This window comes from Shewanella sp. 10N.286.51.B2, assembly GCF_041469265.1.
In the GTDB taxonomy this organism is placed as follows: domain Bacteria; phylum Pseudomonadota; class Gammaproteobacteria; order Enterobacterales; family Shewanellaceae; genus Shewanella.
On record NZ_JBFRKH010000045.1, the window covers coordinates 57,672 to 112,947 of the forward strand.

Annotated in this window: 38 protein-coding genes (1 of these 38 running past the window's edge); 29 read left to right on the top strand and 9 right to left on the bottom strand. The window is 43.4% G+C overall.

Features of this window, described 5'->3' with window-relative positions:
- From AB4140_RS12410 to AB4140_RS12485, 16 genes are all read left to right on the top strand, one after another.
- Nucleotides 1–220, top strand: the 3' portion of a protein-coding gene (locus AB4140_RS12410) for a prepilin-type N-terminal cleavage/methylation domain-containing protein (RefSeq protein ID WP_102440001.1). The gene continues 308 nt to the left of window position 1, outside the view; 220 of the gene's 528 nt are visible here — the last part of the coding sequence; its start codon lies beyond the left edge, outside the window; its stop codon occupies nt 218–220.
- On the top strand, nt 220–1,086 hold the full coding sequence (locus tag AB4140_RS12415; protein WP_372001124.1) for a PilW family protein: 867 nt from the start codon (nt 220–222) through the stop codon (nt 1,084–1,086). The genes AB4140_RS12410 and AB4140_RS12415 overlap by 1 nt, the downstream gene beginning before the upstream one ends.
- Nucleotides 1,076–1,552 carry an MSHA biogenesis protein MshP gene (locus AB4140_RS12420; protein ID WP_372001126.1) on the top strand — a complete coding sequence of 159 codons (477 nt, stop codon included), beginning with the start codon at nt 1,076–1,078 and terminating at the stop codon, nt 1,550–1,552. The genes AB4140_RS12415 and AB4140_RS12420 overlap by 11 nt, the downstream gene beginning before the upstream one ends.
- The gene (locus AB4140_RS12425) at nt 1,542–6,197 is read left to right on the top strand and encodes a DUF6701 domain-containing protein (protein ID WP_408019741.1); all 4,656 of its coding nucleotides are present in this window, start codon (nt 1,542–1,544) and stop codon (nt 6,195–6,197) included. Before AB4140_RS12420 ends, AB4140_RS12425 begins: the two co-directional genes overlap by 11 nt.
- A 309-nt stretch (nt 6,198–6,506) precedes the next feature.
- Nucleotides 6,507–7,556 (top strand): rod shape-determining protein, encoded by a 1,050-nt coding sequence (locus AB4140_RS12430; RefSeq protein WP_076538556.1) that lies wholly within the window; start codon nt 6,507–6,509, stop codon nt 7,554–7,556.
- A gap of 63 nt (nt 7,557–7,619) precedes the next feature.
- Complete coding sequence (gene mreC, locus AB4140_RS12435; protein WP_102439997.1) at nt 7,620–8,522, top strand: rod shape-determining protein MreC; 903 nt, start codon at nt 7,620–7,622, stop codon at nt 8,520–8,522.
- Nucleotides 8,519–9,007 (top strand): rod shape-determining protein MreD, encoded by a 489-nt coding sequence (mreD, locus tag AB4140_RS12440; protein ID WP_102531486.1) that lies wholly within the window; start codon nt 8,519–8,521, stop codon nt 9,005–9,007. Before mreC ends, mreD begins: the two co-directional genes overlap by 4 nt.
- Before the next feature lie 2 nt (nt 9,008–9,009).
- Complete coding sequence (locus AB4140_RS12445) at nt 9,010–9,597, top strand: nucleoside triphosphate pyrophosphatase (protein WP_102439995.1); 588 nt, start codon at nt 9,010–9,012, stop codon at nt 9,595–9,597.
- Nucleotides 9,598–9,691: 94 nt separating this feature from the next.
- A complete protein-coding gene (gene rng / locus AB4140_RS12450; RefSeq protein WP_303460624.1) occupies nt 9,692–11,182 on the top strand; it encodes a ribonuclease G in 1,491 nt (496 codons plus the stop codon).
- An 80-nt stretch (nt 11,183–11,262) separates the two neighbouring features.
- Entirely contained in the window at nt 11,263–15,549 is a 4,287-nt protein-coding gene (locus AB4140_RS12455) for a YhdP family protein (RefSeq protein ID WP_372001131.1), read from the top strand.
- Nucleotides 15,473–16,303 (top strand): carbon-nitrogen hydrolase family protein, encoded by an 831-nt coding sequence (locus AB4140_RS12460; protein ID WP_372001133.1) that lies wholly within the window; start codon nt 15,473–15,475, stop codon nt 16,301–16,303. The genes AB4140_RS12455 and AB4140_RS12460 overlap by 77 nt, the downstream gene beginning before the upstream one ends.
- An 89-nt stretch (nt 16,304–16,392) precedes the next feature.
- Nucleotides 16,393–17,841, top strand: coding sequence for a metalloprotease TldD (tldD, locus tag AB4140_RS12465; protein ID WP_102439992.1), 1,449 nt, complete (start codon nt 16,393–16,395; stop codon nt 17,839–17,841).
- Nucleotides 17,842–18,034: 193 nt separating this feature from the next.
- Complete coding sequence (locus AB4140_RS12470) at nt 18,035–19,435, top strand: TolC family protein (RefSeq protein WP_102475501.1); 1,401 nt, start codon at nt 18,035–18,037, stop codon at nt 19,433–19,435.
- Nucleotides 19,425–20,399: an HlyD family secretion protein gene (locus tag AB4140_RS12475; RefSeq protein WP_372001135.1), complete on the top strand. Its 975-nt coding sequence runs from the start codon at nt 19,425–19,427 to the stop codon at nt 20,397–20,399. Before AB4140_RS12470 ends, AB4140_RS12475 begins: the two co-directional genes overlap by 11 nt.
- A 38-nt stretch (nt 20,400–20,437) precedes the next feature.
- Nucleotides 20,438–21,622, top strand: coding sequence for an ABC transporter permease (locus AB4140_RS12480; protein WP_102439990.1), 1,185 nt, complete (start codon nt 20,438–20,440; stop codon nt 21,620–21,622).
- Nucleotides 21,619–22,767 (top strand): ABC transporter permease, encoded by a 1,149-nt coding sequence (locus AB4140_RS12485; protein WP_372001137.1) that lies wholly within the window; start codon nt 21,619–21,621, stop codon nt 22,765–22,767. The genes AB4140_RS12480 and AB4140_RS12485 overlap by 4 nt, the downstream gene beginning before the upstream one ends.
- 197 nt (nt 22,768–22,964) lie before the next feature.
- On the opposite strand, the gene AB4140_RS12490 is transcribed toward AB4140_RS12485, so the two are convergent.
- From AB4140_RS12490 to yjgA, 4 genes are all read right to left on the bottom strand, one after another.
- Nucleotides 22,965–23,462, bottom strand: a complete 498-nt coding sequence (locus AB4140_RS12490) for a hypothetical protein (RefSeq protein ID WP_102475466.1) — start codon at nt 23,460–23,462, stop codon at nt 22,965–22,967.
- Between the two features lie 150 nt (nt 23,463–23,612).
- Entirely contained in the window at nt 23,613–24,491 is an 879-nt protein-coding gene (locus tag AB4140_RS12495; protein WP_102439987.1) for a LysR substrate-binding domain-containing protein, read from the bottom strand.
- A 246-nt stretch (nt 24,492–24,737) separates the two neighbouring features.
- Complete coding sequence (locus AB4140_RS12500) at nt 24,738–27,332, bottom strand: Ig-like domain-containing protein (protein ID WP_372001140.1); 2,595 nt, start codon at nt 27,330–27,332, stop codon at nt 24,738–24,740.
- Nucleotides 27,333–27,356: 24 nt separating this feature from the next.
- Complete coding sequence (gene yjgA / locus AB4140_RS12505; RefSeq protein ID WP_303502504.1) at nt 27,357–27,890, bottom strand: ribosome biogenesis factor YjgA; 534 nt, start codon at nt 27,888–27,890, stop codon at nt 27,357–27,359.
- Nucleotides 27,891–28,245: 355 nt separating this feature from the next.
- Here yjgA and pmbA point away from each other — a divergent pair, with 355 nt between their 5' ends.
- On the top strand, nt 28,246–29,589 hold the full coding sequence (gene pmbA / locus AB4140_RS12510) for a metalloprotease PmbA (RefSeq protein ID WP_102439985.1): 1,344 nt from the start codon (nt 28,246–28,248) through the stop codon (nt 29,587–29,589).
- 194 nt (nt 29,590–29,783) lie between these two features.
- Nucleotides 29,784–31,148, top strand: a complete 1,365-nt coding sequence (locus AB4140_RS12515; protein WP_102439984.1) for a hypothetical protein — start codon at nt 29,784–29,786, stop codon at nt 31,146–31,148.
- Between the two features lie 110 nt (nt 31,149–31,258).
- Here the strand turns inward: AB4140_RS12515 and AB4140_RS12520 are convergent, their stop codons facing one another.
- On the bottom strand, nt 31,259–32,275 hold the full coding sequence (locus AB4140_RS12520) for a phosphotransferase (RefSeq protein WP_372001142.1): 1,017 nt from the start codon (nt 32,273–32,275) through the stop codon (nt 31,259–31,261).
- A gap of 264 nt (nt 32,276–32,539) precedes the next feature.
- Here AB4140_RS12520 and AB4140_RS12525 point away from each other — a divergent pair, with 264 nt between their 5' ends.
- The 3 genes from AB4140_RS12525 to AB4140_RS12535 all read left to right on the top strand — a co-directional run bounded on the left by AB4140_RS12525 (nt 32,540) and on the right by AB4140_RS12535 (nt 37,829).
- Nucleotides 32,540–34,084 carry a S10 family peptidase gene (locus tag AB4140_RS12525; RefSeq protein WP_372001144.1) on the top strand — a complete coding sequence of 515 codons (1,545 nt, stop codon included), beginning with the start codon at nt 32,540–32,542 and terminating at the stop codon, nt 34,082–34,084.
- A 226-nt stretch (nt 34,085–34,310) separates the two neighbouring features.
- Nucleotides 34,311–36,467, top strand: coding sequence for an ExeM/NucH family extracellular endonuclease (locus AB4140_RS12530; RefSeq protein WP_372001146.1), 2,157 nt, complete (start codon nt 34,311–34,313; stop codon nt 36,465–36,467).
- A gap of 228 nt (nt 36,468–36,695) precedes the next feature.
- Complete coding sequence (locus tag AB4140_RS12535) at nt 36,696–37,829, top strand: DUF1624 domain-containing protein (RefSeq protein ID WP_102439980.1); 1,134 nt, start codon at nt 36,696–36,698, stop codon at nt 37,827–37,829.
- Nucleotides 37,830–37,919: 90 nt separating this feature from the next.
- On the opposite strand, the gene AB4140_RS12540 is transcribed toward AB4140_RS12535, so the two are convergent.
- Nucleotides 37,920–39,023, bottom strand: coding sequence for a phosphoribosylaminoimidazolesuccinocarboxamide synthase (locus AB4140_RS12540; protein WP_102439979.1), 1,104 nt, complete (start codon nt 39,021–39,023; stop codon nt 37,920–37,922).
- Nucleotides 39,024–39,292: 269 nt separating this feature from the next.
- Here AB4140_RS12540 and AB4140_RS12545 point away from each other — a divergent pair, with 269 nt between their 5' ends.
- Nucleotides 39,293–40,228: a DMT family transporter gene (locus tag AB4140_RS12545; RefSeq protein ID WP_372001161.1), complete on the top strand. Its 936-nt coding sequence runs from the start codon at nt 39,293–39,295 to the stop codon at nt 40,226–40,228.
- A 132-nt stretch (nt 40,229–40,360) separates the two neighbouring features.
- On the opposite strand, the gene AB4140_RS12550 is transcribed toward AB4140_RS12545, so the two are convergent.
- From AB4140_RS12550 to uvrA, 3 genes are all read right to left on the bottom strand, one after another.
- A complete protein-coding gene (locus AB4140_RS12550; protein WP_102439978.1) occupies nt 40,361–42,190 on the bottom strand; it encodes a DEAD/DEAH box helicase in 1,830 nt (609 codons plus the stop codon).
- Between the two features lie 326 nt (nt 42,191–42,516).
- Nucleotides 42,517–43,557, bottom strand: a complete 1,041-nt coding sequence (locus AB4140_RS12555; RefSeq protein WP_102475471.1) for a M20/M25/M40 family metallo-hydrolase — start codon at nt 43,555–43,557, stop codon at nt 42,517–42,519.
- Nucleotides 43,558–43,646: 89 nt separating this feature from the next.
- On the bottom strand, nt 43,647–46,565 hold the full coding sequence (uvrA, locus tag AB4140_RS12560; RefSeq protein ID WP_102439976.1) for an excinuclease ABC subunit UvrA: 2,919 nt from the start codon (nt 46,563–46,565) through the stop codon (nt 43,647–43,649).
- A gap of 340 nt (nt 46,566–46,905) precedes the next feature.
- On the opposite strand from uvrA, the gene AB4140_RS12565 reads away from it, so the two are divergent.
- The 7 genes from AB4140_RS12565 to AB4140_RS12595 all read left to right on the top strand — a co-directional run bounded on the left by AB4140_RS12565 (nt 46,906) and on the right by AB4140_RS12595 (nt 55,208).
- Nucleotides 46,906–48,273: an MFS transporter gene (locus AB4140_RS12565; RefSeq protein WP_102439975.1), complete on the top strand. Its 1,368-nt coding sequence runs from the start codon at nt 46,906–46,908 to the stop codon at nt 48,271–48,273.
- 65 nt (nt 48,274–48,338) lie between these two features.
- Nucleotides 48,339–49,061 carry a single-stranded DNA-binding protein gene (locus AB4140_RS12570; RefSeq protein WP_102439974.1) on the top strand — a complete coding sequence of 241 codons (723 nt, stop codon included), beginning with the start codon at nt 48,339–48,341 and terminating at the stop codon, nt 49,059–49,061.
- A 175-nt stretch (nt 49,062–49,236) separates the two neighbouring features.
- Nucleotides 49,237–50,559, top strand: coding sequence for a site-specific integrase (locus AB4140_RS12575; RefSeq protein WP_372001149.1), 1,323 nt, complete (start codon nt 49,237–49,239; stop codon nt 50,557–50,559).
- Nucleotides 50,543–52,096, top strand: coding sequence for a site-specific integrase (locus AB4140_RS12580; protein WP_372001151.1), 1,554 nt, complete (start codon nt 50,543–50,545; stop codon nt 52,094–52,096). The genes AB4140_RS12575 and AB4140_RS12580 overlap by 17 nt, the downstream gene beginning before the upstream one ends.
- The gene (locus tag AB4140_RS12585; protein WP_372001154.1) at nt 52,089–54,170 is read left to right on the top strand and encodes a hypothetical protein; all 2,082 of its coding nucleotides are present in this window, start codon (nt 52,089–52,091) and stop codon (nt 54,168–54,170) included. The genes AB4140_RS12580 and AB4140_RS12585 overlap by 8 nt, the downstream gene beginning before the upstream one ends.
- On the top strand, nt 54,170–54,697 hold the full coding sequence (locus AB4140_RS12590) for a hypothetical protein (RefSeq protein WP_372001156.1): 528 nt from the start codon (nt 54,170–54,172) through the stop codon (nt 54,695–54,697). The genes AB4140_RS12585 and AB4140_RS12590 overlap by 1 nt, the downstream gene beginning before the upstream one ends.
- A gap of 73 nt (nt 54,698–54,770) precedes the next feature.
- Nucleotides 54,771–55,208, top strand: coding sequence for a VPA1267 family protein (locus AB4140_RS12595; RefSeq protein ID WP_372001158.1), 438 nt, complete (start codon nt 54,771–54,773; stop codon nt 55,206–55,208).
- Nucleotides 55,209–55,276 lie beyond the last annotated feature (68 nt).

Here is a 55,276-nt window from a genome sequence, read left to right on the forward strand (position 1 = left end):
AAGCCGTAATAATTTCAATGATGTGGATGATTACAAAGGCTTGAATATTAGCAGTCTCATGCTTGACTCAAACCAGACCTACGCCGAGGTGTATTTGGGCTATGAGTTAGAAGTTGATGTGTCATACCTTAACGGCCAAGCCGAAAAATTAATTACTGTAGATGTCACTACACCTGCTGGTGAAGTGATCACTTACCAAGCGGTAAGGAGTAATTACTAATGGGCTTACTGCAACGGGCAAAAGGATTGTCGAAATTAGGCGCTAAACAGGTCGGTTTTACCTTAATTGAAATGGTCACCGTCATTTTGATTTTGGGCATACTGGTGGTTGGGGTTAGCGGTTTTATTATTTTTGGTACCCGTATTTTTGTTGAATCAAGCTCAATTGATCAAGTGCTCAGCCAAAGCCGTTTTGCGGTTGAACGCATGACCCGTGATATTCGTAATGCAGTGCCAAATAGCGTCAGATTACGCACTGCAACAGGTGGCAGTTATCAATGTATTGAATTATTGCCCATTGATTCCAGCACCAGTTACCTTGAGCTGCCCATTTACCCTGATGATGCCCTTGTCACCGGCACAGTGATTGATAATGGCATTAGCATTAATGCAGGGCAATATGCGCTGGTTTATCCACTCGCTAGCAATAGCAGCGGCGTTAACGATGTATATCAAGCCAGCAGAAACAAACGATTTGAACTGCAATCAAGTTCAAGTTCAGCCAATGTGCTTACGCTAACATTTACTGGCCTAGCTCAATTTGCCGAGCAGTCGCCAATTAAGCGAATTTACTTTGCTAGTCAGCCTATTAGTTATTGTTTTGAAAGCCCTATAGGCAATAGTGAGGTAAAACTTTATCGTTACGCTGACTATGGCTATATAGCGAGTCAGCCCGCACCATCGCAAATGGGCACTGCGGTATTGATGGCAGAAAATGTTAGTAACAATCTGCTACTAGAGCCTGCTATTAAACTGACTGAACAAAACCTAATGCGAAATGCCATAGTCCATATTGAACCCAGATTTAGTGTTAATGGCGAAACGTTCAAATATCAGCATCAAGTTAAGGTGACGAATGTTCCATAACCCCTTAAACAAGGCACTAAGCGCTAGTGGCTTAATAGCAAGACGTCAACGAGGCAGCGCCTTGGTGATTGCTATTTTTGTCTTAATTGTCATGTTTTTACTGGCTGGCACATTAATTCGGATGCTGGAAGATGGTGATGATGCCGTCAATCTTGAAGTGTGGGGCGCCAGAGCCTTATTTGCCGCCAATAGCGGCGCAGATGCTGAATTAGCAAGTTTATTTCCGGTTGCTGGTGGCGTTGGTGTTTGTAGTTCAGTTCGCCACGATTGGATAGCGCCATCAACCGTTGGTTTTCACGGCTGTAGAGTTTCAGTGATTTGTACCCCTACGGTGGCTAACGGCGTGACCCAATATAGCATTCTTAGCTATGCAGTTTGTGAAACCGGTAATTGTAGCGGCGATGCGGCTACAACAGATTGCCTGCGGGTTAATCGACAAGTAGAGGTGGAAGCCCGTGGGAATTAGTTTGTCTAGAAAATGGCTTTTATTATGGGTATTACTTTTTGGTAGTACATCCCAAGTGTCTGCGTTTGACGTGATCGATGAATCTGCAATCTGGCCTGCTATTGTTCAAGGGCATCATTCTGACAATAGTAGTAGCTGTAACACTATTACTGACCCTCAACTGACTATTAATCCTGGTTCTGATATAAGCGGAACTCAAGGAAATAATTTAACTTTTTGTTCAGTAAACACCAATAATGGCTTACCCGCAGACAGTTGTGATGCTGCTGATGGCAGCCCACGTTTTTGTACGGTTACAGGCTCTTCTATTCAAGGCCTTAAAATGAATGGTAACCAAGCTTTCGAGTCTAGTAACGGCTCCGCTGGCAGTATTGGCTTTTGTAATTCAGGACAACAGATTAGCTTAGGCGATAACGGAGACACTCAGTTTAATGAGCTGAGTTTTTTTAACGATTGTACTGTTACTTTTTCAGGGGTAAATAACGAGTACCGATTCCATTCTCTAAGGGCTGGACAAGGTTCTATTTTGAAATTTCCTGCTGGGGATTATTGGATAAAGTCGCTTCAGCTTGATGCGCCAAGTAAAATTGAAACTAGCGGTGCGGTACGAATATTTATCAATGACAACTCGCAAATTAATGGTGGGACAATTAACTCCCTACAAGAAGCCGGTGTTCAGGTAATTACCTATAACGATTTAACAATAAATAATCAGGATGTTAGCGGCACAAACATTAATGCTGAAATCAATGCTGATGTTTATAGTGAGAATAGAATAACAATTAATTCAGGCACTATTTTTGGTCGTGTGACTTCCAAATACTTAGTTATGAACGGTGATGGACATATAGGTACTCCCACGGATCCTGTTATCCCATTTCACATCCAATATGGCAAATCAACCACATCAAATGTGGAATTCGAAAGCGCCTTTCCTGCAGGCTCAACACCGCTTATTTTCTTGATGCCGACGATTTCAGAAAATGATCCTGAAGATGATGAACCAGCTTCTGTGGTATTGAAACCAGAAACAATATCTACTCAAGGTTTCAGCTGGGAACAAGTTGCACCGGTTAAGAAAGATAATACCCCTGGCGATATAGGCACTCTTATGCCTGAAATTCACTGGATAGCAGTGACCGAAGGGACTCATGAGCTATCGAATGGGACGCAACTCATTGCTGGCACCGTTGAGTATGATAAAGCACTGCTTGGCTCAAGATCGCCTTATATAGATGTCCCTTTAGCAAGTTCGCAAAACGTATTATTGAATCAATTACAGACTCGCAATAATGATTGCTGGTTAACGGGGACTTCGAAGTTTTCTGGTTCAGGTGTTCAATTGGCCATGGATGCAGCCCAAGTGTTCAAGGATAGTCGATGTCAGCCCGGTAATTTATTGAACGATGAGCTGGACTTTGAAACCATCGCCTATTTAAGCGTTGAGGAAGGGTCAGGTTCTGGCGATGAAGCACTCGAGCTTAATGGTGACAAATTTAATTATCATTTTGGCAATGCACAGACATTTGAAAACATTGGCGGAGGACAGGACTTTGAGCTTCAATGTAACTTCAGTACAGACTTGGATGGTTTTACTGAGACACCTATTTTTGTTGCTGGACAAACGGCTAGTTTGGGTCGTGATGGTGGATGGTTACGACGGTGCAAGTTAAGTAACGATAAAGTCAGTATGATTATTGACGAGGATAAGTATTTTAATGATTCAAGACGTCACAGATGGGAGGAATATAGCTTTATTGCATTGGAAAAAATAGAACCGCTTACCCAATGTTTTACTGATGACTTTACTCGCAGTGATGTGGGTGATGATTGGGTGGTTTCTGAAAGTCGTGGTGGGTTTATTCCTGCTATTGTGAATAGTCGACTTCGGATAACCGAAGCTGCTGGTAATCAGGCGACGTCATCGACATATCAGCGACTTTTCCCAGCAGCCGATAACTTAGTGACTATTGAATTTGATCATTACGCCTATGCTGGTAGCGGTGCTGATGGTATCGCTTTTGTGTTATCCGATGCCTCAATTACTCCTCAACCAGGTTCATATGGTGGTCCATTAGGTTACGGTGCTCGTTCGAATGTCGATGGTTTTGCTGGCGGGTGGTTAGGTTTTGGTATTGATGAATATGGTAACTTTTCTACCGAGGGAGGCCCTGGAGGACCTGGTAGAAGACAGCAGTCTGTAGCCGTTCGTGGCTCAGGTTCAGGTACTAGTGGTTATGATTATCTACGTGGTACTTGTAATAATGGTCAAAATAACCCTAATGGAGATTGTTTGTCGCCTACGGTCGATAATAATGAAAATGCAAATCATCGCTATCGTATAACTGTTGACTCCCAAGTGGCTGGACAATCTATGGTCAGTGTTGAGCGTGACACTGGTGATGGCAACGGTTACGTAATGCTTATTTCCCCTTTTGATGCCGCATCAGAACCTAACCAGTCTGATGTCCCTACTGATTTTTTACTGTCATTAACAGGCTCGACAGGTGGGGCAACTAATAACCATGAAATTGATAATGTTGAAATTTGTGCGCTTGATTCCAACCCGATAGGGGTGGTGATAGACCATTTTGAATTCACTCATACTGGTGCGGCGTTAACCTGTAATGCTGAGCCGATGACCTTGAAAGCTTGCGCTAATGCAGATTGTTCACAAACCGTCCCAGACTTTGTCACGGCAACCTTAAGCCCTGTATCCATTGCCACTGGCGGTGGCTGGATTGGTGGTAATGTGGTTAGTTTCAGCAATGGTAGTACTAACTTAGAGTTGCGTAATAATGTGGCAGGACCCGTCACGATAGATGTCACAGGTTCAACACCAGGCGCTAAACCTTTTAGTACGACTTTATGTAGCATTGCCGGTAATACCCCCACAGCGGCGCAATGTACTTTTAATTTTGCTGACAGCGGCTTTATTTTTACTGTGCCGGACAAGCTGGCTAATAAACCTGCCTCTGGTATTAGCGTTTCTGCGGTGAAAAAAGATGATGCCTCACAAGCGTGCGTACCGCAATTTGCTGATGTGACTAAAGATGTGGGCTTTTGGAGCGATTACGTTTCGCCGAGTTCAGTTATATCTGGGGCGCAAGTTGCAGTAACCGGTAATGGCGCAGCAACTGATATAGGGACATCCGTTGGCGCACGCACACTGATATCGCTGGATTTTGATGCTAATGGCGAAGCCGATATTAGCGTGAATTACCCTGATGCGGGTCAGATGCAATTAAATGCGCAATACGATGGCACTGGCGAGGAAGATGGATTAGTGATGGTGGGCGCAGACTCATTTGTCAGCTTTCCTGTCGGCTTATGCGTTAAACCTGTTGATGCCAATGCTAGCTGTGCAGCGGGCGATAGCAGTTGCAATGTGTATAAAAAAGCCGGTGAGGAGTTTGATTTTACGATACAAGGTATGGCTTGGCAGTCTGATAATGATGGCGATTTTTGTGACAACTTAACTACGCCTAACTATATCCATAGTGGGATGACGCTGGGCAGTGAACTGGTGTCGCCAATACCTGGTGAGCAAGGCAGCCTTAGTATTGATAATTACAACCATATTGCAGCAACCAATAACGTTAATAGCATTACTCAGTCAATCAGTGAAGTAGGGGTTTTTGAGTTTACAGTTAAGTCGCCATCCACTTATGAAGGTTCAAGTTTTTACGATATCCCTTTGGCCAGCTCGGGCAATATAGGCCGCTTTGTACCTGATAGATTCGCCATTAGTGGCGTGAGTGTTTTACCTAGCTGCACAGGCTTTAGTTATATGGACCAGCCATTCTCACTGGCAATGAATATCAGTGCCTTTAATATTGGCAGTGAGGTAACTAAAAATTATCAAGGCAATTTCTCTAAAGCCACTGCGTTATTAGTGGGTGAAGACAGTGATGATGGCGATGATAAACGCAATCGCTTGAGCGCATTGCCAATATCCGCAAGCTCTTGGGTTGCAGGTGTCGCAACAGTGGATAGTAGCTACATGGCAAACTTAAGCCGACTGACTGCGCCTAACCAAGATGGCCCGTTTGACAGTTTTGATATTGGGGTTATTGTCGATGACAACGATGGTGATTTCGCCTTTGTGGCCAACCCTGATATGAATGCGGCCACCTCGGGCATTTGTGGCAGCAATTGTGATGCTAAATTGCTTTCTACTCAGCGTTTTCGCCATGGACGCATCGTGATGGATAATACCTATGGTGCTGAAAACGATACCCTAAAAATGCCAATTCGTGCTGAATATTGGAATGGCAGTGACTGGGCTACAAATGTTGAAGATAGTTGTAGTGTGGTTACGCCAGCATTAACTCGTCAAACTGATGATGCTGCATTGGGTTATCAATTTGAACCGGCATTAACGTCTGGCCAAGCGATTGAGCGAACTGGTCAATCAAGCAGTTTTGCTAACGGTGAGTTTACCTTGTTATGGAATGCACTTATCACTGGCCCTAATGATTATAGAGGCCAAGTTAGCGCGCCTTTAACTGTGCCAGTGTGGCTGCAATGGTATTGGGATTGGGACGATTTATCTTCCACCACCCTTTATGACCCAAGAGCTAGCGCTTTTTTTGGTCGCTATCGTGGTCATGATCGGATTATCTATTGGCGCGAAGTCCGTTAGCTGCTGATTTTAGCGCTTAGGTCATTTGCCTTAATGTCATTAATACTACTTTTGAGCTAACGCTGACCAAAACTTACTGCTGTTAAGCCGTGAGTCTTGGATATCGCGATTCCATGGAGGTTGGTTTTTGATGTTTTTTTCAGCGTTTATAGGCTGTTTTAAGTCAAAATTTAATTAATTTGCCTAATATAGAAAAAAAAACCCTAGATTAGCGATTGTTAACCTGTTCGGTCTTGTGGAAAGCCAGCGGCATTGATAAAGTTACCTGATTTTTCTTTCTTCTGACGATACAGAATACAGGCTAGATACATGTTCAAAAAGCTGCGTGGCGTTTTTTCAAATGACCTATCGATCGATTTAGGTACGGCAAATACATTAATTTACGTTCGTGACGAGGGGATCGTGCTAAACGAGCCATCGGTGGTCGCGATTCGTGGCGAGCGTGGCAGCAGCGGACAAAAATCAGTAGCTGCTGTGGGTACAGATGCAAAGCAAATGCTAGGCCGTACTCCTGGAAATATTCAAGCAATTCGCCCAATGAAAGATGGCGTAATTGCTGACTTTTACGTGACTGAAAAAATGCTACAGCACTTCATTAAGCAAGTGCATAACAATAGCTTTTTCCGTCCAAGCCCGCGTGTCCTTGTTTGTGTGCCAGTTGGCGCAACACAAGTTGAGCGTCGTGCAATTCGTGAATCAGCCATGGGCGCTGGTGCGCGTGAAGTTTACTTAATTGAAGAGCCAATGGCTGCTGCAATCGGTGCTGGTTTACCAGTATCAGAAGCTACAGGTTCAATGGTTGTTGATATTGGTGGTGGTACTACTGAAGTGGCGATTATCTCGTTAAACGGTGTGGTTTACTCGTCATCAGTACGCATTGGTGGTGACAAATTTGACGATGCCATCATTAACTACGTACGCCGTAACTACGGTAGCTTAATCGGTGAAGCAACGGCTGAGCGTATTAAGCACACTATTGGTACTGCATATCCTGGCGACGAAGTACTTGAAATTGAAGTACGTGGTCGTAACCTTGCCGAAGGTGTACCAAGAAGCTTTACCCTAAATAGCAATGAAATCTTAGAAGCGCTACAAGAGCCGTTATCAGGTATTGTGAGTGCGGTAATGGTTGCATTAGAGCAGTCTCCACCAGAGCTGGCTTCAGATATTTCTGAGCGTGGCATGGTATTAACCGGTGGTGGCGCATTATTGCGTGATCTTGACCGTTTGCTCATGCAAGAAACCGGTATCCCGGTGATGGTTGCTGAAGATCCGCTAACCTGTGTTGCTCGTGGTGGCGGTAAAGCGCTAGAGATGATCGACATGCACGGTGGCGACTTATTCTCTGAAGAGAACTAAAGAGCGAACCAATGGCGGTGTATATTTTGACTTCTATAGCTAAAATGTCACCGCCTGATAATTATGAAACCAATTTTTGTTCGTGGTATATCGCAACAATTTAGATTAACACTGGCAATTATCTTGTCGGTGGTATTACTTATCGCTAATGATCGCCTAGAACCTCTTCGTCAGTCCATTTCTTCTGTTTTAAGCCCGCTTCAATATTTAGCTAATGTCCCTGGTGTGATGCTGGATTGGTCTGCCGATTCTATTGCTACCCGTAATATGTTGGCGATACAAAACAAAGAGTTGATGCGCCAGCAATTACTGATGTCTGAGCGTTTACAACGTTTTGAACACTTGAGACAAGAAAATGAGCGCCTTAGAGCCTTACTCGGCTCACCGGTACACATGGACTCGCGTAAAGTGGTCGCAGAAGTGATGGAAGTGGCAAGCGATCCTTTCAGGCATTATGTGGTACTTAACCACGGCGCTCGCACAGGGGTATTCGTCGGCCAGTCGGTTGTCGATGCCAAAGGCGTTGTTGGCCAAGTGGTTGAAGTGAGTGAACTTACCAGTCGAGTATTATTATTGACTGATACCAGCCATGGTATTCCGGTGCGAATTACCCGTAATGATGTTCGCGCCATTGCTCAGGGCACCGGTGATATCGATGAAATCGAATTACGCCATGTGGCTAAAAGTACCGACGTTAAAGTGGGTGACTTACTGGTGACATCGGGTCTTGGTAAGCGTTTTCCTGAAGGTTATCCAGTGGCGCGAGTGATGAACATTTCTCGTGATGCTGGCCAAAGTTACTCAGTTATTTCTGCGCAGCCATTAGCGGCCTTAGACCGTATCCGTTATGTATTATTGATTTGGCCTGATGAAGACCTTGAGTCTCTCAAGCCAACATTAGTCTCCGATATTCCTCCCCTTGAGGCAGATGCTGAATTAGTGACCGATACTGAGGTGAGCCAATGAGTGCGCATATTGCCAATGGCCGCATGGTGGTGTTGATCACCATTTTTGTCAGTATGATGTTTCAAATCATGCCGCTGCCGCCCATTGTTGAAGCTTGGCGACCAGATTGGTTGTTAATGGTTATGATTTATTGGGCGATGGCACTGCCACATCGTTATAGCGTACTTACCGCATGGGTCGTTGGCGTGCTGCTTGATGTGCTGCTTGGCGCGACCTTAGGGGTGCGCTCGTTAGCACTTTCGATTGTCATTTATCTTATTGTGATTCAATCGCAAAGGTTACGTAACTTTACCCGCTGGCAGCAGTCTATATTGGTGGCGCTGTTTGTGTGTTTATACCATTTGATTATTTATTGGGTCGAATTTGTGGTTAACGGGGTTGGCTTCGATTGGTCGATGTTCCTACCTGCGATATCCAGTATTTTCATGTGGTGGTGGTTTTTTTGGGTGTTACGCAACATTCGTCGACGTTATAAGGTTCGCTAAGTATGAGTTGGGTTCTTGCTTCAACATCACCTCGCCGTAAAGAATTACTGGCCCAAGCTGGTTTTTCAGATGCTGGATTTTCTTTTAAACAAGTGGCTCCAGATATTGATGAATCACTTATCCCTGGTGAGTCAGCAGTCGATTTTGTGCTGCGATTAGCCAAAGAAAAAGCCGCAGCAGGCTTAGCTTTATGTACTGACATCGACGATGCCAAAGTATTAGGCTCAGATACGATAGTGGTGCTAGGTGAGCAGATTTTAGGTAAGCCAGTAGACAGACAAGATGCCCAAGCTATTTTAGCGTCATTGTCGGGGAAAACCCATCAAGTAATGACAGCTGTAGCAGTGACTAATGGTACTACAACCTTAACAAGGCTTTGCCAAACGGCGGTGACCTTTTGTGAGTTATCCGCCCAGACTATTGATGCCTATATCGATACCCAAGAGCCAATGGATAAAGCCGGTGCTTATGGTATTCAAGGGTTAGGTGGTTGTTTTGTAAAGACCATTATTGGCAGTTATTCTGCCGTCGTCGGGTTACCGTTAGTAGAGACTCGCGAACTACTCACTGAAATGAACCTGATTAAATAAATAACACTCCTTTAGGTTATCTGTCTTTGACACTGAGCTGCAGAAGTTGGCTCGATAACCCATATCGTATAACAAGACGTTAAACAGGTGGCTTATGCAAACTAAAGCTCAGCGTAAAAAAGGCTCTGAATTACTGATTAACGTGACGCCAACAGAAGCGAGAGTCGCACTGGTTGAGCATGGCGTTCTGCAAGAAGTCCATATTGAACGACGTATGAAGCGTGGTTTAGTCGGTAATATCTACAAAGGTAAAATCAGTCGGGTGCTACCTGGTATGCAAGCTGCCTTTGTGGATATCGGTCTTGAAAAAGCTGCATTTTTACATGCCTCAGATATTGTTCCCCATACCGAATGTGTTGCCGATGTTGAAAAAGGCAACTTTGTGGTGCGTGATATTGCCGAATTAGTCAGGCAAGGTCAGGACATCATAGTGCAAGTCGTCAAAGATCCTCTTGGTACTAAAGGTGCTCGTCTCACCACAGATATTACTTTGCCTTCACGCTACTTAGTCTTTATGCCAGGTTCAAGCCATGTGGGTGTATCTCAGCGGATTGAAGAAGAGACTGAGCGGGCTCGCTTAAAAGCGATTACCGAACCTTATGTTGATGAAGATGGTGGTTTTATTATTCGCACCGCTGCTGAAGGCGTAGGCGATGATGAACTGGCTCAAGATGCCGCGTTTTTGCGACGGGTATGGAAAAAAGTTTGTGAACGTAGAAAGCGCAAAGGCGCGACTTTGTTGTATCAAGACTTAGCCCTACAGGTGCGGATTATTCGTGACTTTGTTGGCGCCGAACTTGACCATATTCAAGTGGATTCTCGACGCACTTTTGCAGAACTGCAGGGTTTTGCGCAAGAGTTTATGCCTGAAATTGCCGAAAAACTTGAGCATTACTCAGGGCCAGCACCTATTTTTGAACTCTATGACGTTGAAAATGAAATTCAGCGCGCATTGGGGCGTAAAGTCGAATTAAAGTCAGGCGGCTATTTAATTATTGATCAAACTGAAGCCATGACCACAGTCGATATTAATACCGGCGCTTTTGTGGGGCATCGTAACTTAGCCGAGACCATTTTTAATACTAACCTTGAAGCCACTCAAGCGATTGCTAGGCAGCTGCGGTTACGTAATTTAGGTGGCATTATCATTATCGACTTTATTGATATGCTTAATGATGAGCATAAAAAGCGGGTGCTAGACAGCTTAAATAACGCGTTGGCTAATGACAGAGTTAAAACCAGTGTTAGCGGTTTTTCGGGTTTAGGTTTAGTGGAAATGACCCGTAAGCGCACCCGTGAAAGTTTAGAGCATGTCGTTTGCGGCGAGTGCCCAGCTTGCCAAGGCACTGGCTCAATGAAAACCGTTGAAACAGTGTCTTATGAAGTGTTTAGAGAGATAATTCGTTTAAATCGTGCTTACCAAGCTGATGAGTTTTTGCTGTATTGCTCACCAGCGGTTTACAAGAGTTTAAGCAACGAAGAAGGCCATTTATTAGCCGAGCTTGAAGTGTATATTGGTAAACGTATTCGGCTGCAAAATGAAACTTTATATACCCAAAACAAGTATGACGTGGTGATGGTGTAGTGCCCAAAAGTAAAACATTAACAGTTTTTAGAATATGCTTTCAATCGGTAGCCGTAGTCTTAGTACTATTTGCGCTAGCGGTGAGTCTTATCCGTGGGTTACTGCCTCATTTACCTGAAGTACGTTCTGAAGTTGTTAGTTATTTACACGAACAATATCAGGTAGAAGTTCAAGTCGGCGAGATCTCTGCTGAATGGCAGGCCTATGGCCCAGCCTTAACTATCAGCAATATTGTTATTCCGCCGCAGCAAGCTTTACCTGTGACCGTGATTGCCAGAAAAGTGCACTTTAAGCTCGACTTTTGGCAAACATTACTGACTCTGACCCCTCAAATCGAAACCGTCAAATTTGATGGTATTCAAGTCGCTCTTAATCTGGATGATCTCGCTGTATCAGACGCCTCCTCAAGCACAGTTAGTGATCTCGATTGGCTCTATGCGCTATTGTTAGAGCAACTAGAGACTTTTTCAATCAGTGATGGCACCTTACAATTACTCAGTAACAGCCATGATTATCGGCCGATATTTATTAGTAATTTAACTTGGCATAATATGGCGGGCATGCACAGAGCTAAAGGCTTTATACATCTTGATGAGCAAGCTTCAGAAAAAGAGCTACTGGCTTTAAGAGTTGATTTAAAAGGCAGTGGTTATCAACCCGATAATCTTAAGGGCCAAGTGTATATCTCGGCTGAGTCGTTGGACTTGGGGGAATGGGCATCAAGACAACATGAGAAAGAGTTAAAGCTTGATAGTATTGAATTTGAAGGCATTGTAAATTTAAAAGCTTGGCTCGGGTTTGAGCACCGCACCATTAATACTGGTTTATTAGTCTTTGAGCCAAGTTGGCTACAATGGCATGGGACTACTGAGTCGCAGAAATTTGAAATTGGTGGCGGCGCGTTAACTTGGCAACCCAGTGATAACGGCTGGCAGATTAATAGCTATGACCTTGATTTTAAAACGAATGAGCAAGCTTGGCCTGAGTTACAGCTGTCTTTAAAAACCAACTACCGTGACTTATCCGTTAGCGTTAATCAAATCGCCCCAGAAATGCTGACACCATTATTGCCGTTAATCCCGTCAATGGGCCTTAAAGGGGTTGAGCAATGGGGTAAATTGCAACCACAGGGCAGTATTGGGCCGCTGCAATTACTCAAAGTTGCCGATAAACCGCTATTGTTTAAAACTGATATTAAACAACTGCAATGGCAAGCTGCGGGGAATATTCCCGGCAGTAAACCCATTGATGGCAGCCTTTCTTGGGCTAATAATCTATTAAGTGCCGAGTTTCCTGCGCAGCAATATCAGCTAGATTTTCAAGATGGTTTTGAAGCGCCGCTAACATTATCGGCTGATGCATTTAAAGCGCAGTATAGTTTAGCTAAATTACGGCTTACCTTACCCAAAGTCCATTTTTACAATGATGATATTGATCTCGCCGCATCAATGCAGCTGGATATGGCTGCGCAAGCGCACTTGGCGTTAAATGCTAATGTGGCTATCAGCAATGCTGCCAATGCAGGGCGTTATTTCCCTCTTAAAACCATGAGTGATGATTTAGTCAGTTATCTAAACCAGGCTATTCTCAAAGGTCATATTCCTGATGCGCAAGTTGTGTGGCATGGTGATCTAAGCGGTTTTCCTTATCAAGACAGTTCAGGTATTTTTCAAGCTGGGTTTAACCTTAATGACGGCGCATTTGAGTTTCAGCCTGATTGGCCCAAAGTTGATGATTTGAGCTTATATGCCTTATTTGAAAATGCCGCCATGGATATCATGATTAATAAGGGCAAATTATTAGACGTAAATGCTGCTGGCGCCCATGTTTATATTCCGTTTATGGGTAAAGATACCACCTTAAAAATTGAAGCTGAAATCGCGGCAACAGCAGCGGCTGCAAAAACGCTTATTGATAACTCGCCTTTGCAATCATCTGTGGGGACGACCTTGGATGTGGTACAAATTTCAGGGGATATTATCAGTGATTTAGATTTAACCATTCCGCTGTATGAGGGCGGTGTTGCTGACAATAAAGGCTTAATTCATTTTAACGATAACCAGGTGTTTATCGCCACACCAGGGCTTAACTTGGAAAAAGTAAATGGCACTGTGGCATTTATTAATGCTGAAGTTAACGGCAATCAAATCAACGCAGATTTATTTGAGCAGCCACTGACATTTGATTTTGGCACCAACAAAACCTCAGCTGATGATTTAGCCTTAAGCGTTGGTTTAAAAGGATTGTGGGATTTAGACAATCTACCTGATTATATTGATAACCCGTTATCTGACTATTATTCCGGTCAACTGGATTGGGATGGCGGGGTCACTATGATATTTGATGCCACAGGTTACAGCCTGCAAGTACAGCTTAACTCAGACTTAGTTGGCGCTGAATTATCCTTACCTGCGCCGTTTACAAAAGCAGCCGCTACGCCTACCCGATTAAGTGCAGAGCTTATTGGCGATAATAAACAGGCCTCATTGGGGCTTAAACTAGCGAAACAAGCTGAGTTTTGGGGCGGCTTCAATCAACAAAGTGGTGATAATTTAGCCCATTATGATCTGATCTTGGGGCGTCAGTTTAAGTTAGGCGACAAGCTTGCCAAAGACCAAGGTCATATCATTATTGATTTACCTGATGCGGTGCTGACTCAGTGGCTGCCGATCATCAGTCAATTTACCGATAAGGCAAGCTCAAGTATCGATCTTCCAGATACCACGGCTGCGGCACTGGTAAATACTGAAGAGGAAATGGCCAGTATTTTTGCCAATAAGCCTGCAGCTGAGTCAGCCGTGGTTGATACTGTGACAGCCCATGCAGCGGAAACCTCAGCGCCCACTGAAAACCAGCCTAGCACCACAGAAGCTACCCTAACGCGGCCAAAAGCTAGCTTCTTCCCGCCGCTAGCGTTAATTGATGCCAAGGTGGGTAAATTAGATATTTTAGCCCAAGACTTTAATCAACTGAGTTTTAGCGCCAAGCCGTTAGAGCATGTATGGCGTTTTGATGTTTTGTCACAAGAATTTGATGGGCGGATTGATTTTTATTCCAGTTGGCGTGAACAAGGCTTAAAAGTTGTTGCCAGTAAATTGCATTTAACGCCCAGGGTTAAACCTGCTGAAGAAGCGGAGTTCAGCCCAGATAATATGCTCGATAATTTACCGCCATTAGCTGTGGATGTGGATGATTTTGGCATCTACGATAGGCGTCTGGGCCATTTAGTGCTGCAGGGTATTCCTTATGAAGACGGTTATCGCTTTCAAACATTAACCCTCACCCGGCCCATTGTTAGCTTGCAAGCTACTGGCGATTGGACCTTTAAAGATGGCAAAAACCTGACTAAGTTTGATGTTAAATTGAAAGCCAGTAAATTTGATGCATTGTCAGAAGTCCTTGGGATTAACCCCGGCTTAAAAGACGCCCCCCTTGATTTAGTTGGTGAGTTTTCATGGCAGGGCCCGCCTTATGGTTTCTCATTAGACACCCTAAACGGTAAATTACGTTTTGATATGGGCAAAGGTTACTTATCTGAAATTAGTGATAAAGGTGCGCGGATATTCTCGCTATTTAGCCTAGATTCTATAGTGCGTAAGTTATCTTTAGATTTTTCTGATGTGTTTGGTAAAGGGTTACACTTTGACTCGTTCGGGGGCTCACTTAATATCGATAACGGTGTGGTTAAAACCACTGACACTGAAATGGATGCGATTGCCGGTAATATGAAAGTGCGTGGTTATACTGATTTAACCACCCAAAGTTTAAATTATGATATTCGCTTTATTCCGCAATTGGCATCAAGTGTGCCTACAGTGGTATTACTTAGTACCAGCGCATGGACTTTAGGCTTAGGTGCCTTTGCCTTGACCAAGGTATTAGAGCCTGTGATTGAGGTTATTTCTGAAATTCGTTTTCGCCTTGGTGGTACTATGACCGAGCCACAATTAGAAGAGCTTGAGCGAAAAAGTAAAGAAATCGAAATCCCAGAATCAATTTTGCCAAGAACGCCAGCAACACAAGTCAGCCCTGATAAGGTCGGGGCAGGTACGGTAAGCTCGGAAGCTATTAGCTCTAAAGCTGAGAGTGTAGAACTAAACCGCTCTGAAAATCAGCCGAATGCAACTGATGTTAATAAAGCTAATGTTAATAAAGCTAATGTTAATGACGCTGGTGTTAATGAAGTAGATGCTACTGACATAAACCTAAAAGCAGATGAAGCAGCCACAGAGGCCGCAGCCAATATCGTGTCCTTTAGCCTGTATCATCGACAATGCCAAGGAGGCGCCAATGCAAGTCAGTTTATTGCAATGTCAAAGCAGCACAGATGTCAAAGCCAATCTGGCCTTTATCGACTCGCAGCTTAGTGTATTACCTCGAAAGGCTAATGAACCGCAACTGGTAGTACTGCCTGAGTGCAGTTTGCTATTTGGTGGTCACGAGCAGCAGCAATTAGCTATTGCTGCTGTGGAAGAATCCAGCAAACTTAAACAGCAACTGGCCGCATTAGCTCAGCGTCATCATGTTTATATGGTGGCCGGAACTATCCCGATTTCTGCAGATGCAGCTAGGGTCTATAGTCGCAGTTACTTATTTGATGATGAAGGCAATACCTTAGGCAGCTATGATAAGTTACACTTATTTGATGTTGAGGTTGCCGATAAAACGCAATCCTATCGAGAAAGTGATACTTTTTGCCCAGGGGATCGTATCACTGTCATTGACACCCCATTTGGCAAGATAGGCTTAGCCATTTGCTACGATATACGTTTTGCTGACTTATTCAGGGCATTAAGGTTAGCGGGGGCAGAAATTATTGCCTTGCCATCTGCATTTACTAAGGTAACAGGCGCAGCCCATTGGCAAACCTTGATCCAAGCAAGGGCGATTGAAACCCAGTGTTATTTTCTGGCTGCCGATCAATGGGGTCAGCATAACCAAGGTAGCCGAGAAACCTGGGGCCAAAGTATGATAGTAGACCCTTGGGGCAAGATTATCGCTGAGAAAAAGACCGGTCTAGGTTGGGTGCAAGCCCAGCTTGATTTAGCCGCCTTAGCGACCATAAGACAACAAATTCCAGTGGCGGCGCACAATCGCTTTATTGCGCCCCAATTAAAATAAATACTGAATTAGCTAACATACCGAGCGATGAATTAAGTTCGGAGAGACAAGAATCCACATACAGGCCATGGGGCTTAAAGAGAGAATTAATGCCATTTTTAGCTCAAGTAGAACAAAGTTTATTACAAGGCGCACTCACCCTTGACGGGCTGCAAGATTATCTGAACATTATTCATCAGCATAATATTGATTTTTCAGATTTATATTTTCAAGGCAGCCGCCATGAAACCTGGGCGCTTGAAGATGGCATTATCAAAGAAGGTAGCTTTCATATTGAGCGCGGAGTCGGTGTTCGTGCCATTACTGGCGAGAAAACCGGTTTCGCTTATGCTGATGAAATTAATCCAGCAGCATTACGCGCAGCAGCAGAAGCGGCAAGAGGCATTGCCTTGGCGGGCCAAGAGCACAAAGTACATGCCTTTAAACGTCATGACACCCATAAGCTTTACAGTAGTGATGACCCAATAGCGGCCATGGAAGAAGCGCCAAAAATTAATTTGCTCAAGCAAACTGATGCCTATATTCGTAGCCTAGATAGCCGCATTATTCAAGTGGTAGTGAGCTTGTCTGGCGTACATGAAGAAATTTTAGTGGCTGCCAGTGATGGCACCTTAGCGGCGGATATTCGTCCGTTAGTGCGCTTTAATTGTAGTGTTATTTTAGAAGATAACGGTAAGCGTGAGCGCGGCAGTGCCGGTGGCGGCGGTCGTCATGATTACAGCGTATTTATGGCAACTGATGACGCCGGTTTACCTGTGTGTTTTGACTTTGCCCGTGAAGCGGTGCGTCAAGCCCAAGTGAATATCAATGCTATTGATGCCCCAGCAGGTGAAATGGCCGTAGTACTGGGTAACGGCTGGCCTGGCGTATTGCTGCATGAAGCAGTAGGTCACGGTTTAGAAGGTGACTTTAACCGTAAAGGCAGCAGTGCCTTTAGCGGTAAAGTCGGTCAGCAAGTGGCCTCAGAATTAGTTACCGTAGTGGATGATGGCACCATTGTTAATCGCCGTGGTTCATTAAGTATTGATGATGAAGGGGTGCCAACCCAAAAGACCACCTTAATCGAAAATGGTATTTTAAAGGGCTATATGCAAGATAAGCTTAATGCGCGTCTAATGGGCGAGCCGACAACCGGTAACGGCCGCCGTGAATCTTATGCGCACCTGCCAATGCCACGTATGACTAATACCTATATGGAAGCTGGCACTTCAACGCCTGAAGAAATGATCAAGTCAGTAGAGAAAGGCATTTATGCGCCTAATTTTGGTGGCGGCCAAGTGGATATTACCTCAGGCAAATTTGTGTTCTCAGCCTCAGAAGCCTACCTGATTGAAAATGGCGAAGTCACCCAAGCAATTAAAGGGGCTACGCTTATTGGCAACGGCCCAGAAGCCATGAGCCAAATATCTATGGTGGGTAATGATCTGGCCTTAGATCAAGGTGTCGGCGTGTGCGGTAAAGATGGTCAAAGTGTACCAGTTGGGGTGGGGCAACCTACCTTGAAGTTAGACAGTTTAACCGTTGGCGGCACTGCTTAACAATGAAACCAAGGTGCCTTAATAGCACCTTAGTTATTTAGGCCATTCTAATCGACATTGCTTTATATTTAGCTACACTTAACTAACTGTTGTTGATGTAAAAAGTAAAGTTAGTCACGACTTGCTAATAACATAGAGTAAAAAATCTAATCAGGGTGGTGTAATGGGCTATTTGGTCATTTGTAATCGTATTATGTGCAGTCGTTTTGCCGCATTTTTAGTTGTGGGGATCAGCGTTATTAGCGCAGCTCAGGCTGAGCCCTTGGCTTTTAATCAGGCTTGGCAACAACTGCTAACGGTCAGTGATAAGTTAAAGGCGCAATCTCAAGAAGTCAGCCGCGCTGAAGCGGAGCAAGATGCGGGCAAAGACTTAAGTTTGCCCTCGCTTGATCTATCAGGAAGTTATACCCGCTTAGAAAAACCCGTAGAACTTGATTTACGGGATCTTAATCCCATTGCATCATTAGATCCCGCCGCTCTGCCGCCAGCCCTTGGCAATATCATTGGTGCGATCCCCGGCTCACTGTTTGTGACCCCGTTTACCGAGCAAGACGTTTTTCGAGCCAGTTTAAAAGCCATGTGGCCAATTTATACTGGTGGACAAATTACTGCGGCTCAAGGTATTCAAGCCGCCCAAGTGGAAGAAAAAAAGCATCAGTACGCCTTAGTCAGCCGCGAGCTGTTTACCCAGCTTGTCGATCGCTACTTTGCAGTAGCAGTGACCAAAACCTTAGTGCAAACGAATCAACAGTTGGTTGATTCGTTAACCGAGCACGCGTCACACGCGCAGAAATTAGAGCGCGAAGGGCAGATTGCCAAAGTTGAGCGCTTAAATGCCCAAGTGGCGCTAGAAAATGCCAAAGTTAATTTAGGCAGCTCCCAACGCCAATATGAAATGTCGACCATTGCTTTATCGAGAATGTTGCAGCTGAGCAATGCTACTCCTACATCGGGGTTATTCTCACTGGCGCAGCCGCCATCATTGCCGCGCTTAAGCCAGTTAACCATCAGCCAGCACCCTGCGCTAAAACTGCTGGAGGCTAAAGAAACCCAAGCGAATGGGCTAATTAAACTCGAAAAGGGTAAGTATCATCCCACCGTATTTTTATACGGTAATTACACCCTTTACGAGGACGATAGTTTATTTTCGCAAATTGAACCCGACTGGATGGTTGGATTAGGCGTAAATGTGCCAATATTTAGCCGTGATGGCCGCAGCGGTAAAGTCAAAGCCGCCCAAAGCGCCTTGTTGCAAGCTAAGCATACTAAGGCGCAAACTCAGCAAGACTTAAGCCTGCTGGTGGATCAAAGCTATCGCCAACTCCAGCAAGCAGATGAAGAAGTTAACGCCCTTAATGCCTCTTTAGCTCTCGCTACCGAAAACCTGAGATTACGTGAACTTGCCTTTAATCAAGGTCTATCAACCTCAATCGATCGGGTGGATGCAGAGCTTAAACTCAGCGCTGTTAAAACCCAGCAACTGGGGGCGCAATATCGCTATGTACAAGCATATGCCAGATTAATGGCCATCAGCGGTCAAGTGGATGAATTTATCGGTCGAACCCAATTACAGGAGAGCCAGCATGCGGGCTAATAAGATTATTGCAGTTATCGCCATTATTTTTTTGGTGGGCATATTAGCTAACGGCTTGAGATTGGCATTTGAGCCTAAACCCAGTGTATTGCAGGGGCAAATAGAGGCCAGAGAATACAATATCTCCTCTAAAGTGCCCGGCCGCGTTGAGCAAGTCATGGTTAGGCGCGGCGACAAAGTGGCCATTGGCGACTTATTATTTGCCATTAATAGCCCGGAATTAGCCGCTAAATTAATGCAAGCGGAGGGCGGTCGTGACGCCGCCAATGCCATGCAACAAGAGGCGGATAACGGCGCAAGACAACAGCAAGTTACCGCAGCAAAGGAGCAATGGCTCAAAGCTAAGGCGGCGACAGAGTTAATGCAAACCACCTATCAGCGAGTTGAAAACTTGTTTAATGAAGGAGTGGTTGCCAGACAAAAGCGCGATGAAGCCTTTACCCAATGGCAAGCAGCTAAATACACTGAGCAAGCGGCGTTAGCTATGTATGAAATGGCCGATGAAGGCGCCCGAGTCGAAACCAAAGCGGCTGCGGCGGGTAATGCCCGTATGGCAGAAGGTGCAGTCAAAGAAGTGAATGCCATTTTAACCGACAGCCAAATGCGCTCGCCTAAAGTAGCTGAAGTCAGTGACGTGTTATTGCAAGCGGGTGAGTTAGCCCCAAGTGGTTTTCCTGTGGTCAGTTTAATTGATATGTCGGATGCCTGGGCCGTATTGCAACTACGTGAAGACCAATTGGCTGAGTTTAAAGTGGGCAATGTTGTGTCGCTAACCATTCCGGCATTAAAACTGACCACAGACTTTACAGTGGCGCACATCAGTGTGATGGGAAGCTTTGCTACCTGGAGATCGACTGAAAGTGGTCACGACTTTGATATGCGTACTTTTCAAGTCGAGCTGCGCCCCAATGAAGCCATTGATGATCTTAGAGTGGGCATGTCAGTATTACTGACATTAGATTAATCTCAGCATTTACAAGCCAGTAGAGGCTAGAGGCGCTCATGGGAGCTTTATTACAGAAAGAACTCAAGACACTGTGGAACTCACCTTGGCAATTAGCCTTGGTGACTTACATTCCCATCATCAGCATGTTGTGTTTATGGTGGCTATTTAGTGCAGGTTTACCACGACAATTACCCGTAGCAGTGGTTGATTTAGATAACAGCCAGCTAACGCGAACATTGACTCGCAACCTCAGTGCTAACTCCGTTATCAGCCCTAAAACTTATCCTAATCTGGCACTGGCTCAAGAAGCTATGAGTACTGCAGAGGTCTATGCGCTGGTAGTGTACCCCCATCAGTTTAAGCATGGCTTATTAACAGGCGCTAGCCCGACCATAGATATTCGTTATAACAGCCAGTTCTTATTAGTCGGTAAGTTGTTATCCAGTCAATTACAATTAAGCCTTGGCTCAGGGTTAATGCAAGTGGCGGGGCTAAAACAACTTTTAGGCGGTGCCAATAAAGCATCTGTTGCAGTAAATTTATCCCCAGTGACCAGTCAAACCACGGCTTTATTTAATCGTAATAATAACTACGTCGGATTTTTAGTGCCGCCAGTATTAATTGCATTGCTGCAGTTATTATCAATGATGGTGTTCGTGAATAGCTTAAATGCTAGTTTGATCAAAGGTGAAGATAAATGCTTATTGCCTGATAATTTTTGGCAATTAGTGGCCACTAAAGTCATGCTCTACACGCCAATCATGTTGCTCCATGGCGGCTTTATTTTAGTTTGGTTATATGGCTATTTAGGCTTACCCATTGCTGGCAGCTTAGGCTTGTTAGTACTGACTCAGGCCATGATGCTAGGGGCCTTGTGGCTATTGGTCATATTAGTGGTGGTGGTTATGCGCGAGCCTGCTGGCAGTATCAGTATGGGCTCGGCGATGTTTGCGCCAGCATTTGCCTTTATGGGGATTACATTTCCAGTTAATGATATGCCGCAATTGGCGCAGTGGTGGCGATTGTTAATGCCTTCAAGTCATTATATGGACACCCATGTTATTGTGGTTAGCTATGGCGCCGAGGCTGGGCAGGTATTATTGCAATCTAGCTCCTTGTTATATTTTCTCGTGTTATTGCCTATTGCTTGGTTATTAGCAAAAATCATTCGTCAAAAACAAGCGCCGGTAAATAGTGCTGAGTCGTTAGCTGTTGTGAGCCAACAGCAGGAGGCACGATGAATTGGTTGCAACTTGTTATCGCTGATTTTAAAGCGCTGTTAAGTGATAAAGATATTGTACTGACGGTTTTTGGCGGCTTACTGTTTTACTCGGTGTTATACCCTCTGCCTTATTTACATCAAGTCCCTACCGAGCAAAAAATTGTCGTGGTAGATCATGATAACTCTTCATTGAGCAGGCAGTTAGTGCGTCATGCCGATGCCAGCTCAAAAATAAAAATTGTTAGTCAAGTGGCCAGCATCAATGAGGCGCAGCAGTGGATTGCTAACGGAGATGCCTTTGGTTTATTGGTTATTCCAGAAGGCTTTAGGCGTAACCTACTGCTGGGTAAAGGGGCAACCTTAAGTTACGGTGGTGATGCCAGTTACTTCTTAATTTATTCTGCTGTGGCGGAAGGGTTGGTGGCAGCAGGCATGGATGCCAGTAAACAAGTGCAAATGATAGGCTTACTGGCGCGGGGCGAGAATCCGCAGCAAATTCAACAAGATCTTAATTCAGTCAATTTAAATAGTGTGCCGGCATTTAATCCAAGTTTAGGCTATACCCCTTATGTGGTGCCGGGATTATTTTTACTGATCTTGCATCAAACCCTCTTGATAGGTGCCAGTATTTTAGGCGCAGGCCAATGGCGTAAACAGGGCTATTGGCAGCAGGTATCGCCACTGGCGTTGATCACCGCACGAATAGCCGTTTTCAGTTTAATTTATAGCTTTTTTTCATGTTTTTATTTGGGCTATTGCTACTACTTTTACGGCGTTAGTGTGCAAGCGAGTTTAGGCCAAGTGTTGCTGTTTATGGTGCCATTTATATTATCGACTGCGGCGTGCGGGGTTGCATTAAGCTGTTTGTTTGTCAGGCGTGACTTACCCACTCAAGTATTATTATTGGTCTCAATGCCGATTTTATTTGTCTCAGGCTTTGTGTGGCCGCTGGCATTAATTCCTGAGCCGTTAGTGCAAGCTTCGCAAATTATCCCTGCTGTACCTGCCATTATGGGTATGTTGCAGTTAAATCAAATGGGCGCCTCATGGGAAGCGGTGTTGCCAATGTGGCTGCAAATGTGGGGCTTATTTTTACTGTTTAGCTTGCTGGCTTATATTGGCGTAAGACGTCGATTATTTAGTAAGGAAGGGGCCAGTGTTTAGTTTTGAGTGGCGGCCTTTAGGGCTGTGAATTAGCTGGTTAATCATGGCGTATTGAGCTTAATTATCCAGTGATCGTGATATTGATATTTTTTTGATAAATAAAAATAGGTATATTCAGATGAAATATACCTATTTTGTTTTTCATGTCTTTGAGCTTAATCATTAAGCTTTGCTGTCGCTGTTGATCGTCTTCCAAATTATAACGTTCCTGTTTCAGAGCGACTTAATTCCGCTTCTAAGCGACTTAAGTTATGTTGGTAAATTGGCTCATGGTTGGCTTTTGCTGCTTTCTTAAAATCAGCCAGTGCGCCTAGATTATCATTAGCCATTAACTTCATAACACCACGGTTATTGTAGGCATAAGCTCGCATTTGCATTGAGGGTAACTTAGCAGCCTTATTGGCCATTTCTACCGCTTCAGTACAAGCTGTTTCAGCAATATCAAACTTTGAAAGCTTAGTGTAGCCAACACAAAGACTCAAACTGCGAGTGTATTTGTCAATGACAGTGGCGGTGGCAGCTTCTGTTAGGGCGATACCTTCACTGATGTCACCAGATTGAATGGCATCAACTCCAGGTGTGTCTTCAATAAGTACCATTTTATATTTGCTCGTTTCGATGGCATTGGCCATCACAGCAGAGCTTGATAATAATAAACCAGCTGCGGTGATGATAGAGAGTGTTGATTTTTTCATGGTTATATTCCTTTATAGGTAGTAGCTAGTTGCTACAGGGCTAATTTAGGAAAAAAGTCTGAGGCTGACAAACGAGATAAATCAATTTGATAAGTGAGATTTATTCACTCATGCAGTGGTTAACCTATTAGTCAGCCCTGGTGAGGTGGTTTAAAAATGGAAGCGGGCGACAACCCAATCAATAAGTAACTGCACTTCAGGCTTGGTGACATTGTTATGGTTGATCAGATAGTAGCGGTCGTGACTGGTTAAAGATTGCTCAAATAATGAAATTAACTGATTGTTTTCAAACCATGATTTACTGATAGGCAGTGGGATTAATGCGATGCCTAAACCTTGCTCAGCAGCTCTTGCGACGCTAAACATACTATCTAATTGAATTATTTGTTTGGGTTTGAAATGATCAAGGCCAACACTTTCAGCCCATTGATGCCAGGCATAGGGTCTTGCCTGATGCATGATTAACGGGACTTCTAACAGGGCGCTAAAGCCTTTATGTTCAAGCCTGTTAAACAGTGCTGGGTTACAGGCTGGAACATAATTAAGCGGAAATAAATCATACGATTTATCAGGGTCTTGGCGACTACCAGATAACACGATCGACAGATCTGTATTGGCCGTTTGTTTGGCGCGGGTTTTAACGGTTTCGAGCTTTAAATTAATATTAGGGTATTCGTTTGACCAACCCACCAGTTGCGGTACAAACAGCTCACTGGCAAAAAATTCTGGCATGGAAATACTGACTTCATGCATGGTGTGGGCATTATTGAAGTTATTGACTGTTTCGGTCAGCTGCAGCATTAACGGGGTAATTTGTTGATAAAAGCGCATTCCTGTTTCTGTCAAAGTGATTGAGCGAGTTTGGCGAATAAATAATTGCTGTTGTAGGTTTTCTTCTAGCTGTTTAATTTGATGGCTCACCGCTGAAGGGGTGAGAAATAATTTTTGAGCAGTCTCTTTAAAACTGAGACATTCGGCTGCAACACAAAAACAACGCAAACCTCGTAATGAGGTATGTAAAGGTAGCATTTAAAATCCTTTTTACTAAAGTCGATGCAGGCTAAGCAAAGACTAGACCAACTAAATATTGTAGATAAAACAGATATTTAAAAGTTTAATTATTAGTCACAGTTACCCATAGTGCTTCTTTAAGCACTTATTTGGTGCATTAGCTTGATGTGGTGACTTTTCCTGAATAAGGTTAAGGCTACATAAAATTAAGGCCTGCATTAGCAGGCCTTAATGGTTTCAGATCGTAATGGGGTTATAGCAGTGCTATTGCACTGTTACCTCAACCGATTCTTCAGTCTTAATTCCGCGCGGAGTGGTGACGGTTAAAGTAATCACATCTTCACCGGCTTCATCAGCTGCGGTGTAATAAAAATCTGCAGCTTCGATATCACATGATAGCCTAGGAGTAATATCCTTATATTTGAAACAAGTCGCATTGGGTACGGCGTAGCCACTAAAGGTGATAGATCCATTGACTGCTGCAACCGTTAAAGTTGAACCTGCTGGCATCATTTGATTGGCACTGTCATACAGTTCAACATCAATACTCGTCATGCTACCAGAGGTAACAGTCAGCTTGTTATCTACAATGGGGCTTTCATCAACAGTCGGAATTATTTGAGCCGTTGAACCTGACATCGTTAATACCGTTGCGGCACGAATGTAAGTTTTATTGGCTTGTTCGATTCCGCAAAACTTATCATCTTCACCTTCAGAAGTATCATCACACTGTGGGCCATTGAACATACCATCACCGCTGAAGGGATTTTCACAGTCAATCTCATCACAATGTGAGTTATATGACTTTCCTGATGTATTGAAATAAGGTTCACCATCACGGCGAATACCAGTTTCATCATCATCCCTAAAGGCATCGCCTAAATCACTAAAACCACCTTGATGATAAGTTTCGATATCCATACCGTTACCAGTACAAGCTGTTTCTTTACCCTCGATATCTAAACATGCGTTAGTGATAACGCCACCGTCATCTTTATCAAAGATATTATTACCATTGGTATCAAAGAAGGTCTCATGACCTAAGGCATAAGCCAATACGGTCACGCGATGATCTGTAGGACGTGGGTCGGTTGAAGTCCAAACCACTGAACAGCTGCCATTTACAGTTAAACAAGATGGCTGAATTTGGCCACCTTCTGTGGTGAAGTTAATGGTGGTGTCATCGGGCGCAGGATTGCCAAAGCTATCAGAGGCATAGGCGGTCATGGTGACTTCAACACCATTAACATCAGCAGCTTCTGGGTTGAACAAAGAAGGGGAAATGTTAAAGCCCAGTTGTTGAGGCAGGCCTGTGTTAACCGTTAACTGCTCTGATTGAGTGGTAATGATGATGCCCGAATCTGTATCTTCTGCAGATGCTGACACTCTCACTGGTGTAGGCACTGTGCCTGATTGCACTGTAACGCTAACTAATCCGTTGGCATTACTAATAGCCTCATCACCATTGGCAAACTTTAAGCCGCCGATAACGGTGTCTAAACCAAAGGTCACCTTTTGCTGCGCTGCAGGTTGACCATTAGCGCTACTGATTAAGAAAGTCACTAATGAGCTTTCAGTAGAACCTGTACCGCCAGCGCCTTTAATGCGAATTTGGTTTGGCTCTGCAGAGATAAAGCTCAAGCTACCTAAAGTTTGGCGCTCTAAAGAGAAATCGAAGTTGGCGTTGTAGGTGTCATTACCAATAACGGCTGCAGCGATAATTCGTTGGCTGCGAATACTGTTGCCACTGCAACTGCTATCTTGAAAGGTTGAGTTGGCTCTGCCTGAGGATGTCGTAACCGGGGTATCAAGACTCGCATCGCCATTGGCGACACAATCAGAACTAAACGATACGCTTACGGGGGTCTGTAATGGCTCGAATGTACCGTCAGCCGCTTCAATAATCACATCAGCATAAACGCCAAAACTTGCCCCTGCACCGATGGTGTAGGTTAGAGGATCTGCGTCGGGGTCATCAGCGATTAAGGTTGAACCTAGCTTATCTTCGATGAATGTCTCATCGTCAACAATATAACCAAACTTAATCGTGCCTTCAGGAATCACTTCATCGCCACTTAGCACTTCATAGGCACTGCTGCCTGAAACAGTGGTGCCATCAAAGTCAGTGCTGGCAATTAAGCTATAAGCGCCAAGTTCACTGCTGTTTGGGGTGTAGCTAACAGTAGCAATACCATCAGTAGAGGTTAAGGCGGTATTTGGCGATAAACTGGCGCTGCCAGCCTGGAAGCTCACTAATTGATCCGCTATTGGTTGATTGCTGCCATCTAAAACTGCTGCCGTAAGCAATACGGCTTGATCAATCTTAAAACGGGTTACCGTTTGCCCTGCCTGAGTAATACTGGCATTGATTGTGATGGTTTCAGGTGTTGGCGTGGTGGTTGAATTAATAAATTCAAAATTACGCGAGGCAGAAACACTGTCATCAGTTTCGGATTCAGTATCTGTAGGGGTATGAGACACCATTAAGGTACCTGCGCCGACAGTATTATCTGTGGTGCTGATGAATACGCTGGCGATACCACTGCTGTTTGTTAGTGTGCTATCAACGCTGGCTTGACCAAAACTTGGGGCAAAGCTGACAATGGCGCCACTGACGTTGCTATTGGATTGCTTTAACTGGGCTACTGCGCAAAAGCGCTCAGTGACATCAAAGCGTAATTCATCAGTGGTTTCAGCGCATTGACCATTAACAACGCTTTGGTAGCTTAGGCTAATGCTGTAACTGCCTTCGCCTCCACTGCCAGTATCGTTATCATCAGAAGGCCCATTACAAGCGGTCATTAAAAATAGTGAAGCAATAGAAAAAGGCAGTGCGCGTATTATTGTTTTTAGCAGCATCAGCAACATCCTTGTAAGTGGTGTTTATTCGGTTATTCCAGCACGTAAATATTTAAACAACTCGATAAATGATTTTGACTCAGGGCCTTTAGCGAGTTCTTTATTGGTTTGTCTGATTAATTGACGTAACTTTTGACGCTCAAAACTTGGGTATTCAGCCAGTAAAGCTTCAACTTCTTCGTTTGGATTTTCCAATAAGCGCGCACGCAATTTCTCAATTTTATGAACCTGTGCAGATTCATTATTGTTTTTATTCAATACATTATCGATTGATTTAATGATTGGCTCATGATCATAGCCACGCATTAGTTTGCCAATGTATTGTAAATGACGACGATAGGCTTCTGTTTTTTGCTTAATATTTTTGGCTTTTAATACTGCATCGTATAAAAACTCTTCTAGCTCGACTTTATCAAGCTGCGTTTTACTTAATGCAATTAAGCGCATGCCAAGCTCTTGAGCTTCTTCGCTTTCTTTTTTAAATTCTGTTCTGCTGACGTATTCATCGTCATTGTCGTATGGCTGTTTAAAGTGATCTGAATCGCCGACAATTTTCATAGTAATAAACCTCTCATAAATATCGGCGAATAATAGCACTTTCAGGGTGGTGTAGGCCACTGTATAACGGGTTTTCAAGCTTAAGCCGATGAATATTTTTTAAATATGTTAAGGCTGGTCAATCTTTGATGCTTACCATCGTCTTCAGCTTGCCAAAAGAGCAAGCCTGTAGAGACCGATTTATCAACCAGCTTCATAGAATCAATCTGCGAGAATTCAATATGATACTCACTGATTAACTTAAGGTTAGTTTATTTAGCGCCATTGTGGTGGGTAAATCCTTGTTTTGATGGTTATCAATACAGTTTTGAATTTGATATGCTAAGCCTAACAATGGAAACTAAAGAGTAAATTTGTGTCTACCAATAATATTGATACTGAATTAACGGCGTTACAAGATGCCGTTGCTGTCGCATTAGAGCATGCAAAAAAGTTAGGCACGAGTGCGGCTGAAGTTGCCATTAGCAAACAACAAGGTTTGTCGGTTTCAACCCGTGAAAAAGAAGTTGAAACCGTTGAATTTAATAAAGATGGTGCTTTAGGTATTACGGTTTATCGTGATGGTTGTAAGGGCAGCTCTTCAACTTCTGACCTTAGTCCTGAAGCCATTGCCGTTGCCGTTAAAGCCGCTGATGATATTGCCCGTTATACCTCATCAGACCCTTTTAGTGGCCTTGCTGATAAAGCGTTAATGGCGCAAACCATCCGCGATTTAGATTTATACCATCCTCAAGATATTACTCCTGATGAACTAGCTCAATTAGCCATTCGCGCCGAAGAAGCCAGTTTGTCAGTAGACAGTCGGGTGCAGCATTCTGATGGCGCGACCGCTAATGCTCATACTGCAGCCAAGGTCTATGGCAATAGTCACGGATTTTTAAAAGGCTATTGCAGCTCACGCTATAGCTTAAGTTGTGTGGTGATCGGTGAAGAAGACGATGGCAACATGCAGCGTGACTATGATTACACCATTGCACGTAAATATAATGAGTTAATGACGCCTGAGTCAGTGGGGATTTTAGCCGCTAACAAAACGGCTAGTCGTCTCAATGCCCGTAAAATTCCCACGGCTAAACTGCCTGTACTATTTTCGCCTGAAATCGCCACTGGTTTAATGGGTCATTTGATCGGTGCGATAAGTGGTAGCAGTCTGTACCGTAAATCGAGTTTTTTACAAGATTCGATTAATACGCAGCTGTTTCCTGAATGGTTTAACATCGAGGAAAACCCACATCTTATTGGCGCTTTAGCCAGTGCAAATTATGATAGTGAAGGTGTGGCTACCCAGCAGCGTAATATTATCGATGCTGGCCATTTATCCACTTACCTGCTAACCAGTTATTCAGCGCGCAAGTTAGATTTAGTCAATACAGGTCATGCTGGTGGCATTTATAACTGGACCTTAAGTCATAGCGGCCAAACCTTTGATGAATTAGTAAAAGCCATGGGCACAGGTCTTATCGTCACAGAAGTGATGGGCCAAGGTGTCAATATGGTCACAGGCGATTACTCTCGCGGCGCTGCTGGATTTTATGTTGAGAACGGTGAAATTCAGTTCCCAGTAGAAGAAATCACCATTGCAGGCAATTTAAGAGACATGTTCATGGGCATTCAAGGTGTGGCTAAGGATAGAGACTTACGTTCATCTATTCGCACTGGCGGTATCTTACTGAGTGAAATGAAAATAGCCGGTAGCTAAGCGCTGCGCTGCAGTAATAAGTTTACTGTCTTAACCTTTAAAACACCGACTTGTCGGTGTTTTTTTGTTTTTGTCAGAGTAATGGAACCCTCTAATTTACATAGTCTTTATGAGCTTTACACTTCTTGACAATCGATTACGCTCAAGCTTAGTCCTATCCATTAATATGTAGTTAAATCGTTAATGGAGTTGTTATGTTTGATAAAAAAATGTGTGGATTAATGATGTTGGGACTGAGCTCCTTAACTCTGATGGGCTGTGATTCTTCTGATAGTGATGATAACAGTGAAACTGATAGTGCTTATATCCAGTTTTATAATGCGTCGGCTAACAGCACAGCCACATCATTGGTGATGGACGAGTATGAATACACTTCGGTGGCGTTTAGCGACAGTATGCCCCGCTATAGTTACGCTACTGGTAGTGTCACCATGGAGATCTATGGTTCAGATGAAAATGGTGATTCAAGCAGTATTTATTCTGAGGACATGGATCTAGATAAAGAAGAGAATCATTTATTTGTCCTTTATGGTGATTATCACTCGCCGGAGCTACTCAAGGTTATTTATGACCGCGCGGATATGGATGACCTCAATAGCGATGAAGATAATGAATACAGTAAAATGCAGGTGCTGGTTGCCAATGTTACTGCAGAGGAAATGGCATTTGATGCTTACATTTCCCTCGACACTGACTCATACGCCGATGCCACTATGATTGGTAGTGTCGATTACCGTGGGGTCACCTCAGAATTGATGCTCGACACTGATGACTATATTGTTTATCTCACCGACAAGGGTACAGATAATGTGGTCTACACCACAAGCAGTATGAGCTTAACCACAGAAACTGTTTATAAATTTATGATTAGAAACAGTTTTGGTTCAGGTGATTTAAAAGTGGTGATCGACAGTGTCGATTCAACCACAACGCCAACGTCTTACACTAACATCGATGCTACTGCAGATTTTCGGGTCTTTAACGGGCTAGAGCAACGTAGTTTAGATGTCGATGTGATCAGTAAAGCTGAGTCGCATTACTTACTGGATATCGCTCCTTTTACTGTAAGCGATTACCAACAAACCGGTTTTAATGATTATGGCGTCAGTGTCACAGATTCAGCCACTGCAGAAATACTGTTAGACAATGTACTAGTGACCTTTAATCAAGATGATGTCCGTACCTTATTGCTATACCAAGATGACACAATTAAAGGCATGGTCATTGAACATGATTTGCGCCCAAGAGCCTTTGAAAACAACGTTGATATCGTGAATTTATCGCAGGATTATGATGATTTAAGCGTGTATTTTGTTCGCAGCTCGGAGACGATTGAGTCGGCAGAATATAGCATCACGGATTTGGATTTTACCGATCAAGATAGCTTAGTATTACTCCATGATAATTATGAAGTTAATGTGGTTTATGAGTCAGATAACGGTACTAAAACCTTATTATATCAATCTGATTTTATTAGCTTTGACGGTGAAAGTAATTACAGCTTTGTATTAATGCCAGATAGCAGCAGCTCTTTTGGGTATAACTTGGTACAGCTTTAGTTATTGAGAGTCATAAAAACAGTAAATCAATCAAAATGCCGATAAATATTATCGGCATTTTTTTAAATTTGAGTCTCGCTGCGAGCTTTAACAGCAATTAATTATGTCATTCAAGTTGCCGTTAACGCCATATTAAACAATCGCTTAAAGGCATTTTCAAAAGCAGTTTGTACATCCTCAACACCCTGTGGCGGTAGTTGATTGATCATGTGTGCATAAGACACCGCTTGATGGGCATAGCAAACGACTTCAGCGATATTCCATGCGTCATGTAATTGCTCTATTGAGAGTAAATGGCGCCATTGTGATAAGTACTGATGAACTACAGTCTGTTGTTCATTAGTGGTTTTCATTCGATATAAGTAAGTGCCATCAATAAATGGGTGACTAATGCAGCCATCACTCCAGTCAAAGAAAATATGCCGACCGTTTACCTTAGCGATGTTCTCAATGTGTAAATCACTATGCACTAGCGTATTGGGTAAATTGAATTGCGCCAAGGCTGTAATTGAGTGTTGAAGTGAGATTAATATCGCCTGATATTGTTGATGGGTAAGCGCCATCGACGTTGGCAGCCTTGTTAAAATACTGTCATCATCAAATATGCTTTTGAGTTGTAGCGGTAAGTTGTGTATATCGCGAGTTAAACAACCTGATTGAGCTATTGCGTCAATATGATCAGCACTGTGTATTTGCATTTGTGCAAACGAAGCAAAAGCCTCAGCCCATGCGGTGAGCTGCACAGTATCTTCATAGGCTACGCCAAAATCCTCTGTCAGCATCCATTGCTTTGCTTCATCAATCGCTATCACTTTGGCCGACTGTTGCGGAAATAATTGACCCAGCGTTTGACAAAGTTTCGCTTCATTTGAAAATAACGGTAAATGCGCCGTGGCTTTAAAATACACATCACCTTGGGTGGTTGCTTGCTTTAAAACCTGCCCTAATGACCAGCACTTTACTTCAACAAGATCATCAATCGGTTCGATATTTTGGCCGATTAAAACGGCTTTAACCCAAAGGTTGGCATTGTTAGGCCAATCAGGCGCTTGCCATGTTTGCAAAGGGAGCTTATGAGGTGTTTGTTGATTCTGTTGCTGACGCTTTTGCGCTATGGGGGAAGTCATTATTTGGATTCTATTTTTGTTATTGTCGGTTTCAGCATCGCCTTGCCGTTATGTTAAATGTGAGTGTACGTTTGCTTACGATTAATGTTAACAGTTAAATAATTAATAAATAGGGATATTTTAACTATTTGTCGTGTTGTTTAATGCATGCGTGTTGCACTTTTAATCATATGGACATTAAATGGATTCACATAAATGTATCATTGAATCTTTAATTACTACAACCTACGATAAATCGACAATATCAATAATAAGAGAGAAGGTATGAAAACACAGACGATTACAGCCATCATAGCAAGCCTATTGTTATGTTCTGTATCTACAATCACGTTTGCTGAAGAGCAAGTGACACCTAAAAAGCAGGATTATAGTCGTCACATTCCTGTCGACAGTAGTGTTGTCACCAGCCATAAAACCAAAGTTAACGGTAATAGCTTCTCCTATACTGCAACGGTTGGAACACAGCCAGTATGGAATAAAAAAGGCGAGGCGGTTGCGACATTAAGTTATACCTATTATCAAAGAGATAATGTAAAAGATACCGCCAAACGACCGCTGTTAATCTCTTTCAACGGTGGCCCAGGCTCAGCTTCTGTGTGGATGGATATTGGTTATACCGGCCCGCGTGCAATTAATGTTGATGATGAAGGTTACCCGCTACAACCTTATGGGGTGAAAACCAATCCATACTCGATTTTAGATATTGCCGACATTGTTTATGTAAACCCGGTCAATACCGGCTATTCAAGGGTATTAGCTAATAAAGACGGTGAAATGCCAAGCAAAGATGAGCAACAAGAGATGTTCTTTGGGGTTAACGCTGACATCAAATATTTAGCTGAATGGGTCAATACCTTTGTCAGTCGTACTGAACGCTGGCGCTCACCTAAATATCTGATTGGTGAAAGCTATGGCACCACCCGAGTTGCTGGGTTGGCACTCGAGTTACAAAATCGCCAATGGATGTATGTGAATGGGGTTATTTTAGTCTCGCCGACTGACATGGGTATTGAGCGCAAAGGCCCGGTTAAATCAGCTAACCGCTTACCGTATTTCGCAGCAGCGGCTTGGTATCACAAAGCCTTAACTGCTGAACTTCAACAAGCCGACCTTGCTGATTTTTTGCCTGAAGTTGAAGCCTTTACCATTAATGAATATATCCCTGCACTAGCTATGGGCGGCTTTATCGCTCCAGATCATAAACAAAAAATTGCAGAGAAAGTGGCGCTGTATTCAGGCCTCAGTGTTGATGTTATTTTGAAATCAAACCTTGATGTGTCAACTCGATACTTTTGGAAAGAGTTACTGCGTGAGCGTGGGCAAACCATTGGCCGTTTAGACTCACGTTATATCGGCATAGATAAACAAGATGTCGGTGATAGCCCAGACTTTAACGCTGAACTTATGTCTTGGTTACACTCCTTTACCCCTGCAATTAATGCTTACATGCGTGAAGAGCTAAATTACAAAACCGATGTAAAATATTACATGCTGGGTGATGTACACCCGTGGGATCGCACCGAAAATAAAACCGGTGAAAACCTACGTCAGGCGATGGCGCAAAACCCATATTTAAATGTGTTATTTCAAGCGGGTTACTATGACGGCGCGACGAACTACTTCGATGCCAAATATAGCATGTGGCAATTAGATCCGAGCAGCAAAATGAAACAACGCCTTAGCTTTAAAGGCTACCGCAGCGGTCATATGATGTATTTACGTGCCGAAGATTTAAAGCAATCAAATCAAGACTTACGTGAGTTTATTGAGAACAGTTTGCCAAAAGAAGATGCGGCAGCAAAATATTAACTGCTAATGTTTAAAAATAGCAAAGTCGCACTCATTTTAGGTGGCTGAGCTATTGATTAAAGAGGAGCTTCGGCTCCTTTTTCGATATTAAACTCAGCGAAATGAATGCGAATAAATAGCTGTGTGCACAATGCCATTTTAAGATTGTAATTTAACCAATTAGCGATTAAATAGTCCGTTGTAATATGGCTTTAATAAGCATAAGAATAATAAGTTGGAGTGTTAAATGAGAGTAAGCAAGTTATCTGCAATATCGTTAGCCATCACATTGGTTATGAGTATGCAGGCACAGGCCAAAGCCGTAACGACACAAGACGTGACAGCGAATGAGTTTTCATGTGAAGGCAAAACCACTGTTCCTATCTATGAGATCCAAGGCGCTGGTGAGATGAGTCCATTTATCGCTGCAGGCGCGGATGAATCCATTCATGAAGTGACCACTAAAGGTGTGGTTACTGCGCGGGCAGAAAGATTATATAAAGGTTTTTTTATTCAAGATCCCCAAGGTGACGGCTCGCCTTTGACATCTGATGGTATTTTTGTCCATTGGGGAGACACTGCGCCAGCAGAAATTGTCCCGGGGATGCAGATTTGCGTCACTGGTAAAGTACAAGAATATGCAGGCTTTACCCAAATCAATATTGCACAGCAGCAACAATTTCACTTAGGTAACTATGTTGGTGAGTTGCCAGCGACCCCGTTACATATTGCTGATGGTCAATCACTTGCCGAAGCGCTGGAGCGTGTTGAAGGCATGAAAGTGCTATTAGACACTGCAAGTGACATGAAAGTTACCCGTTCATTTAGCCTAGATTATGACTCATATCGCAACAACATGGTGCTATCCCATCAAGCGCCACTGATGAAAGCCACGCAGGTTTATGCACCATTATCAGCAGAGGCGATAGCATTGAATCGCGCCAATATCGCCAACCAGCTGGTGGTTGAGTCAGACTATAAAGCTGAACATGGCGAGGTGCCGTATTTCCCAAGCTTTAATGCCGATAACGGCTATATTCGGGTTGGCGATCAGTTGACCAATATTGAAGGTGTGATTGGCTATAGTTATGAGCAATATCGCTTTATGCCAACCAATGACATTAGTGCCAGTGATTTTATTCGCCATCATGATCGCACCGTAGCGCCAGCCATTGCGGCCCAAGGTGACTTACGGGTAGCAAGTTTTAATGTACTGAACTTCTTTAATAGTGAGTTTGGCGGTGATAAAAACCCATTAGGCCACAATCGCGGGGCAAAGCTTGAGTCTGAAATGCTGCTGCAGCGCACAAAAATCGTGAATGCGATGGCGGCGATGAATGCCGATATTATTGGCTTAATGGAAGTTGAAAATAATGGCTTTGGTAAGTTAAGTGCCATTCAAAATCTAGTTGATGCCCTTAATGCCAAGCTGGCACCTGAGCAGGCTTATCAATTTGTTAAAGTCACTGACAATGACGGTTTCATCGGCACTGATGCTATCGCAGTTGGCATATTATATCGACCCGCCGTTGTTGCTTTAGCTGACGCAGCTCAAATAATCGCGACCCCTGAGCAACACGTGGCAGAAGGAGCGCTAACCCGTATCAATGAGGGCGTAACAGAAACAAATCCCGCCTACCATAAATATCAGCGCCACAGCCTAATGCAAAGCTTTAGCATTAATGGTAACAAGCTGACGATTGTGGTTAATCATTTTAAATCTAAAGGCTCAGGCTGTTTAGAAGATTGGTCAAGCTTTAATGAAGATTCAGAGCCTGTAGATTTACAGGGCAAGTGTAATGCCTTTCGCGTTTCTGCTGCTAAAGTGATCGGTGAGTCGGTAACCGGCTTAAACGGTGATGTGCTGGTGATTGGCGATTTAAATGCCTATGGCAAAGAAGATCCGTTAGCAGTACTCACTGACTATGATGCCAGCCTAACTGAACATGTGATAAAAACCGCCTCACACACCAGCTTAAATGGCGCAGAGCATGATGCACAAGGACGTGTGATTGATAAGGGCTATGGGCTAATCAACTTAAACACCCAAGCACATGGGCCTGCTACATACTCGTACAGTTATGGTGGTGAGTTAGGTAATTTAGACCATGCTTTAGGTAATACAAGCTTAGCGGCTCGGGTAGTGGCGATTGAAGACTGGCATATCAATGCGGTTGAATCGAGCTTGTTTGAATACAGTAGCAAATACACCGGCGATTTAGTTAAGTCTGACAATGGCTATTCATCATCAGATCACGATCCGGTGATCATCGCCCTGGCATATCCCGAAGTACAGGATACTAAAGATGCAGATGCTATAATGACAGCCAAAGATGATGGCGGTAGCTTAGGTTACTTAGGCTTATTGCTCTTGTCTGCTTTAGGTTTTCGCCCTAAAGCCTAATCGATGTATTATTTAATAGAAATTATTATCATTTAAAATCGGTGGTGGTTTGTAAATTTTTTGAGCGTATTTTATTGCGCTTTGTGCTTGCTTTACAGGCAATTTACTTTAAATCACCGTGATAAAAAAAACGCCTGTTATAGTGTTGTGCTAGTAATTGCACCATTTAATGGCTGTGTTTTTTGAGTGTTAAAGAGAGTCGAAAAGTTGAATACCGTAACCGCTCCAATGTTAAAAAAGCGAATTGATAGTATCGATATTATGCGCGGCATTGTAATGCTTATCATGCTGCTGGATCATGTTAGAGAGCGGTTTTTCTTTCATGAGCAAGTCACCGATCCGATGACACTGGATAGCACCAGTACCGGATTATTTATAAGCCGATTTGCTGCGCATTTTTGTGCGCCTACTTTTGTGTTTTTAACCGGAGTATCAGCGTGGTTATATAGCCATCCGCAATTTGGCCCACAGCGCTCCGCAAGGTCATTTTTAATCAAGCGTGGCCTGTTTATTATCGCATTAGAGTGCACAGTGATTACGTTTCAGTGGATGGGCAATTACGAGATGATTTGGCTGCAAGTCATGTGGGCAATTGGCATCAGTATGTTGGCGCTAGCGTTATTAATCGGCTTACCAAGATTTTGGCTTGGGCTTATTGGCTTAGTGATCGTATTTGGTCATAACATGCTTACGCCCATTAGCTTCTCGCCAGGGGAGTGGGGTTATACGTTATGGGCCATATTGCATGACCGCGGCAATATCTTAACCAATGACTTTATCGGCATTAGAGCCAGTTATCCGGTACTACCTTGGATTGGGGTGATTTTGTTAGGCTATGTGATAGCACCGATTTACAGTGCAAGCTTTGATGATAACAAACGTCATAACCTGCTCATTGGGCTTGGCTTAAGCTGCTTTGCGATTTTTGCAGTCTTACGCGGTTTTAATATTTACGGCGAAACACTTGATTGGCAGCAAGGTGAAACCCTAGTAATGACATTAAAGTCGGTATTTAACTTAACCAAATATCCACCTTCATTGGACTTTTTACTGGTGACTCTTGGCGGCACATTATTGTGTTTACGGACGCTTGAAAAGCTGAACCCGCGCTATGGTAAAGTGTTATCAACCTTTGGATCAGCGCCAATGTTTTTCTATATTGTGCACTTATATTTATTACTGTTTATGTACCGCTTTGCCGTTAATGTCATTGGGCCTAACTATGGCGATTTATATGGCTTTACCGATATAAGCTGGGTGTGGGCGGTGACGGTGATATTGGCGCTGCTGCTGTACTTTCCAACTAAGTGGTTTAGTCAGTACAAGCATCAAAGTAAACAGGGCTGGATTAAGTATTTCTAGACAATGGCGTTAACCAAAATGTTGTGGTTAATCAGTAGATAGTAAAAAGGCGCATTAAGCGCCTTTTTCGTTTTATGTGTGGATTTAGGATTAGTCGATTAAGTCATATTGCTCGGCTAAAACGTTAATAATATCCGCTTTTGGGTTGTCAGGTAGCGAGATGCTAGTGCCGGTTACCTTTTCTGCCACGCCAGTGTATGTGCGAGAGACATTCATCATCGCATCTAATGGTAAGTCGTTATCACGGGCGAGGGCTTCACGCTCAGGCATTCTATCTTTGTTAAGCAGAATATCGGCATCGTCAAAATGATTGAGCAGAAATTGACGAAAGCCTTCTTTGGAGTTTTCAACAATCTTGCTATCACGATACGCTGCGCCATCCCAAATACGTGACGAGTCTGGTGTGCCCACTTCATCCATGTAAATCAGTTTGGAGTTACCGTCTTTGTCATTGACGTAGCCAAATTCAAATTTAGTATCGACAAACATTTGGTCGTGGGTGGCTAGCGCATCTGAGATGACCTTAAAGCCTTGCTTTAATAATACTTCATATAAGTCGATATCGGCTGGTTTTTCAAAGCCAAAGGCTTGGTAGTTGGCTTCAATATCGGCGCGGCTAATGTTGACATCATCTTGCTCAGGCACACCTGGAATACCGGTTAAAATGCCTTTGGTTGAAGGGGTTATCAATAACTCTGGTAGTTTTTGATCTTTGGTTAACCCTTCAGGCAGTGTGATACCGCAAAATTCGCGTTCGCCTTTGGCATAAGCGCGCCACATTGAACCGGTAATGTATTGACGACAAATCGCTTCAACTTTAATTGGACGCGCTTTTTGCACAATCCATACAAATGGGTGTGGGATATCAAGAATATGGCTATCGGCTAAACCATTTTCAGCAAACAACTTAAACCAATGATTAGAGATAGCGTTAAGTGCCGCCCCTTTACCTGGAATGCCCTGTAAATTACCTTCACCATGAAAAATACAATCAAATGCTGAAATGCGATCGCTGATCACCATTATCGCTAATGGGGTATCAGCTGGCACGTTATAGCCTTTATCGGCAATTAAGCGGCGGCTATCAGCCTCAGTTAACCAATATACACTGCGAACTTTACCGCTGTGTACTGGCTTATCGGTTCGGATCGGCAAATCGTTATTGATAGCGAGAACTGAATCAGCAAGACTCATGGCCAGTATTCCTTAAGAAATTGAGTGTAGGGAGATATCCTTTATTGATAAGGATAGTTAGGTATTTTTATGGCGGCTATTTTACCTGTATTAAGGCAGATTTCCATGCTTATCAGGCGGCTAAACTCTTAATCCTGTATAGCGAATACTGAGGCAAATTAAACTCGCTATTCGCCATTGGCTTTATTGGCATAGCTCTTTAGAATGAATTTTCTGCAGCTTTACCATTAAAGAGCGAATATCTTGTGAGCCATACCCGTTTAGGTCTTATGTTTGTCAGCGTTGCCGTTGTGTTTTGGGGGATATTACCCATAGTGCTTAAGTTATCCGGAGGGTTTATTGATCCGGTTACGTTAACTTGGTTTAGGTTTTTAGTGGCCTTTGTGGTGACCTTTATTCTGCTATGGCGCTTTGGTAATTTGAAGCAATTTAGTCAACTGCAGGGGGGTGATTGGCTAAAGCTTGCTGCTGCAGGTATTTTACTGATGCTCAATTACACCTCTTTTGTGTATTCACTGGATTACTTATCACCAGGTACTGCGCAACTTAACTTTCAAACTGCACCGTTCTTTTTAGCCTTTGGTGGCGCACTGTTTTTTAAAGAGCGGCTCACGGCGGTGCAGCTAAGCTGTTTTGCAGCTCTGGCATTAGGGGTGTTGCTGTTCTTTCATCCCAGCCTTGATATGCCAACAGAGAGTGGCAGTAATATTTTGTTGGGAGTGCTGATTGTACAGTTTTCTGTGTTGTCGTGGACGAGTTATGCGCTACTGCAAAAGTCACTGTTCACTAAGCTATCACCCAATAATGTGTTGCTATGTATCTATGGCTTAGGGATCCTTGTGATGGCGCCTTTTAGCGAGTTTAGTCACTTTGGGCTTATGGATAGCAGCCATTGGTTGATCGTCGGTTTTTGTGCCATCAATACCTTAATTGCTTATGGCTGTTTTGGTCAGGCGATGAAGTACTGGCCCACGGCGCAAGTGAGTGCCATGCTCGCGCTGACGCCAGTGCTCAGTTTTAGCGTTAACGCTTTAGTGGTGTATTTAGGCTGGTGGCCTGAGGTGTTTAAGGTTGATGTGATTGATCTGTGGTCGCTGCTGGGGATTGTATTGATTGTTGGCGCTGTGTTTACCATGCAACTATGGCCCTTGTATGTGGGCAACAAGCAAAAGCGGCAAGCCCATGTCGAAGGCGAAAGCGTTTAAGACCAAAGCGTTTATCGCAATAACTTTAGCGTTATTAGTGCTTGTAGGATGAGTTTTATTTCAGCCATAAAAAATGGAGCCACAAGGCTCCATTTTTATGCGTTAAACCAACGTTAGTTGGACTGCAAGTATTTACTCGCTGTCACGTGGCTTACGTGGACGGTCGCTACGAGGGCGGTCACTACGTGGACGATCACCACGAGGGCGGTCGCTACGAGGACGGTCACTACGTGGACGACGTGGTGCTTCAGCTGGGAAAGAGGCATCACTCGCTTCACGAATGTTTAATGCTTTACCGCAAACACGTACTTTTCTTAAGTGGCCTAGTACATCTTTTGGCATGCCGTCTGGCAAGTCAATTGAAGTAACTTGATCAAATAATTGAATTTGACCAATGAACTGGCTGTCAATGTTTGCTTCGTTAGCGATGGCGCCAACGATATTACCTACACCAACACCGTTATCACGACCTACATCGATTACGTAACGGCACATTTTAACATCAGGCTTATCTTTCAGGCCTTCAGCGCTACCAAAGCTTGTTGGCAATGGACGGCTGCCGCGTGAATCACGACGAGGACGCTCACGACCAGCGTCGCGAGGACCACGATCATCACGGTCACGTGAATCACGTTGACGCTCTTGAATCGCAGGAAGTTGTAATGGACGCTCAGCCTGTACTTGTTGAAGTAATGCTGCTGCGAGTAAGTCAGTGTCAATTTCAAGCTGCTGACATAACTGAGCCACTGCATTTTTCATGAAATCTAAGTCACCGTTAACGGTTTCTTGGATTTGCTCACCTAAGCGTGATAAACGACGCTCAGCAACAGTTTCAGGGCTAGGTACTTTCATTGGCGAGATACGGCTGTTCGTTGCACGTTCGATAGTGCGAAGCATACGCATTTCACGGTTGGTAACGAAAAGAATTGCCATACCAGTACGACCAGCACGACCTGTACGGCCAATACGGTGTACATAAGCTTCTGAATCATATGGGATATCGTAGTTAACTACGTGACCAATACGTTCAACGTCAAGACCACGGGCCGCAACGTCAGTAGCAATTAGGATGTCTAACTTGCCGCGTTTAAGTTGGTCAACAGCACGTTCACGAGCTTGTTGGTTCATATCACCGTGTAATGGTGAAGATGCATAGCCACGCGCTTCAAGTTTTTCAGCAAGTTCAACACAGCTGTTACGGGTACGTACGAAGATGATAATACCTTCAGTATTTTCAACTTCTAAAACACGTACTAACGCTTCAAGTTTGTTGTGTTGTGATACTTGAACATAACGCTGATCAATTGACTCAACAGTAGTATGGCTAGCAGCAATACTAATGTGAACAGGGTTGTTTAAGTGCTTGTTCGCAACGCGCTTGATTTGCTCTGGCATAGTCGCAGAGAAAAGGGCAAGTTGACTGTCTTTTGGTTTGTGCTCAAGAACCCATTCGATATCATCGATGAAGCCCATTTTTAGCATTTCATCAGCTTCATCAAGAACAAGTGCTTGTAGTGCATCAAGTTTAAGAGTGCCACGACGCATGTGGTCCATTACACGACCTGGCGTACCAACAACAACTTGTGGGCCACGACGTAGCGCACTTAATTGTTGATGCATGCTTTGACCACCATAAATAGGTAGTACATGGAAGCCTTTCATGTGTTTAGCATAGCTACCAAATGCTTCAGCAACCTGAACAGCAAGTTCACGTGTTGGTGCAAGCACTAGGATTTGAGGAGCATTCAGCTTTTGGTCAACATTACTTAGTAAAGGCAGTGCGAAAGCACCTGTTTTACCTGTACCTGTTTGAGCTTGGCCTAAAATATCTTTACCTTCCATTAAAGGATCGATACTAGCAGACTGAATTGGAGTTGGTTTTTCGTAACCTAGATCGTCAAGGGCACGAAGCAAATTCTCGGATAAACCAAGTTCGCGGAAAGTTCTTTCATCGGATGACATTGAGTTGTAGCCTTGTGGATGCGTACGAAGTTATTGGCATTCGTACTAGAGTTTCACAGACAGAAAATCAACCCCGTGTCGATTTCCCGCGTCAAAGGGGCAATATTATAGCAAGCTTTGGCCTCGTTGACTATCTAATTTTAACAAATAACTAAAATTGGCCTGATTATTGTAGCGCTTACTGAGCGATTAACTAAGTAACTTTTGACGTAATTAAATCAGAAACGGTTATTTTATGGCCGTGATTCATTTAATCCATTTTTTTATAGCGGATAAACAAGCCTTTTCGCAAATGCAGTTGCAGTAATCGCCTTAGTGCTCAATTTCTAGCGCTTTACAATGATGCGCTGTTTATCCAGTTTAAGTAGCGTGAATGCCGTTTCAGTGACTGCTGCTAAAAAGTTAATATCGATAGTATCTAAGGTGTCTTCAACAGTGTGATATTGCTTATGGGTTGGCACGCCTAAATAGAGCCAAGGAATACCAGCTTTGTGGAACGGGTAATGATCTGATGCTCGCAGCCAATTAATTTTGAGCATACTGCCATCATTTAGCCTTGAACGACTCTGTCTCACACATAGATTATTATAGTCTTGGAGCTGGTGTTTTATCTGCTTAAATTGAGATACATTTTGCTCCCCTTCAATATAAATGGCTTTGGGTCTAGAAGGGTGGCCAATCATGTCTAAGTTTAGCGACATTTCTAGCTGCATATCTGGCAGTGTTAACAGTTGCTGAACTAGCGCGTATGAGCCAAATAACCCCGGCTCTTCAGCATCGGTGGCAACTAGCATTAAGTTAACCGCCGGATCGCCATCTTGCTGCCATTGCTTTGCAATCGCTAACATTGCAGCAATGCCTGAAGCATTATCATCAGCCCCAGCAAAGACTTTACTGCCACGACTGCCTAAATGGTCATAGTGGGCGGTAATAATGCGCCAGCGCTGGGATGCTTGCTTTGATTTAATCGTGGCAATGAGGTTAATACCCTGTTTATCAGCAAAGTTTTGCCGATAAACAAATGGCAGCATAAATTCTTTTTGCCAAGGTGATAACCCCAGTTCAATAAAGCGCGCACTTAGGTATTGGCGGGTTTTTTCTGCACCTATGGTATTGGTTTTACGGCCAGCCAAATCATCACTGGTTAATATGCGAATATCTTCGATGAGTTGATTTTTATCAGCCCATTGACTGGAAGTGTCATTTCCACAGTTTTGCGAAGCGCAGCCGCTTAGCAAAAAACACAATGCCACTGGCGTCAATCTAATCGATACAGTGAAACAGGGTGGTTTTTGAACATGATATTTTTGCAGAAATGATGCTAATACCGAGGATAAATAAGCCAGAGTATTTTGGTAAAATTCCATTTATATCCCTCTGGCTTGATGAGTAAACTAACTCAATGGTGCGCATACCGCAGCAGGTGTATTCTGTGCAATTACTATCAGTGTAATCGCTATTTGGCTTTAGTGGCCTTCTTTGCTGGAGTTTTCTTCACGCTACTTTTATTGGTGACACCTTTATTAGCGACACCTTTTGGGGCCGCAGCCTTCTTGGTCAATAGCGGCTTTAAAAAGCGTGCAGTATGGGAGGTTTTATGTTTTGCCACCTCTTCAGGGGTTCCGCTTGCCAAAATAGTGCCGCCGCCGGAGCCGCCTTCAGGGCCTAGATCCACTAGCCAATCTGCCGTTTTAATCACATCAAGATTATGCTCAATGACCACTATGGTGTTGCCTTTGGCTTTTAAGCGATGCAGCACATCTAGTAGCAGCTGAATATCAGCAAAGTGCAAGCCTGTAGTGGGCTCATCAAGAATGTATAAGGTTTTGCCGGTATCACGTTTGGATAACTCTTTTGCTAACTTCACTCGTTGAGCTTCACCACCGGACAGTGTTGTCGCACTTTGACCTAAACAAATATACGCCAAGCCTACATCCACTAAGGTTTGCAGTTTTCTTGCGATCGCAGGGATTGGATCAAAGAAAACACGCGCTTCTTCAATGGTCATTTGCAGCACTTCGTGAATATTTTTGCCCTTGTATTTAACATCTAAGGTTTCGCGGTTATAGCGTTTACCTTTACAGGAATCACAAGGCACATACACATCTGGTAAAAAGTGCATCTCAACCTTGATTAAGCCATCACCCTGACAGGCTTCACAGCGGCCACCTTTAACGTTAAAAGAGAAGCGACCCGGTAAGTAACCGCGGCTTCGAGACTCTTGAGTTGCAGCAAATAATTCACGAATAGGGGTAAATATGCCGGTGTAAGTAGCAGGATTTGAACGCGGTGTTCGCCCGATTGGGCTTTGATCAATATCAACCACCTTATCGCATTGCTCCATGCCGGTAATGCTTTTATGGGCTGCTGGCTCATCAATGGTAGCGCCGTTTAGCATTCTGTGGGCAATTTTATAAAAGGTGTCGTTAATTAAGGTTGATTTACCCGAACCTGATACCCCAGTAATACAGGTAAATAAACCAATAGGAATGGTTAAGTCGACATTTTTAAGGTTATTACCAGTGGCGCCGCATAGCTCAATGACTTTTTTCGGATCCATTGGGGTGCGTTTATCACTAATGTGGATTTGCTTGGTGCCAGAAATATATTGGCCAGTGACAGACTCTTTACAGTCGAGAATGGCCTGCAGAGGCCCAGAGCAAATGATTTCGCCGCCGTGAACGCCTGCGCCGGGGCCAATATCAATCACATGATCAGCCATGCGAATTGCGTCTTCATCATGCTCAACCACAATCACGGTATTACCGAGATCACGCAGGTGTATTAGCGTTTGCAGTAAACGTTCGTTATCGCGCTGATGCAAGCCAATTGAAGGTTCATCCAGCACGTACATTACGCCCACAAGGCCGGCACCAATTTGACTGGCTAAGCGAATACGCTGGGCTTCACCCCCTGATAAAGTATCTGCTGAGCGGTCTAAGCTTAGGTAGTTAAGGCCGACATTGACCAAGAAGCCTAAACGATCGCCAACTTCTTTAAGAATTTTTTCAGCGATCTGCGCTTTTTGCCCTTCGAATTTAATCTCAGTGAAATAGCTCATGGCTTCACCGATGGACCACTGAGTCAGCTGCGGTAAGTTTAACTCGCCAATAAATACGTTACGGGCTTCTTCACGCAAACGCGAGCCGTCACAGCTTTTACAGGATTGGGTATTAATAAACTTTGATAGCTCTTCACGTACCGAGTTACTTTCAGTTTCGCGGTAGCGGCGATCCATATTATTGAGGATCCCCTCAAATGGATGATTACGAATAACCACATCACCACGATCGTTAATGTACTTAAAGGCAATGTTTTGCTTACCTGAGCCAGATAGAATAATTTTTTGTACTTTAGCGCTTAACTGCTCAAAGGGGGTTTCGACATCAAATTTATAATGTTCAGCTAAGGAGCTGAGCATTTGAAAGTAATAGAAATTACGTTTATCCCAGCCTCTAATCGCCCCGCCTGCTAATGACAGCTCGCTATTGGCAATCACTCTTTCTGCATCAAAGTACTGCTGCACACCTAAACCATCACAGGTTTGACAAGCGCCAGCGGGATTATTGAATGAGAAAATACGTGGCTCAAGCTCTGCCATGGAGTAGCCACAATATGGACAGGCAAAGTTAGCCGAGAACATCAACTCGTCTGCTTCTCCGGCCATGTCGGCAATAATAGCAATACCGCCTGATAACTCTAACGTCGTTTCAAAAGACTCTGCTAAGCGCTGCTTTAAATCATCACGCACTTTAAAGCGATCAACCACCACTTCAATGGTGTGTTTAACATGTAGCTCAAGGGTTGGCGGATCGGATAAATCACAAACCTCACCGTCAATTCTGGCGCGCACATAACCTTGAGCAGCCAAACTTTCGAGTAATTTTACATGTTCACCTTTACGGGCTTTGACCACGGGAGCTAATAGCATTTGGCGACTGCCTTCAGGCAGTTCCAATACTTTATCTACCATTTGGCTGACCGTTTGCGCGGTTAATGCTTGGCCGTGGGTTGGGCAGCGCGGCTCACCAACACGGGCAAACAGCAGTCTAAGATAATCATAAATCTCAGTGATGGTACCCACGGTTGAGCGTGGATTATGGGATGTGGATTTTTGCTCAATTGAAATTGCAGGACTTAAGCCTTCGATATGATCCACATCAGGCTTTTCCATCAAACTTAAAAACTGGCGCGCATAGGCTGATAGTGACTCAACATAACGGCGCTGGCCTTCGGCATATAAGGTATCAAAGGCTAACGATGACTTACCTGAGCCAGATAAACCTGTGATGACAATAAGTTTGTCTCGGGGGATGGTTAAATCAAAGTTTTTAAGATTGTGGGTTCGTGCACCGCGAATTTCAATGGTATCCATTCATCACTCTAGAGGTTGTTTTAGCTACCTTGTCAAAGTAGCAAAATTTGAGTTAGCTTAGTAAATAGCCGTTAGTGTATCGTTAATTAACTAGCTTATACAGTGTTTTATACAGTGTTGGTGACACTAAATGTACCCAGGGAGCCAGACTAATAGCGGCTGAAACCATAAAAAAACGACTGGGATATAAAACACATTATAACCTGTTTGTTTAACCTTATTAACAAATACGACAAACAGTTGCCTGTTGGTTCATTATTCCTTTTGAGCTAAATTAGAACGCTGTGATAATATGCGCAACTCGCATTTTTCTATAGATACACAATTTAAGGGCAACTGAATGGCCAACAATGGATTATCAGGCATTGAGAAGAAAGTCGCATTTTCGTTAGCCAGCGTGTTTGGTTTACGAATGATGGGCTTATTCATGATCATGCCCGTATTCGCGCTTTACGGCCAACATTTAGAGGGTTTTTCACCTCTATGGGTGGGTATCGCTATCGGTGCTTATGGCTTGACCCAAGCAGTGTTACAAATTCCCATGGGCATGTTGTCAGATAAATATGGCCGTAAGCCGATTATTTTGGCTGGGCTGGTGGTGTTTGCTATAGGTAGCGTGGTTGCTGCAATGTCAGATCATATTTATGGGGTTGTGCTTGGCCGAGCCATTCAAGGGATGGGTGCTATTGCCGCTGCAGTGTTAGCGCTGGCCGCCGATTTAACCCGCGATGAGCAACGCACTAAAGTGATGGCTATTATTGGCATGTGTATTGGTTTCTCGTTTGCATTGTCATTGCTTGCAGGGCCGATAGTGGCCCAATATGCAGGTTTAGAAGGGCTATTCTTTTTAACCGCGATCTTAGCGGTAGTGGGCATGATCATTGTGCAGGTGTTGGTACCTAACCCAGTCTCACAAGCGCCCAAAGGCGATACTGTTGCTACGCCCACTAAATTAAAGCGTATGTTAATGGACCCGCAACTGTTCAGACTCGATGCAGGGATTTTTATTTTGCATTTAGTGCTTACCGCCGTATTTGTGGCCTTGCCATTAGATTTAGTGGATGCAGGTTTAGTAAAAGAAAAACACTGGATGCTGTATTTCCCTGCCTTTATCGGCGCGTTTTTCTTAATGGTGCCGTTAATTATTATTGGTGTTAAACGTAACAACACTAAAACCATGTTCCAAATATCACTAATGATCATGATGCTGGCATTGGCAGCTATGGGATCTTATGCTGATAACCTCTGGGTATTAAGTGCCGCTGTGGTGTTATTTTTCACTGGTTTTAATTATCTTGAGGCGTCATTGCCTAGTTTAATTGCTAAATTTTGTCCGGTGGGCGATAAAGGCTCAGCTATGGGCGTTTATTCCACTAGCCAATTTTTAGGGGCATTTTGTGGCGGTATGCTAGGTGGCGGAGCTTATCAGCTGGTTGGCGCTGCAGGGGTATTTTATGTGGCACTTGGACTGATGTTTATTTGGTTATTATTAACCATAGGCATGGAAAAACCCGTACTGCTAAAAAGCTATACCCTTGAGGCACAAGTTAAAGATAGAAATCAGGCGAAAGACATGGCAACCCAGCTATCACAGCTATCTGGGGTAGCAGAAGCCATTGTCGTCATGGAAGAGAGAGCAGCTTATTTGAAAGTTGATGATCAATTCGATTTGAGTGAAGCGCGAGCTGTGTTAGGCTCTGTCAATTAGATCGTTTTGATCGCTCAGTTTTGTAATTTAGATTAGATAATAGATAAAATCGCAGGAGATTTTCGATGGCCAGTCGTGGTGTAAATAAAGTAATTTTGGTTGGTAATTTAGGTAAAGATCCTGAAGTTCGTTACATGCCAAACGGTAATGCCGTAGCCAACTTTACTGTAGCTACAAGTGAAACTTGGAAAGACCAACAGGGTCAGCAGCAAGAGCGCACCGAGTGGCACAATATCGTCATGTACCGTCGTTTAGCTGAAGTTGCTGGCGAATACCTAAAGAAAGGTTCTAAAGTTTATTTAGAAGGCAAATTGCAAACCAGTAAATGGCAAGATCAGACTACAGGTCAAGATCGCTATAAAACTGAAATCAATGCGATGGAAATGCAAATGCTTGATAGCCGCGGTCAAGGTGGTGGTCAGCAAGGTGGCATGAACCAAGGTTACGGTAACGCGCCGCAACAAAGTGCTCCTCAGCAAGCTCAAGGTGGTTATGGTCAGCAGCAACAAGCTCAAGGTGGTTTCCAACAACCAGCTCAAGCGCAAAAGCCTGCTTACACGCCTAAGCCTCAAGCGCCAGCTCAGCAGCCTGCCCAACAAGCACAAGGTGGCTTCCAACAAGCGCCAGCTCACCAACCTGCACAAGGTGGATATCAGCAAGCTGCTCCTGCGCAGCAGCAAGGTGGTTTTCAACAACCAGCTCCAGCACAGCGCCCAGCGCCAACGCCACAGCCACAAAATACTACACCTGATTTAGGCGGTGATTGGGATGATGATATCCCGTTCTAATTTACAGTAAATCTAATTATGTAGATAAAGCTGTTAACTAAAACCCCTTGAGTTATTGCTCTTACTGACTTGTATGTCTTTAAGGTAAATCTCAAGGGGTTTTTTTTTGTATAAAAAGAATTGACACCACGATTTAGTATTACTACTATATTTTTTGTATGGTTAAGGGGGTGTAATGAAGGTTGTCGATTATATTTTTTCAGAGGGCGAGCGTCGTTCACTATTAGTGAATGAAGATAGCTGTATTGATTTTTGGTCAACTCTTTATGTCACGGCAGAGCTTAGACAAGACCACAAGCAAACCTCAATCAAGAAAGAATTATATAGCATCAAGCTGCTGAGAAAGTGGGAACAGTTACATTCTCGAGATTTATTAGCTGAGATTCGACAGCTAAATTTTCCCACAAGGGAAACGATAAAATCTATCAAATACTTCTGTGGTTTATCTTCAAAAGCTGAAAGCTTAAAATCCACTAAGGTGGTGAGTTTCACTAAATTAGCCAAAACGCCTTCTGCACTTGATGCTGTTGATAAAAACTATCAGTACCAGCGTATGATCGGTATCAATAAATTCTTGGGGTTCTGTGCTTGGGAGTTGTGTAAATTCAAACCGAATGCGGCTGAAGTAAGAAGAGAAATCGAGGCGATGTCCGCGCAGTTTAAGGCCCATTACCCGAAAGGATTAAGCAACTTATCTAAAGCAACACACGCTGAAGCAGATGACTTTAAAGCTTTCTTGGAAGTCGCGCATCCAAATCATCCGCAAAACCCCTTCTCAAATTTCGAGATAAAATTGAGAAACTATTTACTCATCCAAATTTTGTACTGGACAGGGTGCAGACCATCAGAAGTGTTGTCTCTCACATTAGATGATATTGGGCACGATACAGACCAGCCTACATTACAATTTATTAGGCGCCATGATGACATCAATGATCCTCGTAAAGTTCAGCCTACATTGAAAACACAGGAGCGTGAAATAAACATCCCTCCCGCTCTATATACAGATCTCGAATATTACATCAGAGCGATTAGGCCAACATTTAACCGTTCAAAATCACACCCATATATTTTTGTTCATCACAAAGGTGGAATGAAAGGGTCCGCGATGACAGACAAAGCTTTTTCTGAAGCGGTTATTCCTAAGCTTAAAGCTGTAGATAAGATGTTTGCCAACATTCAACGTCGAGGATTTCGCATCTACTTCAACGAAAGGTTGTCAGCCCAAATTGATATCCATAATGAAGGTATTAGCGAACAGATTCTCGTTGCCGAGAAGCAAGGTTTGTATGAAGAGATAAAAGTGCTCAAGTCAAAGCTGATCAAAGACGGCGATGAAATTAATATGAGGATGATGTTAAATGGGCATAGCAGTCCTGACAGCGCAAGACCCTATTTAAATAGGTTTGCAGAACGTAAAGCTAGAGATATACATAAGAGCATGATGTTGGATATTAGTGCAGCAACAAAGGAAATAAAAAATGGTAGAAGCAGTTAGTATTTCCGTATTTCAAGACATTCAACACCGTCGAAGTAAGATGGGTTATGAGTTTTTCGACTCAGATGTTACTTGGCGCCTAGATAACTCTATCAAGTTGAATTGGGGACGATTACCTAAAAGTGTAAATGAAACCTTTGTAAATGGTTATAAAAAGCAAATGGCTGATCATGCAGAAGAATTATCTGCAAGTCACTGTAGCATCATATTCGAGATAATTTTGTCTATATTACGAACACAAGAAGCCAATGAGCTTTCTCTTTCTACGTTACAAAATTATCTGTCGACATTAGATAGTAGCTCAGAACATAAGCTAGGTTCGATCAGAGCTTTTTTATTGAACTGGATTGATAAAAAAATAGAGGGTATCAGCCCTGAAATTGAGTCTTGGCTTGAGCAAATTACTTTAAAAGGGATGAATAAAGGAGTACCTGTTGCAAAAGGCTGTCCTCACACTGGCGCATATTCCATGCAAGAGCAGGAAGCTGTGCTTCGATGGGGGGTCAATGCGTTTATGGCTGATAAGTTATCTCTTCGTGATTACACATGGCTGATGTTAAACATCTACCTGGGGGCTCGTCCTACACAGTTTTGTCAGCTCCAAGCTGGCGATCTTAGGATGAAAAGTCGGGATGGGCATACCGAATATACGCTGCAATTACCACATGCAAAAAAACGAGGTGTTAAAAACTTTAGAGATTACTTCAAGGAAGTGGAAATCGATGAAGATTTGGCTTTATTAATCAGTAATCAGGCACAAGTAACAGCAAAACTCATTGAAGAACAGGTGGGGATCTTAACGGAGAAGCAAAAAGCTGTGATGCCTGTTTTTGGTGCTCTTAAAAAAATAAGAGGTTTGAGTAGTAAAGGTGAACTGGATAACTTGAGATTAAATACCCCAGACGCAATACACTTTTCTAGAGGCTATGCCGATACAGTTCTTCGTAATTTAACTAAGATATGTGATGCAAGATCAGAACGTTTGAAGGGAGAATTCATTCATTTAACCGCAAGACGGTTTCGTTATACGCTGGGTACAAATGCCGCTAGACGTGGTTTATCGCCATTTGTTATCGCGAAGATTTTAGGTCACAGCGATATACAAAACGTCAAGGTATATACGGAGAACGTTAAAGAGCTTGGTGAAGAAATCAATGAGGCGCTAGCTGCTGTCCTAGCCCCTCTTGCTCAAGCATTTGCTGGCACCCTAATATCAAGTGAAGCTGATGCTATTAGAGTGAATGATCCACTGTCTCGAATCCACAACAGTCATGGTGATAGCCTAGGAAATTGTGGAAAATATGGTTTTTGTTCAACTGGTGGAAGGGCTTGTTATACATGTGCAAAATTCCAACCCTGGGTTCATGGTAGGCACCAAGTATTTTTAAATGACCTACTCGAAGAACGAAAGCGATTACGCGATAAAGGGGCCAGCTCCTTTGTATTGCAATCAACCGATAGAGTCGTGCTAGCCATGCAGGAAGTTATCATACTTTGTGAGAAAGCGAAAAGAGATGTGGGTTTGTTAGATGGATAAATCAGATAATAATGTCATCAAATTTTGGCAAGCAAAGCATGACAAAGATACCCAACGAAACTTGACTGAGTTCATTTTGTTTGCTCAAACCGAGCTCACTCTATACAAAGAACAAGGCTGGGACGCGCCTAGTTGGAAACCAAATAAGGGACAGACTTTAGTTTTCGGATTCAGGCAAATAGAAGGGAATAATTATTCTCCTATAGATACTTTTAAAGGCCCATATTTAGAGTTTGTGAAAGCCTTTATGCGCCAGCAAATGACCCTTAAGGAGATTACGTCTGCCCATTTATGGATATCAATGTTTCGTAATCTATATCTAGCGTTGGTTGCTCAAGGAGACGACAAAGCACCATGCATTCTAGACGTTACCGGGCAAACATTAAAAGATATTGTCGCGATAATAAAGCAATCTGAAAATAACCTTACACGCCGTTATCAAATCGGAGGTAAGTTAACCTATCTTGTAAAATGGCTACTTAATGAGCGTATAGTACTTACGTTACCAACGTTTAAAAACCCATTTCCCAGGCAAGCTGATAAAGTTGAGCAACTAGGTAAAGAAGCTGACAAATTTCGTGAAGAACGATGCCCCACTATGCACGAAATGCTTTGTTTAGCTGATTGCTTTGCAAGAGCAGAAAATGTTCAAGATAAATATTATACCAGTGCCCTCGTTTTACTTTGCTTTGCACCTGGTCGTATCAATGAACTTGATGGCTTAACGATACACTCTTTACAACAAGGTGATGATGACGGTTGGTACATAGTCTGGCATGGGTCAAAAGGTTATCCAGATCATCGAAAACCTGTCCCCCCCTTGATGCTAAATGTCGTTACAGAAGCATTTAATCGGCTGATTGAAATCGGCAAACCAGCCCGAGAATGCGCTAAATGGGCATATGAACACCCTAATGAGTTCTATAAACACGAAGGGTGTATTACGCCACCATATCACAAAGACAATCTGCCTTTGTCGGATTCGCAAATTGCTCATGCAATGAATATTGTGAGCTTTTTAAACTGGAATGGTGTGAGTTTTCAAAACTCCAAGGTATTAGCTAATTGGCTAAATGAATTATTAGAAGAAAGCACAGTGACTTATTCGCGTTTGAATGAGGTCGTTCATCAAAAATATAAAAAGAAAAGTTGGCCCAAAAACCCAGACTCAAAGAGACCTGTTTGGGAAAACCTATTGCTGTATCGAGACCTTGAATTAAAGCCGAAAAGCGCAGCAAAACAGTTTAGTTGGACTATGCCATCGATTAACGCATTTAATGAACAACTTAGCAAAAAACCTAAATCAATGAGCACCCTTTGGGAGCGATTTGATATGACTCAGAAAGATGGTATTCCAATAGCGTTAACCACTCACCAATTTCGAGTGTGGCTCAATACTCACGCCAAAATTGGTGGTGTTGATGATTGGAAAATTGCTCAATGGTCTGGTCGAGCAGATTACCGCCAGAATTCCGCTTATGACCTTCGAACACTAGAACAAAAAAGTAGACTAAGCACTGAGCTGATGGTGGCTAGTTACGATGATACGCCTTCAGCTGTTACCTTGAAAAAGTATAACTTACCGGTCACATTGAAATCGGTTGGCATTGACAGGGAAGGTATTGCTGATTTTACGGGGATTGGGTTCTGTACGCATAATTTTGCGCAAACACCATGCACAAAATCTGGTGAGTGCGTGACTTGCAAAGATCATGTTTGCCTAACGGGAATCCCTGATACTCTGGAAGAGCTAGAGCAACTGGAAAAACTAATATCAGAACAATTAGATAAAGCAATACAAGCTAATGGTAAAGATGTGTTTGGTGCAGATAGATGGGTTACGCATCACGGATGGAAATTGGGGCATATACGCACCCTAATCGCGATGATGAAAGATGAAAGCCTTCCAGAGGGAACCGTTATTCAAATTCCTGTAGAGCATGACCCATCGCCAACGAGACGAGCGCTTGAAGATAAAAAAATGGTCACAGACTTAGAGGGACATAGCAACACTAAAGCGCATATTAAGCCTCAATTAACCGCAAACATAAACAAATTATTGGGTTTTGGATAATGCCAAAAATAGTCATAACAAGCAGCAGTAAAAAGAAGATTCTTGATATAATTTCAGGTTGGCAAGGCAAGCTTTCTTGGTCATTACTGTGTGAGCGAGTAACCAAAGAGCTCGGATTGGATAGTATTGTTTCCAGACATACTCTATTGGCGTATGAAGATGTAAAAATTGCATTTGAAGAGAAGAAAGCTTGGCTTAAAGAGCAACCTTTCTCTTCCAGTAAAAAAGATGATATGCAATTGCAAGATGCGTATTCCCGTATTGAAAAATTAGAAGTTAAAGTTCGACTTCTTGAGGCAGAAAAGACTGCATTGACGGAGCAATTTGTAAGGTGGCAATACAATCTTTATTACATGAGCAACAATATGGATGAATTAAATAAAGAGCTGCCAGAGGGAGTAAATATTGAAGAGCTAAGAATAGAACTAGAGCGCAAGCCTGCACCTTCCAATATCGATATGTCGAAACTGAACCAGCCTTTAACCAAGTTAACAAGAGCTGATGACAATAAACGTAAACGAACGTGAATGCTGATTTAGGAGCCCCAATGCTAAATTTATCAATTTACTCAGCAATGTACTGACACAGGGAGCTTAATAAATGGCTAATGGTCAGCAAAAAGCACAGCAAAACCTCGATGCGTTTTTGGAGTGGGAGGCAACGCAAGATGATGATGACTTTAAGGAAATAGTACGTAGAGGTCAGCTAAACCGCGTGGAAATTGCTAAAGCGGTCGGTTTTGGTAAATCGACTCTAAGTCAAAATCCTGCAGTAGTAAAGAACTTAAAGCGACTTGAAGATTGCTTGCGCGAAAGAGGTGTCTTACCACCTCTGACAGAAGCTGCAAAAAAAGAAACTGACAAGCCTAAACAATACGACAATACGGCGAATCGCAAGGCGCTTGATTCAAAACGTTTATCAGCATTGGAGGCTGAAAACATTGAATTGAAAACCAAAGTGAAAGAGCTTAAAGGTAAGCTTGAGCGCTTTGGTGAATTGTCAGAAACCTTGTCAGAAATGGGGTTCATGCCTCGATGAATGCTACCTTACACGAAGACCAATTGCGCGTCACCAGTATCCCCTATGCCTCATCAAAGATGGTGATA

Excerpts from the sequence above, each read along its gene's own strand:
- mreD (WP_102531486.1), top strand. The coding sequence starts at position 8,519 with ATGAGTGCGCATATTGCCAATGGCCGCATGGTGGTGTTGATCACCATT.
- AB4140_RS12430 (WP_076538556.1), top strand. The coding sequence starts at position 6,507 with ATGTTCAAAAAGCTGCGTGGCGTTTTTTCAAATGACCTATCGATCGAT.
- AB4140_RS12585 (WP_372001154.1), top strand. The coding sequence starts at position 52,089 with ATGGATAAATCAGATAATAATGTCATCAAATTTTGGCAAGCAAAGCAT.
- AB4140_RS12565 (WP_102439975.1), top strand. The coding sequence starts at position 46,906 with ATGGCCAACAATGGATTATCAGGCATTGAGAAGAAAGTCGCATTTTCG.
- AB4140_RS12555 (WP_102475471.1), bottom strand. The coding sequence starts at position 43,557 with ATGGAATTTTACCAAAATACTCTGGCTTATTTATCCTCGGTATTAGCA.
- AB4140_RS12495 (WP_102439987.1), bottom strand. The coding sequence starts at position 24,491 with ATGCTACCTTTACATACCTCATTACGAGGTTTGCGTTGTTTTTGTGTT.
- AB4140_RS12575 (WP_372001149.1), top strand. The coding sequence starts at position 49,237 with ATGAAGGTTGTCGATTATATTTTTTCAGAGGGCGAGCGTCGTTCACTA.
- tldD (WP_102439992.1), top strand. The coding sequence starts at position 16,393 with ATGCCATTTTTAGCTCAAGTAGAACAAAGTTTATTACAAGGCGCACTC.
- AB4140_RS12480 (WP_102439990.1), top strand. The coding sequence starts at position 20,438 with ATGGGAGCTTTATTACAGAAAGAACTCAAGACACTGTGGAACTCACCT.
- AB4140_RS12420 (WP_372001126.1), top strand. The coding sequence starts at position 1,076 with ATGTTCCATAACCCCTTAAACAAGGCACTAAGCGCTAGTGGCTTAATA.
- AB4140_RS12415 (WP_372001124.1), top strand. The coding sequence starts at position 220 with ATGGGCTTACTGCAACGGGCAAAAGGATTGTCGAAATTAGGCGCTAAA.
- AB4140_RS12590 (WP_372001156.1), top strand. The coding sequence starts at position 54,170 with ATGCCAAAAATAGTCATAACAAGCAGCAGTAAAAAGAAGATTCTTGAT.
- AB4140_RS12445 (WP_102439995.1), top strand. The coding sequence starts at position 9,010 with ATGAGTTGGGTTCTTGCTTCAACATCACCTCGCCGTAAAGAATTACTG.
- AB4140_RS12545 (WP_372001161.1), top strand. The coding sequence starts at position 39,293 with ATGTTTGTCAGCGTTGCCGTTGTGTTTTGGGGGATATTACCCATAGTG.
- AB4140_RS12485 (WP_372001137.1), top strand. The coding sequence starts at position 21,619 with ATGAATTGGTTGCAACTTGTTATCGCTGATTTTAAAGCGCTGTTAAGT.
- rng (WP_303460624.1), top strand. The coding sequence starts at position 9,692 with ATGCAAACTAAAGCTCAGCGTAAAAAAGGCTCTGAATTACTGATTAAC.
- AB4140_RS12540 (WP_102439979.1), bottom strand. The coding sequence starts at position 39,023 with ATGAGTCTTGCTGATTCAGTTCTCGCTATCAATAACGATTTGCCGATC.
- AB4140_RS12550 (WP_102439978.1), bottom strand. The coding sequence starts at position 42,190 with ATGTCATCCGATGAAAGAACTTTCCGCGAACTTGGTTTATCCGAGAAT.
- AB4140_RS12595 (WP_372001158.1), top strand. The coding sequence starts at position 54,771 with ATGGCTAATGGTCAGCAAAAAGCACAGCAAAACCTCGATGCGTTTTTG.
- AB4140_RS12570 (WP_102439974.1), top strand. The coding sequence starts at position 48,339 with ATGGCCAGTCGTGGTGTAAATAAAGTAATTTTGGTTGGTAATTTAGGT.
- AB4140_RS12490 (WP_102475466.1), bottom strand. The coding sequence starts at position 23,462 with ATGAAAAAATCAACACTCTCTATCATCACCGCAGCTGGTTTATTATTA.
- AB4140_RS12515 (WP_102439984.1), top strand. The coding sequence starts at position 29,784 with ATGTTTGATAAAAAAATGTGTGGATTAATGATGTTGGGACTGAGCTCC.
- AB4140_RS12525 (WP_372001144.1), top strand. The coding sequence starts at position 32,540 with ATGAAAACACAGACGATTACAGCCATCATAGCAAGCCTATTGTTATGT.
- AB4140_RS12470 (WP_102475501.1), top strand. The coding sequence starts at position 18,035 with ATGTGCAGTCGTTTTGCCGCATTTTTAGTTGTGGGGATCAGCGTTATT.
- AB4140_RS12530 (WP_372001146.1), top strand. The coding sequence starts at position 34,311 with ATGAGAGTAAGCAAGTTATCTGCAATATCGTTAGCCATCACATTGGTT.
- AB4140_RS12475 (WP_372001135.1), top strand. The coding sequence starts at position 19,425 with ATGCGGGCTAATAAGATTATTGCAGTTATCGCCATTATTTTTTTGGTG.
- AB4140_RS12460 (WP_372001133.1), top strand. The coding sequence starts at position 15,473 with ATGCAAGTCAGTTTATTGCAATGTCAAAGCAGCACAGATGTCAAAGCC.
- AB4140_RS12535 (WP_102439980.1), top strand. The coding sequence starts at position 36,696 with ATGTTAAAAAAGCGAATTGATAGTATCGATATTATGCGCGGCATTGTA.
- AB4140_RS12500 (WP_372001140.1), bottom strand. The coding sequence starts at position 27,332 with ATGCTGCTAAAAACAATAATACGCGCACTGCCTTTTTCTATTGCTTCA.
- uvrA (WP_102439976.1), bottom strand. The coding sequence starts at position 46,565 with ATGGATACCATTGAAATTCGCGGTGCACGAACCCACAATCTTAAAAAC.
- AB4140_RS12580 (WP_372001151.1), top strand. The coding sequence starts at position 50,543 with ATGGTAGAAGCAGTTAGTATTTCCGTATTTCAAGACATTCAACACCGT.
- yjgA (WP_303502504.1), bottom strand. The coding sequence starts at position 27,890 with ATGAAAATTGTCGGCGATTCAGATCACTTTAAACAGCCATACGACAAT.
- AB4140_RS12520 (WP_372001142.1), bottom strand. The coding sequence starts at position 32,275 with ATGACTTCCCCCATAGCGCAAAAGCGTCAGCAACAGAATCAACAAACA.
- mreC (WP_102439997.1), top strand. The coding sequence starts at position 7,620 with ATGAAACCAATTTTTGTTCGTGGTATATCGCAACAATTTAGATTAACA.